The following is a 57,671-nucleotide window of genomic DNA, read 5'->3' as shown; positions in this document are numbered from 1 at the left end:
CTGTTCGATCACACCACGGCTTTGATACGTTGAAAGGAAAGGTGCTGCATCGTCACGCGAAATGCCGAAAGTCGTCTGCGTGAGATCGTTGGTGCCAAAAGAGAAGAACTCCGCCGTTTCCGCAATTTCAGCGGCCCGCAAAGCGGCCCGCGGCAACTCGATCATCGTGCCGACCATATAGTCGATCTGAACGCCGGATTCGCCGATCACTTCTTTTGCCACCGCATCGATGCGCGCTTTGACGAAATCAAGTTCAGCCTTGAGGCCAACCAGCGGAACCATGACTTCCGGCACCACCGGTTCGCCAGTCTTTTTCCCTGCTTCAACTGCGGCCTCAAAGATCGCCCGCGCCTGCATTTCCGCAATCTCTGGATAAGACACAGCCAGTCGGCACCCGCGATGCCCCAGCATCGGGTTAAACTCATGCAGACTCTCAGAACGCTCGCGCAGCTTGTCGGCATCAACACCCATAGCGCTTGCCACTTCCGCGACTTCTTCATCCGTGCGAGGCAGGAATTCGTGGAGCGGCGGATCGAGCAAGCGGATCGTGACAGGCAAGCCCTTCATGATCTCAAACAGTTCGACAAAGTCCGAACGCTGCATCGGCAGAAGCTTGGCCAAAGCCGCGCGGCGACCATCCTCCTTGTCGGCAAGGATCATTTCGCGCATCGCGATAATGCGTTCGCCTTCAAAGAACATATGCTCCGTGCGGCACAATCCGATACCTTCCGCACCGAACGAACGAGCAGTGCGGGCATCCGCTGGTGTTTCCGCATTGGCCCGCACCTTCATGCGGCGTGCTTTATCCGCCCATTGCATTAGCTGACCAAAGTCGCCGGAAAGCTCTGGCTGCAACATCGCAACCGCGCCCTTCAGCACCTGACCGCTGCCGCCATCCACGGTGATGATATCGCCTTTTTTGAACGTCTGCCCTGCGGCCAGCATCGTACCGTTGCGATAATCAACACGCAGTGAGCCTGCACCAGAGACACAAGGCTTGCCCATACCGCGCGCAACGACCGCCGCATGGCTGGTCATGCCCCCACGTGTGGTCAGAATGCCTTCGGCCGCGTGCATGCCGTGGATATCTTCCGGGCTCGTTTCAACGCGCACGAGAATAACATTGCGCCCCTCAGACTTGGCCTGTTCCGCATCCTCTGACGAGAACACAATCTCACCTGTCGCAGCCCCTGGCGATGCTGGCAAGCCTTGGCCTATGACAATACGCTCCGCACGAGGATCGATGGTCGGGTGCAAAAGCTGGTCAAGCGCTGCTGGGTCAATGCGCAGCACGGCTTCTTCTTCAGTAATCAGCCCTTCGGCAGCCATTTCAACAGCCATTTTCAACGCTGCTTTGGCCGTACGTTTGCCCGAGCGGGTTTGCAGCATCCAGAGCTTGCCGCGTTCAATCGTGAATTCGAGATCCTGCATGTCGCGATAATGCTGCTCGAGCCGATCCGCGACTTTCAGAAACTCGCCAAATGCTTCCGGCATTACTTTCTCAAGCGATGGTTTGTCGGACCCGGCGGCGATGCGCGCTTCCTCGGTAATGTTCTGCGGCGTGCGAATGCCAGCAACAACGTCTTCGCCCTGCGCATTGACCAGAAACTCGCCATAGAGCTTCTTTTCGCCAGTGGAAGGATTACGGGTGAAGGCAACGCCGGTTGCAGAGGTTTCGCCCATATTGCCGAAAACCATTGCCTGAACATTGACCGCTGTCCCCCACTGCGCAGGGATATTGTGCAGACGGCGATAGGTGATGGCACGCGCATTCATCCAGCTTGAGAAGACTGCGCTGATCGCACCCCAAAGCTGCTCGCGCGGGTCTTGCGGGAAAGGCTCGCCCAATTCTTCCTCAACCTTGGCTTTATACAGCCCGATGACTTCCTTCCAGTCATCGGCGCTCAATGCTGTATCGACTTCGACACCAAGGTCGGCCTTCTTGTCTTCCAGAATTTCTTCAAAGAAGCCGTGATCGACACCCAAAACCACATCTGAATACATCTGGATGAAGCGGCGGTAGCTGTCATAGGCAAAACGCTCGTCATCCGCCTCGCGTGCGATAGCCTGAACGGTCGCATCATTGAGGCCGAGATTGAGCACCGTATCCATCATGCCTGGCATGGAGGCACGCGCACCGGAACGCACCGAAACCAGCAATGGCTTTTCCGTGCCGCCAAATGCCCGTCCGGTCAGCTCAGCAACATGGTTCAGCGCCTTTTGAACTTGTTCGTCGAGTTCATCTGGATAGGAGCGTTCATGGTCGTAATAGGAGGTGCACACTTCAGTCGTGATCGTAAAACCGGGCGGCACTGGCAGACCAAGGCTGCTCATTTCAGCCAGGTTCGCTCCTTTACCACCGAGAAGGTTGCGATCGCTCGCAGCGCCCTCTGCCTTACCATCACCGAATGCGTACACCCACTTCGTCATGCTGGCCTCCCTTGCGCAGGTAACGGTCCGCAATGTCTGTGCTTTTTCCACAGGCCTGCAGAAACTATCTTCGTGCTTATGCGATCAAGTCGTTGTCTGCCAATCAAAAAAGACAAAGCATCGTAATAGAATCGATTAGACCGCGCAGGTTAGTCATGATGCGCAGATTTAATTGCAGAACCAGACAAATAGGGATTGGTTTCTTGCAATGGCCGGCTGCATATTGAGAGATTAGGCTCACGAATCCTATTTGTCGGAGGCCCCATGATTTCAGCCCCAAACTCGCTCACATATCGCCCACCACGCATAGAGGATGCGGAAGAAATATGTGCAATGATCAATATGCCCAAGTTTCGAGCGGGTACATCCCGTTTGCCGTTCACGCGCGTTGAAAACACTCGCCAATGGCTTTCAAACCTCAAAGATCGACACACCGTCATATTGGCCATTCTTGAAGGAAAAATCGTCGGAAGCTGCGATATTTGTCGCGCGGATGGTCGGCGAATACACTCAGGGACAATTGGTATCGGTGTGCATGATGATTATCAGGGCCAAGGCATCGGTACCGGTCTTATGCACCAGATCATTGATGTAGCAGACAACTGGCTTAACCTCCACCGGCTGGATCTGACGGTGTTTGCTGACAACGATCATGCCATTCGGCTTTATCAAAACTTCGGCTTCGAACACGAAGGCGTTTTACGATCCGACGCCTTCAGAGACGGGGAGTTTGTCGATTGCATAATGATGGGACGGCTGCACTTTTAATAATTAAACCAACCTGTTAACTGCAACCCTATATCACTTGACAAATTGGTGAGTCTTCTTCCAATATAAGAACAAATATAGAACATTTGGAGTTGAACATGCGCATCACCGGCAAGCTCGATTATCTTGAAATGCCTGCAGCCAATGGGTCTCTTGACGCCGCAAAAAGTTTTTACGCACGTGCGTTCGGCTGGTCGTTCGTTGATTACGGCCCGACCTATTCTGCATTTGCCGAAGGTTTGGATGGTGGCTTTGACGCTGATCCGCAAGCCATCGCAAAGCCTTTGCCTGTGCTCTATTCGACAAAGATTGAAGAAACGCTGGCATCTGTGACCGAGGCTGGCGGAACAATTGTGAAACCCATTTTTGCCTTTCCCGGTGGCCGTCGTTTTCATTTCATCGATCCTGCGGGCAATGAACTTGCGGTCTGGAGCGACAAGTAGCAACTTTCATGGTCACTGGTTGACAGCAGCGACCATATGGAAATGATGCGGCGTATCTTATTTAGTTCAACATAAAATTCGGTGACATGCGTTTCATCCTTCCAACCGTCCTGCTCTCCCTCGCCGCCACATCAGCATTTGCTCAAACAACTGCGCCTGCGTCCGACAACGCACCGCTTAGCCGGTGCGAAGAATTTCTCAAGGGCATGAGTATTCTCAAGCCCGGCAAGAATTATACGGTCAGAGATATTCCCGATGGCTGCGTTGTTTCGAACGGCGTTTATCAAGCCATGAGCATTATGGGGTGGACAGTTGAAAGAGCCGTTCTGGAAGTTGATCGCCTGCAGGACTATCTTTCTGAAGCCCCTGATTTGAGCAAAACTGCACCGCAGTGGGGGCGCTTAGCGGTGGATGGCGTGCGCATGACGCTGCAAAGCGGCAGTAAAGTATCGGATTACATCACTTCAATTCAGCAATGGCCGATGGATTTCGCAGCTTCTTATCGCTTCAATCCGGAAAGCGGTTATCTGCACATTCAGAACGCAGAAATCAGCAACATAAAGATGGGTAAGGCCTCAGTTTCTGCGGAAATCAACCTGCCCGTCGATTCGTCCGTTGCGAGCCTTACGGTTAATCCAACCGCAACGCTTTCGCATCTGCGCTTACGCCTTGATAATCAGGGACTGTGGGAGAGTATTGCCCTCCCCGTTCTTGCCAATTACGCCGCACTGCCATCTGAAACCGGTGAAAGCGACCCGGAAGTTGACATTGCGCGTCTGCGCGATATTGCAAGCAAAGGCATTGACGCCCTGCCCGACAGCCAGATCGATGCAGATTCCAGAAAAGCGCTGGCTCGTTTTGTTCAGGACATGCCAAATCCTACCGGCTTTTTCACAATGGATGTACATTTCGACAAGCCGTTGCCAATCGGTCTCAAGGACCTGGAGCCGGGCAAACTTGCAGAACACGCGCTGACAGGCGCAAAGATCAGCGTAACCTATAAGGCTCGCTAATTAGACAAAACGCGAAGCGAGGGCATTTCCAGTTTCGATTTAAGTGTTGGAAATGCTCTATCTATCTGTTTTAAGCGCATCTTGCCAAACAAAGCAGTATCAACCGCCATGTCCACATCTCTATCATCACTTGAAACCGCCGCCAAATATCTGTCGCAATCCGACAAGGATCAATTCTTCAAAATCAAGCGTGAAATGGAAGCATCAGGTGCATCCAAAGCAAGCATTGAAGAACGTCTTCATGCATTCATCTGGCAAGTCATTGAAGCTGATGATGAAGACGAAAGCGAAAATGAAGAGTGATATTGTCACTCAGCAATTAGAGTGCCGATCTGATTGGATCAGATCGGCGCTCTGATCATTTGCTTTAACGCGCATCTTTGTCCGAAAACCGTTTCACACTTTTCGGGCTGCGCTCTAGCTTGCTTCGCGCAACTGCTCTGCGGTTTGAAGATCAACCGAGACAAGCTGGCTCACACCCTGCTCACCCATGGTCACGCCGAACAGGCGGTTCATACGGGCCATGGTGATCGGATTATGCGTGATGACAACGAAACGCGTTTCGGTTGAAGCCGCCATTTCATCCATCAGATTGCAGTAGCGCTCGACATTATGATCGTCGAGCGGTGCATCCACTTCGTCCAGCACACAGATCGGCGCCGGGTTGGTCAGGAACACTGCAAAGATCAGTGCCATTGCAGTTAGAGCCTGCTCACCACCCGATAGAAGAGTCATGGTTTGCGGCTTCTTGCCGGGAGGCCGAGCAAGGATTTCCAACCCAGCATCAAGCGGGTCATCGCTTTCAATCAGCTGCAACTCTGCCGTTCCGCCACCAAAAAGATGCGTAAACAAGCGTTGGAACTGGGCATTCACCACGTCGAATGCAGCCAGCAAACGTTCACGGCCCTCACGGTTGAGGCTCTGGATCGCCTGACGCAGTTTCTTGATCGCTTCAATGACGTCTTCGCGCTCAGAGATGATCGCCTCAAGGCGAGCAGAAAGTTCCTGACTTTCCTCTTCCGCGCGCAGGTTGACTGCACCCAACCGTTCGCGCTCAATCCTGAGCCGCTCAAGCTGGCGTTCGAGCTGATCGGGATCGGGCATGCGATCTTCAGGCTTGAGACCCGTATGACGGATGGCATCATGCGGCGCGCAGTTAAGTGCTTCTGCAATGCGCGCTTCCGTATCTTTGCGGCGCTCCTCGGCAGCAGTCAGACGCTCTTCAGCACGTGCGCGTTGCTCACGGCTGGTTGCAAGTTGCTGGATCGCCAGTGTCGCAGCCTTGTCGAGTTCAGCCTGCACCGCCTCCGCCTCGGCCAAAATATCGGCCGCCTGTTTGCGGCGTTCATCGGCCTCCGACAGTTCATTCAAAAGCGCACGGCGACGGCTCTCGATTTCTTCCGGAGCTTCGGCCAGAATTTCTGCTTCATCCGCAGTTTCCGCGCGACGGTCATTCAAGGCCGCAATCTGCTGTTCTGCATTTTGCGCGCGCGACGCCCAGTTGCGCCGTTCCATACCGATCATCGCCAACCGTCTTGCACGGTTGTCGGCTTCGCGACGCTGACCTTCATAGGCAGCGCGGGCTTCCGCAAGCTGCACGCGATCAGCTTGCACTTCCGTAGTCATGGCCGAATGACGTTCGCCGATGGCATCCATATCGGGCATTTCGTTGAGACGGTCTTCGGCCTCAACAACGCGGATCTGCGCTTCCTCAAGGTTTTCCTCAAGACGCGATTTGGCTTCTTCGAGACCAGCACGTTTGGTCGCCAGCTGACCCGCAGCACGTTCAACAGCAGCCAGGGCCTCGCGCGCATCATCAAGCTTGCGCTGATTGGCACGCCAGACATCGCGGGCAACGCGTTCCTGTTCAACCGCTTCGCGAACAGCCATTTCAAAACGCTGCACGGCCTGTTCGGCACTCTTTACGCGGGCGTCAGCACTGATTGCTTCCTGCTCAAGCTCCGCCAGACGGTTCTTTTGCGCAAGTCGCTGAGCAGCTGGTGTCGGCGCATCGGCGCTTGCAGTATAGCCATCCCAGCGCCACAGAGCACCTGCTTTGCTGACCAGTCGCTGTCCGGGACGCAGGGAAGCCTGCAAACACGGACCATCACTGTCCGAAACGACGCCCACCTGCGCGAGCCTGCGGCGCAATTGCTGTGGGCCTTCTACCAGGCGATCAAGCGGAGTTGCGCCTGCTGGCAATTCCGGGTCTCTTTCTGCGGCCGGATTATATGCCCAATAGACTGGTGCGTGATCGTCACTTGCCGCATCAAGGTCTTCACCAAGTGCCGCGCCAAGGGCAATTTCATATCCTTTTTCGACCCGCAATTCCTCAACAACAGGCGGAAACTGGCCCGTCTCACCAGCATTGAGAATACGCGCCAATGTCTGCGCTTCGGTCTCGATCCGATTAAGCTCAGTGCGCGCTTCGCTGAGCGGCTGGCGGCCTGCCGCCTCCTGCTCACGCGCAGCACCCACAAGTTCTTCAGCGGCAGTCACCGCGTCTTCGGATGTTGCCAGTGCGTCAGTTGCAGCTTCAACTGCAATCCGCTTCTCAGCCGGATCAAACAGTCCACCGATCTGCTCAGTGACCGCCGCGATATCGCGCTCAATTGTTTCCATCTGGTTCGCCAGACGGTCACGACGGCTTTGCGTTTCCTGCAAGGCCCGCTCAATCTGCGTGCGTTCAGCCGCAGCTTCCGCTCGTTCCGCTGTTACACGAGCCAGCGCGTTTTCACTATCCTGCAGGCGGATTTCTGATTCCTCAAAAATCGCACGCAATTCCTCATCGCGTTCACCAGATGCTTCGTTGGAAGCAATCAGCTCCTGCTCTTCCTCTTCAAGACGCGTCAGAATATCGGCGTTCTCACGCACCATCTGCTCTTCGCGCGCAATGTCAGCTGTCAGCTGTTCGAGCCGCTTCATAAGTTCGGCACGGCGCACACGAATGCGGCCATCTTCTTCATCGAGCTGTGTACGAGCGATGGAAAGGCGCTGCAAAGCGGCAGCAGCTTTCGCTTCCGCCTCGCGCATTTCCGGCAATTTATGCGCACCAACGGCTTGGTCGCGTGCTGCATTCATCTGCGCCTGCGCCATGTCGCCGACAACCGACGTTGCCTGTGCGAGTGCGCTTTGCGCTTCGCCTTCCTGCGCTTTCGCCTGCGACCAGCGCAGATGAAGCAACGATGCCTCGGCGCGACGAATATCTGCAGACAAAGCCTTGAAGCGATTGGCCTGGCGCGCCTGACGTTTCAGGCTTTCAATCTGGCTGCCAAGTTCTCCTACCACATCTTCGAGACGTTCAAGATTGCCTTCGGCTGCACGAAGGCGCAATTCCGCCTCGTGGCGGCGGGTATGCAGGCCAGAAATACCGGCGGCTTCTTCGAGCAACGCACGTCGCGCCTGTGGCTTAGCCTGAATAAGTTCACCGATACGGCCCTGACCGACCATGGATGGCGAACGAGCACCGGTCGATTGATCGGCGAAGAGCAGCTGCACATCCTTCGCGCGCGCTTCCTTGCCATTGATGCGATAAACCGAGCCCGCTTCACGTTCAATGCGACGCGAAACCTGCAACTCGTCCTGATCATTATAGGCCGCAGGTGCCGTGCGGTCGGAATTGTCGAGGAAGAGTGTCACTTCCGCCGTGTTGCGCGCGGGTCGCGTGGCGGAACCGGAGAAGATCACATCATCCATGCCGGAAGCGCGCATGTTCTTGTATGAGTTTTCACCCATCACCCAGCGCAACGCTTCAACGAGATTGGACTTACCGCAGCCATTCGGCCCGACAACGCCCGTCAGCCCACCTTCAATGACGAACTCCATCGGTTCGACGAAGGACTTGAAACCGACAAGGCGCAGCTTGGAGAAGCGCATCAGCCGGCTCCTCTCTCAGAAACGCAAAAAGCGGACGCAATGAAGCGTCCGCTTTTCTTGCCGAAAGGCGGCTTAGAGCAGCTTGTCAATGATTGCCGACATCTCGTCAACCGAAAGGGCTCCAGCGTATTTCTGTCCGTTGATGAAGAATGTTGGCGTGGCGTTCACGCCAAATTCCGTCGATCCACGTTCCATGGTTGCTCTCACATCATCGAGAACTTGCTGGTTCGTCAAGCAAGCCTTGAACGACTCCTGTGTAAAACCTGCAAGTTTCGCAATTTGAAGCAGTGCAGCTTCACCATCTGCGGCACCAGCCCATTGCTGCTGCTGTTTGAAGAAGACTTCAACCATTGGGAAATAACGGTCTTCAGGTGCGCAACGAGCCAGCATGAAAGCCGCAGTTGCGCGTGGATCGAATGGGAATTCGCGGAAGATCAGCTTCACTTTGCCGGTATCAATGTACTTTTCCTTGATGGTCGGGAAAGTATTGACCGCAAAATCAGCGCAATGCGAACAGGTCAGCGATGCATACTCGACGATCGTAACAGGCGCATCGGCCTTGCCATAAACCATGTCCTTGAGCTTGCCAGGTTCTGCAACCTTTGCAGCATCGACAGTGGCTTCAGCGCTGCGTGACTGTGCGCTCGCATTGCCGGCAAAAGCAAGTCCTGCGGCAGCTGCGCCAGCAAGAGAAATAACATGTCTGCGGTTAAGCGGTGCAGGCATACGAATCATCCAGTCCTGTTTAAATGTTGACGTTTCAGCACAATTTAGGGTGGCGGATCACTAATCACCAGCCCTGTCGTGATCAAATGCAGTTCAGCAACAATCTTGAATCAAATTTAAGGCAGATTGCTCACTTCTTCGTGGATCGCTTTTCGGCAAGAATATTTTTGCCAAGCCGTGCGAGGGCGGCACGCAATGCGTCGTCTTCGATCCCGTCAGTTGCTTTGTCGATCCGGCGTTCTTCGGAGGGCGCCAGGGCTGCCAAACGTTTGGGACGACGCTTGAAATCAAGTGCTGGGGGTTTCTGCTCAATCTTGATGCGACCGATAGCGGAAAAGCCAAGAAAGCCATTTACACGGCTGATGATTTCACCCGTCTCATGCTGTATCTGCAAGGCTGCGAAACCTTCGCATGCAATAATCAAGGTAGCAGGACTGAATGGATCGTCTTCGTGCAGCCGTCTTGGCCATAATATGCGCAAGGGACGAGACGACGCTCCGATTGCTGAGCCAACAATATCCTCCCAGGATTGCAGCAGCGAAAGATTGATACCGGCGCGCTTCTGCAACATCGGGTCCATCAGACGCGACGTCATGTCAGCCAGCGGGCGAAAGCCCCGTTTTGATTTTGGTTCGCTCATCGCGTCCCATTATAGCCCCGAAACCACTCAACAAACAAAGGGATACCTTCATCGAGCGTGGTTTGAGGACTGAAGCCGAGATCGCGGGTTGCAAGTGCTATGTCGGCATAAGTGCGCGGGACATCCGCTGCGGGCATTGGCTCCAGCTTACGGATTGCCTCTTTTCCGCAGGCTTTTTCAATGGCCGCGATGAAGTCGTTGAGCATCACAGGGCAATTATTACCGAGGTTATAGACCGGCGCAGTTTGTTCAGGCTGCTCTATGATACGCTTTACTGCCCCCAATACACCGCTCACAATATCATTGACGAAGGTGAAGTCGCGCTGCATTTCGCCATTATTGAAAACGCGGATCGGCTCGCCCTTAAGGATCGCCGAAGTGAACAGCCATGGCGCCATATCCGGGCGCCCAAACGGGCCATAGACCGTAAAAAAACGTAAGCCGGTCGAGTGCAGGCCGTGAACATGCTTATAGGACACCGCCAGAAGCTCGCCTGAGCGTTTGGTCGCTGCATAGACCGAGACCGGATGGTCTACAGCATCGCTTTCGGAAAACGGGGTCTTCTCATTCGCGCCATAGACCGACGATGAACTGGCATAAACAACCGACGGACGCTTTTCTAACTTAAGTGCCGCCTCAAAAACAGTCACCTGCCCCATAACGTTCGCCGATATGTAGGCCGCCGGATTTTCGATGGAATAACGGACACCGGCCTGGGCTGCGAGATGCACAATAACATCGACATCGCGATCAGCGGCAATCGCCACATTGAAAGCCTCTGCGTCGGAAATATCGGCTTGTGCAAAGCGGAAACCGTTACGTGCATTCAGCTTGGCAAGGCGCGTCTCCTTGAGGTCAACCTGATAATAATCATTGAGATTATCGATACCGATGACCTGCCAGCCTTCATCCAGAAGGCGCGCTGCAGTGTGAAAGCCGATAAAGCCAGCGGCCCCCGTCACGATTGCTTTCATAGATGTCATTTCCTGCAAATGTAGTTTGTAAGACCCGCACGCCGGAGGGCCATAATGCGGCGTGACGCAGCGGTATTCAGAGCTGCAATAAAGAACATCACCGACGAAATCGTCACTTCGTGCAGCAACGGATTATGCAGCATGCCATAGCTCCCGCAAACGACAGCGAAATAAATCAACGCGCGCCGCATAGCCCAACTATCCGAATTCCGCCAAAGATGCACAAAGATCGAAAGAAAGGCCGCAAACATGAAAAACAATCCAATAATGCCGTCATTCAGCAGTTCATCAAGGATCGTATTGTGAACATGTCGGAAACCATTGAGCATGGATGCCTGTTCGCCAGCCTGCGCACGAACGACATCCATTTTTGAATAGGAACCAACACCCGCTATGGGATTATGTTCAATGACTTTTGCAGCATTCTTCCACATGACCTCGCGGATATCGGCGGAAACCTTGTCTTCCCATTGTGAGCTATCGCCGCTGTCATAATACTCGACCATACCCGCAAAACGTTTGGAGATGATATCTCCTACCGGCCCTGCGATCACGAGGGCAGCAAGCGCAGCCACAACTGCAGCATATGCTGCTCCCTGCTGTCGTATGCTGAAGCGTTTCAGGAAAATTATTACTTCGATGGTTGCAAAAACCGGTAGCACAACGATTACAGCTCGCGTTTGCGATGCCAGAACGGCTACGAGCCCTAATATCAGCCATTGAGGGCCATTGGAGAGATAACGAGGTGCCCTAGCAACCGGGATGGCAGCTGAAATAGCTGCAACGCCAGCGACGAACGCGAAGACAGCTTCATTTCCGCCAACGCCTATACGCCCCCCTTGTGTCAGTATAACGTAAATAACAGCGAGTACCGCCATTAAAACGCCGACACGCGAACCCAAGACATAGGCACGTAACGGATTGCGGACCAACAGCATACCCGGGCCGGCAAATGCAAATGCCGCAATTAGAAGCGTGTAACTGATCTGACGATTACCGTTGAAAGGTTCCCCCCTATACAGAATAAGCCCCAAGGACCAAGCTGCATAAAGCAGAATGAATATATAGAATTTCTTCGCAAAAAGACGGACCGCCGTATGACGGGCGAAGCTCAGATAAATACCTACACATGAAAACAGGAAAAGAATAAGCGGGCCTAATCCTAAACGGATCGGCATAGCGGCAGAGGCGACAGCAAGAGCCCAGTGGTCTATGCGCCGACGCACAAGAAATGATCTTTTGAGAAAAGCCACTTACACCTCTTTTAGGCTATTTCGCCTAAGAGCGTATGCGATTCGTCGTATATAGTCAGTCGTCCTGAATAATAGGGTGCCAATTCGCTTATAAATCGGCAGACGCTTTACAGCATAGGCTTCACGGCCTTGAGCGATAGTCGATGCAGTTGCCTTCGATAAAACAACAATAGATTGGTTTAGAGTGAAAATCTCATAATTTCTTGCCCAGCCCCGCTCAAGTTCTACGTCGAACGGCAATGACATAATCCGAATTGCAGACAACAGTTTTTGCGCCCCTTCAAGTGTAACTATGTAAGCAGCAGCGCTCCCAAGCGGCCCATGTAAACAGCGCCCTATCGAAAACTTATCTCCTACTTTCATGAACGGCCTAAAAGCTGCGACGCGATGATTGACCAATTTGATCGCATCCCATCCGTGAAACTCAGTAACTTTAGAGACAAGAGGAAGAAAATTCGGCGTGAACTCGATATCGTCTTCGACGATGACAGCAAAGGGTTCATTTTCCGCAATAATCGTTTCTAATGCGCGGATATGACTGAAATAGCAGCCAATTTCAGCAGGCAGTGCGATTTTTCCATGTTTGCGACGAAAGCCAGCCTCGTCAAAATCCGCCAACTCGTCATCGGCCAGCAATTTACCTTCGACGGCCTCAACACGGCGCACATCAACTGAAAACTCATTGGCACTTGCTCGCAAAGCATCCCATCTGTTCTGAGAGCGTGCGAGATTGATGACATATACCGGGACAGAACTAGCCACGGTTTCTCCTTATTTCACATCCGCTTCCCGCCTCACTGTCGCGAGATTTATCGCATGCGCATAAAAGCACAAGAAGGCGATGCTATGCATTAATTTCTATCAATTCCAAACAAAGGCCTTTAATCAGATTAGAGATAGTTTCCCAACGTTTAAATCATACTGATCAAATGCTCCACACCCCCGATAGTACTAGAACTGGACAAATTCTTGGCTGGTATGATCGTCACCACCGCATTCTACCCTGGCGTGTAACGCCAGCTGAACAATTGCGCGGTATGAGATCAGACCCTTACCGGGTGTGGCTCTCAGAGATAATGCTGCAACAAACCACCGTTGAAGCGGTCAAATCCTATTTCAGCAAATTTGTCGAGCGCTGGCCGAATGTAGCGTCTATGGCGGCGGCAAGCGAAGATGATATTCTACGTGCGTGGGCCGGACTCGGTTACTATTCACGTGCGCGCAATCTCAAAAAATGCGCCGACCTTATTGTCGCAAATTACGATGGAAAATTTCCATCAACTGCGACCGGTTTGAAAGAGCTGCCAGGCATTGGTGATTACACTTCAGCGGCCATCGCAGCTATTGCTTTCGGTGAACCTGCAGCGGTCGTCGATGGCAATGTTGAACGTGTAATCTCACGATTATTCGCGATCGACACACCTTTACCTGCTGCCAAGACGGAGATTCGCGTCCGCATGGGCGAAATGACGCCAGCGGACAGGCCCGGCGACTTTGCACAAGCTATGATGGATCTGGGCGCAACCATCTGCACACCGAGGCGTCCTGCCTGCGCAATTTGCCCAGTGAATGACAATTGTGAAGCGCTCGCTACCCGCGATCCGGAAGAGTTTCCCGTTAAGGCGCCGAAAGCCGAGAAGCCAGTGCGGATAGGAGCAGCCTTTATTGCTATTGCAAATGATGGGTCGGTTTTGCTGCGTAAACGGCAACGCGAAGGCCTGCTCGCTGGAATGACGGAAGTACCCGGAAGCAACTGGACTGCACGTATAGATGGCGATGCCAGTATAGATTCTGCGCCCTTTAGTGCAGAGTGGGTGTCATCAGGCAGCATCACCCATGTGTTCACACATTTCGAACTGCGTCTTTCTGTCTATTCAGCCAGCAATATTGCCAAACACACGACCAATGATGGCTGGTGGTCTTCTCCTTCAGAATTAGAGGGGGAAGCACTGCCAACTGTCATGAAAAAGGCCATCACGGCCGCCATTCCAGATGCTTTCAAACGGGGGAGGAAAAGCCGTTGACCAGCCCAGTCCAACACGTCGTTTTCGATATCGGTAAAGTGCTGCTGCATTATGATCCGGAGCTGGCTTACCTTGATGTGATCCCCGATGCCGCTGAACGCCGCTGGTTCTTGGAGAATGTCTGCACCGCCGCCTGGAATATCGAGCAGGATCGCGGTCGCAGCTGGGAAGACGCGGAAGCTCTGCTGATCGAAGCCCATCCCGACCGCAGCGATCATATCCGCGCGTTCCGCCAAAACTGGAACCTGATGGTACCGCATTCCTACGACGACAGCGTTGCGATATTGCGCGGGCTGATTGCTCAGGGCAATGATGTGACCATGCTGACAAACTTTGCGTCTGACACGTTGCGCGAAGCGCAAAGTCGCTTTCCGTTTCTCACTGAAAGCCGCGGCGTGACCGTTTCCGGTGACATTCGCATGTTGAAACCGGACCGCGAAATTTACGATCATCATGTCGTAAGCTTTGATCTCGACCCAGCGGCAACGCTTTTCATCGACGACAGCCCTGCCAATGTCGAAGGTGCGAAAGCCGCTGGTTGGCAAGCCGTGCATTTCACTGGCGCACCCAAACTTGCAAGCGATCTCAGAGGCCTTGGCCTCTCATTCTGATCAGAACATCTCCGACAACGAAAAAGCCCCCCGAAACAGATTGTTTCGGGGGGCTTTTCATCAGACTTTGTTGGAGGTCGTCCGATAGTGAGCTCGTTGTATTTTGGGCTTACGCCCCTGCAGCTGCCATCTGATCACGGATAATCGTGCGCAGCTCATCAATTGGCTTCAAAACACCATTTTCTTCAAAGTGCCAGAACGTCCAGCCATTGCAAGCGTCAAAGCCCTGCACCTTGGCACCAATACGGTGGATGGAACCGGCTTCGCCGTTGGCAGCCAAAGTACCATCAGCCCGAACAATCGCAGCATGGCGGCGGCGTGCATCGGAAAGAACTGTGCCTGGACGCAACAGACCCGCCTCCATGATCGAGGTGAAAGCCACGCGTGGTTCCGCGCGCTTGCCTGTCATCACTGTAAGTTCGGCCTTGCCCAGTGGTTCAACCGCATCAATGCGAGCGGTTGCCGCATCGATATAGGTCTGCTCGCGTTCAATGCCGACAAAGTGACGGCCAAGACGCTTTGCAACGGCACCGGTCGTACCGGAGCCAAAGAACGGATCAAGAATCACATCGCCCGGCTTGCTCGAAGCCATCATGATGCGAGCGAGCAATGCTTCCGGCTTTTGTGTTGGATGCACCTTGTCGCCGTTTTCATCTTTCAGACGTTCAGAACCCGTGCAGATAGGGAACAGCCAGTCAGAGCGCATCTGAACATCGTCATTGGCAGCTTTCATGGCATCGTAATTGAACGTGTAGCCTTTGCCCTTTGCATCACGCGAGGCCCAGATCAGCGTTTCATGCGCATTCTGGAAGCGACGTCCACGGAAGTTCGGCATTGGGTTGGTTTTGCGCCATACGATGTCGTTCAAAAGCCAGAAACCAATGTCCTGTAGCTGTGTGCCGACGCGGAAAATATTGTGGTAGGAACCAATGACCCAGATGGTGCCATTCGGCTTCAGCACGCGGCGGCAGGCCAAAAGCCATGCACGGGTAAATGCATCATAGGCCTGGAAACTTTCAAACTGATCCCAATGATCGTCAACGGCGCTAACCATTGTCTGATCGGGGCGATGAAGATCGCCGCCAAGCTGGAGATTGTAAGGTGGATCGGCAAAAATGACGTCCACCGAGTGATCCGGAAGGCGTTCCAGTGCAGAAACGCAATCACCCTTGATGATAGAGTCGAGCCAAGCGGTACGCGGGGCCTCAATAGGCAACTCATGTGCAAGACGTACTAGGGACATGGGATACTCGATTACCTGTGAACGCTAAAAACTTGTCCTTATGGTTACTGAGTAGGGTAAATATGCGGTTAACGCCAAGTGATTGAAATTGTAAACCTTTTCTTAATTCTCCCCTAAAAGCCCGTATTTCCGGCACTTTGCGCAACCAACTGGCTTTGACAGTTTTGTTCCAGCCATATTAAAGCCGTCAACAAATTGCAGTTCGAGGCTCTCAAATGGCGCAATCCATAAGGCTTGATTATTCGTTTACCTCTATGATTGCGCTAACACCTTCAACTGATTTGCGTCCCCTTCTATGTGTCTGACATGAATATCAACGAACTGCGTCACAACCGGTATTTGCGGGTTCTTTTCGTGCCCTTCCGCATGCGCGCGCTGGTGCGTGGCAGTGAAATCGGCCTCGCCATAGCCGGCGCAGTCATCGGCATCATTTCGGCTCTTGCAGTTGCCGCCATTGGCGGTATTTCGCAATGGATGCATCAGGCTCTTTTCGGGCTTGCAGAAGGGGAGAGGCTTAGTTCTGCGTCGCAACTCAATCCAAGCGCCTATATCGCCCCCTTGGCTGGCGGCATTCTTATGGGCGTTGTCATATGGGTACTGGCACGCTGGCGCAAAAAACCCATCGTCGACCCCATTGAAGCCAATGCGCTTCACGGCGGACACCTGTCGCTGACAGACAGTTTCATTCTTGTGGGACAGAACCTCATTTCCAATGGTTTTGGTGCCTCGGTCGGACTCGAGGCGGCATATACGCAGCTGGCCAGTGGTTTTGCATCGCGCATCGGTCGCGCTCTGAAACTGCGGCGCGCCGATTTGCGCACTTTGGTTGGTTGCGGTGCTGCTGCAGCTATCGCCAGCGCGTTCAATGCACCGCTTACCGGCGCGTTCTATGCATTCGAACTCATCATCGGCGTTTACTCCATCGCAACGCTGGCACCGGTTGTGGTTGCAGCCATTGTCGGAATGCTGGTTACACAGGCGATCGGTGGTGCTCCATTCGTTATCCAGATCGGACCATTGGATGGTATTGCTGCGCGCGATTATGTGCCTGCGCTGGTACTTGGCTTTCTGGCCGCAGGCATAGCCATTCTCATCATGCGCGGTGTTACCACGGTTGAACGCATTGCACGAAAAAGTATCATACCGACCGTGATGGCTCCGGCTATCGGCGGTGCAATTGTCGGCATGATTGCTTTCGTTTCACCGCAGGTTCTGGCTTCCGGTCATGGTGCGTTGCATCTCGATCTGAATGCCAATCTAACCATTCCTGTGCTGCTGCTGCTGATTTTCAGCAAATCACTTGCCTCAGCGATCTCGATTGGTTCAGGCTTTCGTGGCGGCCTGTTCTTTGCCTCGCTGTTTCTGGGTGCGCTGACGGGCAAGCTTTTCGCAGCCGTGACGGGCATGGTCTTGCCACTTTCGCTGGAACCAGAAGTCTATGCCGTGATCGGCATGAGTTCGATGGCGGTGGCCATTGTTGGTGGCCCACTCACCATGGCCTTTCTCGCGCTTGAACTGACCGGCGATTTCCCGATTGCAATGCTGGTTCTGGGGGCCGTCGTTTCATCATCACTTATGGTCAGAAAGACTTTCGGCTACTCGTTTGCAACCTGGCGCTTCCATCTGCGTGGCGAAGCTATTCGCTCTGCACATGATATTGGCTGGGTTCGCAATCTCACGGTCAACCGCATGATGCGCCACGACGTACGGACCGTCCTCATCGGCACAGACATTGAGACATTCCGTCACGACTTCCCTCTCGGCTCAACCCAGCGGGTTATCGCGGTGGATAATGAGGGGCATTATGTTGGCATGATCCCTGTCCCTGAAGCCTATTCGGAAAGTTTCGATACGACCGATGGAACTCGCGGCATCAGCGACCTGCTGCGCTATCAGGACCAATTCCTGCTGCCGCAGATGAATGCCAAGGAAGCTGTTGTGCGTTTTGACCGGGCAGAGGCCGAAGCGCTTGCCGTCATTAACAACGCGCAGGAACGTAAAGTTCTTGGGCTTTTAAGTGAAGCACACACGTTACGCCGCTATAGTGAAGAACTGGATCGCCGCCGCCGTGAGGTTTCAGGGGAAGTGTAGGGTCGCAAGTTCTCCTTCACTGGAGGAATGAAACAGTCAGGGCACCATATCGTTGCAACGAATACGGTAAATTGAACGGTCAGAATTTGACGGACAAATCATAAAAGTGTAGCTCATCGGCGGTATTTCGGTGGGTGTTATCCCCTACCCTCCCATTGGTGCGTGGTTTGATCCGAGTGGACAAAATCAGCATTCTAACATTCTGATGTAACGCGCATCTTAGCCGAAAATCGTTTCACACTTCGGTATGCGCTCTAAAAGGCTAGTAAAATGGCGGCTCCTTCCCTGATTATTTTTGACTGCGATGGCGTATTGGTGGATTCGGAAGTGATCGCGGCGCAAGTCGATGCTGTTCTTCTGACAGAAGCCGGATATCCAATTGAAGCGGAAGAAGTGGGCGAGCGCTTCGCCGGTCTTACCTGGCAGGACATTCTACTGACCGTGGAACGCGAAGCCGGCATTCCAATTTCCGCGTCTCTTCTCGACAAATCGGAAAAGCTGCTTGATGAACGCCTGAAAAATGAAGTGCAGGCGATTGAAGATATCGTCGATGTTGTTTCTGCACTTGCACTACCAAAGTGCATCTGCTCGAACTCGACCAACGCACGCCTTGAACTCATGCTGAAACGCGTCGGTCTTTATGATCTTTTCGCGCCAAATATCTTCTCGTCGCGCGAAGTTGGCTCTAAAAAGCCAAAGCCCGCACCAGACGTTTTCCTCTATGCAGCAAAGCAATTTGGTGTCGATCCGGCCGATGTCATCGTGATTGAAGATTCAGCGCATGGCATTCATGGCGCGCGTGCAGCCGGAATGCGCGTTATCGGTTTTACCGGTGGTGCGCACACCTATCCGGGCCATGCCGACAAGCTGACGGATGCAGGTGCTGAAACCGTGATCCATCGCCATAAGGATCTGCCAGGCGTAATCGAGGCCCTATCAATCTGGACTGACGCCTGAGGCTTGTGATTTCTCCCGAAACACATATGCTTTCGGGAGAACTATCAATTCAAAGCGCTGGTCCAGCGCTTTTTACTTCGTGCTGTCAGAGCATCGAACAATCAGTGTTCGACTTGCTGGACCCGCTATGCAGCGCTACGCTTATTCTTGCTCTTCGCGGCTGCATTGAGTTTGGCGAGCAGTTCTTCCGATTCGCTTTCGCTCAGACCAATCATCAGCCTGTCGCCGATCGATGCAGGCTCGTCCGTCGTGACGTCGAAAATCGCCCAGGTGTCTGTCGGCTCAAGAACGCGTTCGTATTTTGGTTTCATGGGCATAGACCAGAGCGGTTTTTATATGCCGCCCCATCCTCTTGGTTCGTTGTAGTTTCAATCGGAGACGACCAACCCTTCATCAGAAGCAATCATCCCTGCTGAAATTGTTGTAACGCAAACCTCTTGCTTTTCACTTCACAGAAGCAGTCCAATTTAATTAGAATCTTATAGATTTATTCTATAGTTAAATATCTATTTCGCCGCTGACGCTCTGCTACGCCCGCGTTTTTTGGATGAGGTGGTGTTTCCGACAAGCGCTGGGACCAATGTTGCGTCAACAGGCTTGCCGAAATACCAGCCCTGCCCGGATAGCTTATTGCTAATGCCGCGGAAATAGTTGACCTGAGCTTCTGTCTCAATACCCTCAACGACAATATCCAGACCGTGTTCATGTGCCATCGAAATAATCTGGGGCACGATTGAAACAGTTCCACGTTCATCACCGACTGTGCGCGTGAAAGCTTTGTCAATCTTGATGGCATCCACCTGTAACTCGCCCAAATAGGCGAGACTGGAATAGCCTGTCCCGAAGTCATCGATATAAATCCTATGCCCGCACTCACGCAGTTGCTTGATGCCTTCGGTGGCCTTGGCAAAATCGACAGCTGTACGTTCCGTCAGTTCCAGTCCGATTTGCTGAGGCCTAATATCAAACACCCCAAGGCGTTGTTTGAGTGCAGTCATAAATGCCGGGTTCTGCACGTCACTTGCCGTCATGTTGATATTGATGCGCAAAGACCGTTGCTGCCGTAAAAGCTCGCCCATCTCCGAAATCACCTGATCAATAACATATAAGGTGATGCGGCTAGCGATGCCCGCCGCTTCCGCACGAGCAACAAACAAATCAGGCGGCACGAAATCGCCCTTGGTTATCTCCCAACGGATCAATGCTTCAAAGCCGGTAATCTTGCCATTTCCGATATTGACGACCGGCTGATAAACCAGTGTGAGACTCTTTGCCGCCAATGCTTTTTTCAAAAGCGAAATCAAAGACCGGTCGCGATTGCGGTAAAAGATCCAGGCGGCACCAATACCACCACCAACAAACATTCCAAAAGCAGTAAATACAAAAAGCAGAAGCCGGTCCGCTTCGGCATACCAAATCTGCGATGTCACGACCGAAATACAGATTCCCGTAACAGGGTCACAAGCCTTTTCACGCAGAATACCGTCTGAAATACCAAACAACCGACTACTGTCCGGCGGAACAAAACTGTTTTGGGTGTTGCCGGGAAACGCCTCAGGGAAATTGTATAGACGGGCAAACTGGGTTTTGTCCGCATTTGTCAGGAAAACAACGAAATTATACTGAGAAACGTGCAAAGCATCAAAAGCGACCGAACTTAACACGACATTAGCCTCACCACGTCCAATGACAGGACCGCGGCTACCGGGCGTAATCAGCTCATGATCGCCATAGATATAAGTGCCGTCCTTTAACTGCACCTCCTCAGTGGATCGCACCTTTTCGGTGTTAACGTCGTTCAGAAGGGTGGAACACTGAAGTCGATCATTCACAAGACGACCGATATCCTTGATGTGATAGCCACCAAACAACAACTCACGTAAATAACGTTTATCCTCATCAGAGCAGATTGCATAAGGAGAACGGTTGGCCTGTTCCAATGTTTTCTGTACGGACGTAACGATCCGATTGGCCTGTGACATCAACACAGACATATAGGCGTCCATATCCCGCTCTTCGTCGTGCAGCTGAAACCAATTGCCAGCCCATTTTCCAGCAATCGCACCAAGCAGCAGCATAACGGCGATCAGGACATAAACAGGCGATAAAAAAGACCTGCGCTGCAGCACCATTAGAAAACCTGCCGTTACAATATCGACAATAGGGAAACCAGTTTAGAATATCCTTTTCGCGCCAATATGACGCATAAATTCAAATGAAGGACACAACAAATATTTCCAATATTCTTTATAAGAAAGCCAAATTTAAATTCTCAGAAGAGATATCTAAATAATATATAATATAAACCCGCGAGAATTATCAGTACTATAAATAACAAGCGCGATCAAACTGCAAGATAAAAAAAGGGGTGCACGCGATAGCAGCGTGCACCCCTTATGATCTCAGCTACATTTTAGCAACGGTGCCGAAACACGCGCCCAAGCTCAGCATCTATTTCGTGTTGTACGGACCTTCATCGAAGCCCACAAAAATCTGGACACTGCGAGCGCTATCTGACGGAATCGAGATTCCCTTGTCGTTGAATACGAATTGCGTCGCACCACTGCTGGTCACATTCACGGTCTGCTTGTGCAGCTTGGAATAAATCACCTTGTCGCCCTGAGTGACTGCAACGCGGACTGGCATGGTGATGTTACCGCTCTTGTATTTCGGACCGGGCACGACCTTGCCTGCTGCAGCAACGTCAAGACTGATTGTTCCATCAGTGTACTGGCAAGAACGGGTCGTATCGGTCAACGCCGCCTGATAAATGACGCGGCTTGCATCCTTATCGCCACCCTTTTCATAGGTATTGAAATAGGCTGTGCCGTCACGCAACGAAACTGTCGGGCAGAAAGCGCGCAACTCCGATTCCTTGATGCGTGCCTGGCCAGCGTCTGTCAGTGCGCCATCCGCAGTTTTCTGCGTGCCACTTGTTGTGCAGCCTGCGAGTGCTGCGAGCAAAACCGTTGCAAAGACTGGAAACAACGATGAACGATTCTGTAATGCTTTCTGCATAAACCGGGCTTCCCTGCACTGATCGACCTGTTCTATACCACCATGCGATGCATAGCGTGAGGGTGTTTTCCTGTTTTTTGTCGCCAAGAGCAACCCCCATCCCTACAAGGATGCTTTAATTCTTGCGGCTTTTTTAGGGACGCTCTATTGCATTATGCGGCTAAAATCCGCCTCGACCCGAAATGAAGGCCTTTGAGATGAAATATATCAGCACGCGCGGCGAAGCACCTGTTCTGGGGTTCAGCGACGCTTTGCTCGCCGGACTTGCCCGCGATGGCGGCCTCTATCTTCCTCAGGAATACCCGCAATTCACCCCGGAACAAATTCGCGATTTGCGCGGAAAATCCTATGTGGATATCGCGCTGGCTGTGCTGACGCCTTTCATCGACGGCGAGATTCCGCAGGCTGATTTCGAGCGTATGGTGCGTGAAGCCTATGGTTCGTTCCGTCACGATGCGGTCTGTCCACTCATTCAGACGGGTTCGAATGAGTTCATTCTTGAACTGTTCCACGGCCCGACGCTTGCCTTCAAAGATGTCGCCATGCAGCTTCTCGCTCGCATGATGGATTATGTGCTGGCCCAGCGCGGTGAGCGCGCCACGATTGTCGGCGCCACTTCCGGCGACACAGGCGGCGCGGCTATCGAGGCTTTTGGCAGCCGCGACAATACCGATATTTTCATCCTGTTCCCGAATGGTCGTGTATCGCCGGTGCAGCAGCGCCAGATGACCAGTTCCGGCTTTTCCAACGTTCATGCCCTGTCCATCGAAGGTAATTTCGATGACTGCCAAAACCTGGTCAAAGGCATGTTCAACGATCTCGAATTCCGTGATGCGATTTCACTTTCTGGTGTGAACTCGATCAACTGGGCGCGTATCATGCCACAGGTGGTCTACTATTTCACAGCAGCATTGAGCCTTGGCGCACCTGATCGTGCTGTGTCCTTCACAGTGCCAACCGGCAATTTCGGTGATATTTTTGCAGGCTTCGTCGCCAAGAAGATGGGCCTGCCGATCGATCAACTCATCATCGCGACCAACGACAACGACATCCTCGCGCGCACGCTGGACAGTGGTGCTTACGAAATGCGTGGCGTTGAACAAACAACATCGCCTTCGATGGACATCCAGATTTCGTCCAATTTCGAGCGTTTATTGTTTGAAGCACATGGCCGCGATGCGGCTGCAGTGCGTGGTCTGATGCAGAGCCTGAAGCAATCGGGCGGTTTCACTATCTCTGAGAAGCCACTTTCCGCCATACGCAACGAGTTTTCAGCGGGCCGTTCTACGGTCGAGGAAACTGCACAAACCATTAAATCCGTGCTGGAAGCAGATGGTTATCTGCTTGATCCGCACTCGGCGATTGCAGTTAAGGTCGCTCGCGAAAAAGTGTCCGGGAGTGCGCCGATGGTGGTGCTGGCGACAGCTCACCCGGCAAAATTTCCCGATGCCGTAAAGGCTGCGAGCGGCATTAACCCGGAACTTCCCGCATGGCTTTCGGACTTGATGCAACGAAAAGAAAGTTTCACAGTTCTTCACAACGACCTGAAAATCGTGGAAGAATATGTTCGCCGTCATTCTCGGGCATAAAATGCGCGTGCTCTTCTACCGCATCGGCCCAAAAATCGGAATCGAGTTTTGGAAAGCACGATGCGTAGTTTAAATGAGTTAGAGCGTCCTTTTGCGTCCAGAAGGACGCCCGGCGCTCTAAGGGAATTAAGAACGGTAACCCGAATGGGACTATGGGAGCATTGTGCTTATGGGTGTTGAAGTAACGCGTCTTTCCAATGGCTTGACCATTGCTACAGATAACATGCCGCATGTGGAAAGCGTCGCGTTGGGTATCTGGGTCAAGGCAGGCGCACGAAACGAAGCTCCGGATCGGCACGGCATCGCCCATCTGCTTGAGCATATGGCTTTCAAGGGCACAGACAAGCGGACCGCTTGGCAGATTGCCTCGGACATCGAAAATGTCGGCGGCGAAATCAATGCTGCGACAAGCGTCGAGACCACGTCTTACTATGCGCGTGTCCTGCGCAACGACATGCCTCTGGCGATCGACATCCTCTCAGATATTCTGACCGCTTCGAAGTTCGATGAAGCTGAGCTTGAACGCGAAAAGCAGGTCATCATGCAGGAAATCGGTGCTGCGCACGACACACCTGATGATATTGTTTTCGACCGCTTTACCGAAACTGCCTATCGCCATCAGCCAATCGGACGCGCCATTCTTGGTGAACCTGATACGGTCATGTCTTTCACTTCGGACGACTTGCGCCAGTATATCGATGAACAATACAGCGCCGATCGCATGGTGGTGACAGCAGCAGGCGGCATCGATCACGATCAATTCGTTAAGGAAGTGGAAAAACGTCTCGGCGGTTTCCGCGCACACAATACCGCGCCAACGCTCGATCTCGCGACCTATGTTGGTGGTGATTTCCGCGAAAATCGCGAGTTGATGGATGCACAGGTACTGATCGGCTTTGAAGGCCGTGCCTATCATGTGCGTGACTTCTATGCCTCGCAACTTCTTTCCATGATCCTCGGCGGCGGCATGTCTTCGCGGCTATTTCAGGAAGTGCGTGAAAAGCGCGGCCTTTGTTATTCGGTCTACGCTTTCCATTGGGGCTTTTCCGATACGGGTCTGTTCGGCATCCATGCTGCGACTGGTCGCGATGAACTCGTAGAGCTACTACCGGTCATTATCGACGAGCTGCACAAAGCAGCGGATTCCATCGGCATTGAGGAAGTCAATCGCGCCCGTGCGCAGTACAGCGCAAGCCTGCTTATGTCGCAGGAAAGCGCTGCAAGCCGTGCGGGACAGATTGCACGTCAGTTCTTGCTCTATGGCCGTCCGGTCGCAAACAGCGAATTGATGGAGCGCCTTTCGCTCATTACACCAGAACGACTGAGCGATCTTGCCGGACGTTTATTCCTCGACAGCAAGCCGACGATTGCAGGTGTTGGACCCGTTGGGCGTCTAATGGGCTTCGAGGGACTCACCGATGCTCTCTCGACCAGCGCGCATGCGAGGAAGATTGCCGTTTAATGCAGTAAGGCATAAAGGATAGGAACGTTGGCAACACGGGATAGTACAACGGGTTTCAGGAGATAAGCATATTGCCCTGATGCCTTACTGTCCTATTTCCTTCACCGCCCTCCTCAAAACAGGAACCCGCATGATCGGCCTGCCATTCCGGCGCAGCAATCCGACAATCCTTCGTGGGAAGCGCATTTACTTGCGCGAACCCTTGATGACCGACTTTGCAAGTTGGGCCAATGTGCGCGAGCAGAGCCGCGCCTTTCTTACCCCATGGGAACCGACCTGGGCCGACGACGACCTGACCAAAAGCGCTTTCCGCCATCGGCTGCGGCGCGTACAGGAAGAAATGTCCGATGGCACCGGCTATCCGTTTTTTATTTTCCGTAACGGCGACAATCGGCTTTTAGGGGGAATTACCCTTGGCAACATCAGACGCGGTGTCGGCCAGAGCGGTATGATCGGCTATTGGAGCGGTGTATCCGTCGCTGGCCAGGGCTATATGACCGAAGCCTTATCAATGGTTATCCCCTTTGCTTTCGGGGAACTGAGGTTGCACCGGATTGAAGCTGCCTGTATTCCCCATAATGTACGTTCGATACGGCTTCTCGAAAAAGCCGGATTTCAGAGAGAAGGACTGTTGCGCTCCTATCTCAAGATAAACGGCTTCTGGCAGGATCACCTGCTATTCGCCCTTTTAGAAAGCGACATACGCATGACCAATGGCAAGGTTGAACGCTCGTGAACGGTCTTACAGACAGGTTTTTTTCAGCCTTCACGCGGATTGTCTCCGCGTTCATTGCCATTGTGATATTTTCAACGATTCATGCTTTTGCTGTTGAGCCTATAAAAATATCGAAAGAAGACACCGCCCTTGATCTTACGCGCGCTGTTGAGCTGCTGCGCAATCAGGGTGAAAGCGTACAGGTTTCCACCGCCCCCGGTGCAGATGGCATTGTGCGCCGTATCGAGGTGCAAGCCGATCCTAATTCCAACGCGTCCGGTGACTGGGCCGCTTTTTCCATTGCCAATCCCACAGACGAGCAGATTGACCGCCTGATCGTGGCTCCGCACTTCCGCCTTGTCGGCTCAGGTGTGATCTGGCCTGATCTGGGGTCACAACGTATTTCATCCATTACGCCGAGTGAGGGCTTTGCGCTCGACCGCCAGCCGAGTGCAGATGCCGATGTTTTTCGCATTACGCTCAATCCGGGCACGGTCGTCACGTTCGTTGCGGAACTCTCTTCGCATAATCTTCCCCAGCTCTATCTGTGGGAGCCTGAAGCGTACAAAGATGCGGTCAACTCCTACACGCTTTATCGCGGCATTCTGTTGGGTATTTCCGGCCTTCTCGCGCTGTTCTTAACGATCCTCTTCGTCGTCAAGGGAACCTCGCTGTTCCCGGCGACTGCAGCGCTCGCATGGGCTGTGTTGGCTTATATTTGTGTCGACTTCGGCTTCTGGAACAAGCTGATGGAGATCACCCCCGGAAACGAGCAGGTATGGCGAGCGGGCACCGAAGTAGCACTGGCCGCCTCTCTGGTGATTTTTCTGTTCACCTATCTCAATCTCAACCGATGGCATGATCATTTCAGCTATGGCGCGGTGACATGGGTGTTGGGGCTTTTAGCGCTCGCGGGCGTCGCGGTATTCGATCCGCCGGTTGCCTCGGGTATTGCACGCATGTCGCTGGCACTCACAGTGGCTTCCGGTATCTTCATTATCGGCTATCTGGCAGTCAAAGGCTACGACCGAGCGGTAATGCTTATTCCCGCCTGGCTGCTTACGCTCATATGGCTGCTCGGTGCCTGGATGGCAGTCTCTGGCCAGCTCGACAACGATATTGTCCAACCCGCCCTCGGCGGCGGACTCGTCCTCATTGTGCTTCTGATCGGCTTCACAGTCATGCAGCACGCTTTTTCCGGCGGCGCGCTTCAACAGGGCCTGCTTTCAGACATGGAAAGGCAGGCGCTGGCTGTCATTGGCGCTGGAGACATTGTCTGGGATTGGGACGTACCGCGTGACCGCGTTGTTACGACGCCAGACATCGCGAATTATCTCGGAAACACTGCAAGTTCACTGCAGGGTCCCGTGCGAAACTGGCTACCCGCCATGCACGCAGATGATCGCGACCGTTTCCGTTCCACACTTGACGCCATTCTTGAGAACCGTCGCGGGCGCATCGGCCAAATTTTCCGCCTGCGCGCCAATGACGGCCATTATCACTGGTATGCACTGCGTGCCCGTCCTGTCATCGGCTCAGATGGCGAAATCGTTCGCTGTGTCGGCACGCTGGTCAATGTGACAGAGCAGAAAAAAGCTGAAGAACGCCTGTTGCATGACGCCGTGCACGACAATCTTACCGGCCTGCCCAATCGTGAGCTGTTCCTTGATCGTCTCAGCAATGTGATGAACATGGCGCGCGGCGAAAGCAAGTTACACCCGACCGTTTTCATCATCGATATAGACCGTTTCAAGCAGGTCAATGACAGCCTTGGCATGTCAGCTGGTGACACGATCCTACTTACTATCTCACGTCGTCTGTCGCGCCTTATGAAGCCACAGGATACACTGTCGCGCTTGTCATCCGATCAATTTGGACTTCTGCTCGCGTCTGAAAGCGATCCGGGGCGCATCGCATCCTTTGCTGAAGCTTTGCGCCAGGCAGTCCGCTCGCCGATTGCCTATGCCAAGCGTGAAATCGTGCTAACGGCATCGGTCGGCCTGATCACATGGACGAAAACCGCTGCCTCAGCGGAGGATTTTGTCAAAGACGCCGAACTGGCCATGCATCAGGCCAAACGCTTCGGCGGCGACCGCATTGAGCCGTTCCGTCCGGCATTCCGAGCAATCGGCAGTGACAAGCTGCAACTGGAGTCTGATTTGCGGCGCGCCCTTGAACGCGATGAAATCAGCCTGGTCTATCAGCCAATTGTTCGGCTTGATGAAGGCACTATCGCAGGCTTTGAAGCGCTAATGCGCTGGGAGCATCCGCGCCGTGGCGGCATTTCTCCTTCCGAATTTATTCCGATTGCCGAAAGCTCTGGCCTGATCGTGCAGCTTGGACTGTTCGCCATTCAGCGTGCGGCGGAAGATCTGTATGCATGGCAGGAACAGTTCCCCAAGCTCGATCTGTTTGTGTCCGTTAATCTGTCGAGCACGCAGTTGATCCGGCAGGATCTGATCAATGATGTGCGCTCGGTTCTCTCACGCATTCATCTCACGCCCGGCAGTCTCAAGCTGGAGCTGACCGAATCTGTGCTGATGGAAAATCCGGAACAGTCGGCCCATGTTCTTGCACGGCTCAAGACCATGGGTGTGGGCCTGTCACTTGACGATTTCGGCACCGGCTATTCTTCACTTGCCTATCTGACGCGCTTTCCGTTCGATATCATCAAGATCGACCGCTCGTTCGTTAAAGGTGATCAGCCACAAAAGGCGACACTCCTGCGCTCCATCGTCAGTATGGCGCATGATCTCGGCCTTGCCGTCGTGACTGAAGGTGTCGACAGCGAAAGTGACGCGCTTCAGTTGCGTCAAATGGGCTGTGAGTATGTGCAGAGCTTTATGTTCGGCGAGCCATCAAGTCGGGAAGACGCAACGCGTATGATCCGAGAACAGCTGGACGCGGCTGCGGCTTAAAGCATTTCCAGCATAAAGTGCGAAGCGCTTTTGCGTAGGATAATGCGTACAAACAAATAGCTAGAGCGGCTCCAACGATTCAGTCTTAACTGGAGCCGCTCTAAGTCTTATTCTTACACGATAATTATTCAGGCATGACCGGCTTCAGAAACGAGCCGGGTCATGTCGATCCCCATCCGGGCCATCAGTCTGTCGTATTTTCCGACAATATCGCTATCAAACAGCATATCCATCGGCGCCGGGCATGTCAGCCAGCCGTTCTCTGCAAATTCCAGATCGAGCTGTCCGGGTGCCCAGCCAGAGTAACCCAGGGTCATCAATGCTTGCGTTGGCCCATTGCCTCCATAGATCGCACGCAGAATATCGACCGTTGCTGTGAGACAAACGTCTTCTGTAACCGGCATGGTGGAATCGACCATATAGTCGTCGGTATGCAACACGAAACCGCGGGTTCGATCGACAGGTCCACCATCGCGGATAACCATATGCTGCGCGCGCGCCGGTAGCATGATCAGATCCTCATCGCCAATGACACCAATCTGACGAAGGAGATCGGGAAACCCAACCGGCTGGACCTGATTAATGATGAAACCCATCGCGCCCTCTTCAGAATGGGCACAAATATAGACCACTGCGCGGGCGAAACGCTCGTCGCTCATTCCGGGCATTGCGAGCAGGAATTGCCCGTTCAAGAAACCCTGCTCCTGGTTTGGCTTCCTGAGAATTGTCATAGATATGAAGGTAGCAAGACTGCGGCAAATGACAATGAAATTCGTGCAAAGTTTCCTATTGCTTCGAACGGGCTTGATTTCGGATTGCATATTGAAGCAACCTCCTCCGCGCAAGAGTACAATCAAGGATTGAGAAGAATCATCGGTATGTTGATGTATATAGTTGTAATTTCGGCGGCAGTTTTCTTGGTTTACTCTATATACGCGCAGGTCAAACTTTCTTCGCTTATCGATTTCATCAGACAAAGCCCGTCAATGACAAAGGCGGTCGGAGATGTGTCTGATCTTTATTACATTTTCACCATGCCACGCGGTAATTATCGCTTTGCGTTATATCTCTGGAGCAACCCCACACCACCCGATGAGATCGCTTCAAATTTTGCTGATTATGGCGCGCTGCGCATCATATCCAATGTTGCTTTTCTGTCTCATCTTGGTCTGGGTTTTCTCATCGTTTCGGGCGTGACACTACAACTATTGCTGAAACTCTGAACGACAATTTGCAGGCTTAAACTCAGCCTTGATAGAAACATGTTTTTCCATCAATCTCATCGCATGAGATCAATTCAATTTCTTGTCCTCCCTCTATTCTTGAGCGCGGCAGCTTCCGCGCAGGCTGCCACGTCTGACTGGTCGGAAACGCCGGGCGGCAAAGTCCGTGTTATTCTTGAAGACGCAAAGCCGCACGGCGAACTGCGCGGAGCATTGCAAATCGATCTCAACCCCGGATGGAAAACCTATTGGCGCAATCCGGGTGATGCTGGTGTGCCGCCGCAACTCAATCTTGAGGGCAACAGCTCCGCGCGCATCGATTTCCCCGCACCTGTTAACTTTGGCGCAGGTGATGAAGGCGGTATCGGCTATACGCACCCTGTCTTGCTGCCGTTGACATTTACCGTCAAGCCCAACGCAGAGCGGCTTAAGGGGCATGTATTCCTTGGCATCTGCCAAAAAATATGCATTCCGGTACAAGCCGAGTTCGATTTTCCGCTAACCGCAGAAAATGCAACTCAATCGCCACAAGCCATCGCAACGCGCACAATAGTCGAAACGGCCTTTGATCGTCTTCCCGCGCCTGCATCGCCCGATTTTGGTGTAACCTCAGCTCGGCGGGAGGACATCAAAGCGGTTTTTGAGATTGCGCTTCCCGATGCGCACGCACCTGCCGAACTTTTTGTCGGAAACGACCAGCTAAGCCTTTCCGAGGCAAAGTTCGAGAAAGCTACCAGTCAATCGCGCTTCACAGCCACGCTGCATGGTAAAGCCGCAGATGGCATGCTTATCGACTATACGCTGGTTCAGAATGGCAAAGCAGTTTCCGGACAGGTCAAGCTGGATTAACTTATAGGATCCGTAATTTGAAATTGTCGAACGGATCATTATCGGCTTAAGTGTCGTCGCCATGTTTCATGCACTGGCAGTCGAAATTCAGCGATTCATACAGGTGGGCAATGACGGCACATGCTCACCTTCAGGAGAAAAACGATGACGATCAAAGTTGGTGACAAGCTGCCCGCAGCAACCTTCAAGGTAAAGACGGCAGACGGCGTCAAAGAAGTGACGACTGACGAAGTTTTTGCTGGCAAAAAGGTCGTTCTGTTCGCGGTTCCCGGTGCTTTCACACCGACCTGCAGCCTCAACCACCTGCCGGGCTATCTTGAAAATCGCGATACCATCCTCGCGAAGGGCGTCGATCAGATCGCAGTCGTTGCAGTGAATGACGCTTTCGTTATGAGCGCATGGGCGCAGAGCACCGGCGGCGAAGGCAAGATCCTGTATCTCGCTGATGGTTCCGCCCTTTTTACCAAAGCTCTTGGTCTTGAACTGGATGCAACCGCAGGCGGTCTTGGCATCCGCTCGAAGCGTTATTCGGCTATCATTGAAGACGGTGTCCTCAAAACCCTCAACATCGAGGAACAGGCTGGTCAGGCCGCTACTTCAAGTGCTGCGACACTAATCGAACAGCTTTAGTTTATTTAAAGTTCGCCCCGCAATCTGTACAGCGCCACCGATCTCAACAAATCGCAGCAAGGCAAATAACTTGCCTGAAAATCAAAAAGCCGCGCTGTTCCCCAGCGCGGCTTTTCTTTATTCACAAACTCGATATTCGCTATTTCACCTGAAGCGACTTGTATCCGTTATATTTGAACGGCTCCATGCCTTCGCGGGCAAGCTCGTCAGCGCGTTCATTCTCCGGATGACCTGCATGCCCTTTGACCCAGTGCCACGTCACCTTATGCGGCTTGCGCGCCTCATCCAGCGCTTGCCAGAGTTCGGCGTTCTTCACCGGCTTCTTGGCCGCAGTTTTCCAGCCATTGCGCTTCCAGCCCTCAATCCAACCAGAAATGCCATCACGCACATAGACACTGTCGGTGTAAAGATCGACTTCACATGGCTCTTTCAATGCGGATAGTGCCGAAATTGCTGCCATCAGCTCCATGCGATTGTTGGTGGTGTCGGCCTCGCCGCCCTTCAACTCTTTCACATGACCATTCCAGCGCACGATAGCGCCCCACCCACCGGGACCGGGGTTGCCCGAGCACGCACCGTCGGTGAAAGCTTCTATATGCTTCACGCGGCAGCTCCCGCCAATTCAAGCCCATATTCGGTTGCAGAGGTGACCTGTCGGTGAAAGCGCATACGACGCACATATTCCATCGGGTCTTTTTTCATCACGAAACTGCCATCGGGAACAGTCAGCCAATCATAGAGGCGGGTCAGCATGAAACGCACCGCGGCACCCCGGGCCAGAACCGGCAAAGCGTCGATTTCAGCAGGCGAGAGCGGGCGCACGGAATTATAGCCGCGCAAAAATGCAGCACCCTTTGTGAGATTGAAGGAGAAATCCTTCTCAAAGCACCAGGCGTTCAGGCAGACAGCCACGTCATAGGCGAGAATGTCCGTGCAGGCGAAATAGAAATCAATGAAACCCGACAGTCGATCACCAAGGAAAAACACATTGTCCGGGAAGAGATCGGCATGAATGACGCCCTCCGGCAATCCCACCGGCCAGTTCTTTTCCAGATAATCGAGATCTCCCTCAGCCTCGGCAACCAGTCCCCGCTCGACACTATCGGCGCGTTCTTTCGAAAGATCCCACAGCGGGCGCCAGTCGGGCAATGTCAGACCATTGCGGCGGCGCATAGCGAAGTCTTCACCAGCCAAATGCATTTCAGCCAGCCCACGACCAACTTCTTCGCAATGGGCAACAGTAGGTTTGCGCATCCACATGCCTTCAAGAAAAGTCACGATAGCTGCCGGACGGCCTGCAAGCTCACCGATCATCGCACCATCGCGGCGCACTACCGGCTGTGGGCATTCCAGACCGCGTTTAGAGAGATGCTGCATCAAATTCAGGAAAAACGGCAGTTCGTCGCGATTAACGCGTTTCTCATAAAGGGTAAGGATGAAAGAGCCTATCGTCGTGTGCAGAAGGTAATTGGTGTTCTCCACCCCTTCTGCAATGCCCTTGTACGAGGTCAGAGCACCGATGTCATACTGTTCAAGAAAAGAACCAAGCTCGATTTCATTGATATCTGTATAGACGGCCATGCCGCTTATTTCCCCATATTCACACCGCGCATCTTATCCGAAAACCGTTAAACACTTTTCGGGATGCGCTCTAATTTCGGTATGCCGACGACCCGGTTTTCGCCGTTGACGAATGCCATATCCCGCACCGTCAGTTCCACATCGCGTATTTCACGATTCACAAGGAAGTTTTCGGTTTCAATTGTCGTTTCTGCCAGTTCTATTTTGACAGCGAAACGCGCCTTGAAAGCATCCATAATCTCATCGACGATGATTTCAGGTGCGGACGCGCCAGCCGAAAGACCAACCACCGAAATATCGCCGACCTTGTCCCACTCGATGTCGCTTGCGCGCTGAACGAGCATCGACATGCCCGCGCCAGCCTTTTCGGCCACTTCGACAAGCCGCTTGGAATTGGATGAGTTCGGAGCACCCACAATGAGGAAGAGATCGCAACCGGGAGCGGCTGCGCGCACCGCATCCTGACGGTTTGTTGTGGCATAACAGATGGATTCTGCAGCCGGTGCGGTCAGGTTTGGGAAACGCTGCTGCAACTCCTGGATAATACCCGCAGTATCATCAACCGAAAGCGTCGTCTGTGTAACGAAACCAAGATTATCCGGATCGGTAAACTCGATCTTGCGCGCGTCTTCAACTGTCTCGATGAGCGTCACGGTGCCATCCGGCAATTGCCCCATCGTGCCAATCACTTCGGGATGGCCGGAATGGCCAATCAGGATCACATGACGGCCAAGGCGCTGATGGCGCATCGCTTGCTTGTGGACCTTGGAAACCAGAGGACAGGTCGCATCAAGATAAAAAAGGTTCTTGGCTTCCGCGTCCGCTGGCACCGATTTTGGCACCCCGTGGGCCGAAAAGACCACCGGTTGATCGCGATGTTCTGCCGGAATTTCATCGAGCTCTTCAACAAAAATTGCGCCGCGTGACTGCAGACCTTCAACGACATAGCGATTGTGCACGATCTCATGGCGCACATAGACCGGAGCGCCATATTTCTTCAATGCCAGCACGACGATCTGGATCGCCCGATCAACGCCTGCACAAAAGCCGCGCGGGCCGCAAAGACGGATTTCCAGAGGGGGGCGTGTATCAGTCATGAATCGTGCTCGCTGGGTTCGGCGTAAGGCGCGAATAGTTATATAGGGCCGGAGTTGGGCTGCAACGAGACCTTTGTCAACCCTTGTCCATCTTTCGATAACGCCAGAACCAGGTTCCGACAACCCCTAACAGTGCCAAAGCAAGGCCATACCACGTAACCGCATATTGCAGATGATTGTTGGGAAAATCGATGATCGTGACCCCACCAATCGGTAAGCCACCAAAATTCGGTTTGTTGTCTGCATCGATAAAGAACGGGACCGCATCGTCAAGCGACGGAATATCCGCGCTTTCAGCCATAGCCGACCAATCCTTCCAATAGAAGATATTCTTGGCAATATCGTTGTCTGGAACGAAATAGCCGGGCTTGGCGCTTAATGGATCTCGGGCCAGTCCGGTAACCGTCACCGGGCCATCCAATTGCCCATCGAGGCGAGTTTCGGCATCCTTTTTCTCATAAGGCACAAACCCACGATTAACGAGGACAAATCGGCCATCTTCAAGCATTAGCGGCGTATAGACATTAAAGCCCGGCTTGCCGTCATAGGTCGAAAGAAAATGCCGCTCGCCCTGATGCATGAAAGTGCCCGAAACCGTCACAGGCCGGTATTCAACCGTCCCCTCTTCGCGATATATTTTCTCCATTTCGGCCAAAGGGAGCGGGGCTTCATGGATCCGCTCTTGCGTGGAAGCGAGCAAGGCTTCTTTCCATTGCAACCGCTCAACCTGCCATGTCCCCAGCGCGAGCAGGATCGCAAACGCGATAAGGGATGCAATCAGTATCCCCCATGGAAACCGCTGCGGTTTTTGTGTTTGGGTCATTTACCATCATCCAGACGTCCCTGAGACGCCTTGTTGCGATATTGCATATTGATCAGAATGCCCTTGATGCTGCGCATGGCAACAAGGCTTAAGATGATGGCCAGAGGCACCCACAGGATGAAATGGACCCAGAGCGGCGGTCCGTAATTAACCTCCATCCACAAGGCTGCGCCAACCACAATGAAACCGATGATGAGAATAACGAAAGCAGCCGGACCATCGCCGGAGTCTGCAAAGGAATAATCCAACCCACAGGCTCGGCATTTGGGGGCAACTGTCAGAAAACCATTAAACAGCTTCCCCTCGCCGCAGCGAGGACAATGTCCCGTGATCCCGCTTTTGAGCGGATCGACCGGCGGATAAAGATTATGATCAGACATTGCGCGCTCCCATTCCCTAAGCCATCTTCTTTTCGTAATCGCAAAGGCGGCTTCGTTCTGTTTATCAGACAAGCAAAAGGCGGCCATGTTTCCAAGGCCGCCCTGCAATAGTTAGAGCGGCTCCAGTTAAAACTGAATCGTTGGAACCGTATCTCACTATTTTTTCTTACGCATTATCCAGCGCAAAACCGCTTCGCACTTTTGCTGGAAATGCTTTATCAACCGATAAATCAGCCGCCGTGCATTGGTGCGCCCCAACCGCCCCACACGTAAATCGTGAAGAACAGGAACAGCCAGACAACGTCCACGAAGTGCCAGTACCATGCAGCCGCTTCGAACCCGAAATGGCGTTCAGGTGTGAAATCACCACCCATTGCGCGGAAGAGGATAACCAAAAGGAAGATCGTTCCGATGATGACGTGGAAGCCGTGGAAGCCGGTTGCCATGAAGAAGGTCGCGCCATAGATCGAATCTTTGAACTCGAATGGTGCGTGGATATATTCGTAAGCCTGCACGAATGAGAACAGCACACCGAGAACAACTGTAATCGCCAGACCCGTGATCATGCCCTTGCGATCTTTGTGGAGCAACGCATGGTGCGCCCAGGTCAGCGTCGTGCCCGAGAGCAGCAGGATAACGGTGTTGTAGAGCGGCAGATGCAGTGGATCGAGCACCTCGATGCCCTTCGGAGGCCAGACGCCGCCCGTAAACGTTGCGCGCGCCACCTGATGCACTTCGTTTGGAAAGAGGCTCGCATCAAAGAACGCCCAGAACCATGCCGCGAAGAACATGACTTCCGAGGCAATGAACATGATCATGCCATAACGCAGATGCAGCGACACGACGCGCGTGTGATGGCCTTCATGGCCTTCCTTGATGGTGTCTGACCACCAAGCGTACATGCAATAAAGAACGATCGCGAGGCCGATGAAGAAAATCCATGGCGTAACAATGTTCAGACCGAAGAACTTGAGTTCACCGGAATTGATATAGCGCATCCAGGCGATACCGCCGACGGCGAGCACGAAAGCGCCGACCGAACTCAGAAACGGCCATGGGCTTGGCGCTATGATGTGATAATCGTGATTTTTCTCGTGAACGTCAGCCATGTCTCTCCCCAAGGCTCCTCTCTGTGCCTTCCTGTCTGAGTTCCCCTAAGAATCTCAGACAAATCCCTTAGTATCGTAACATAGAGCCGCTTGGCTCTTTTGTCTTTGCGGCATTGTGTGCCGCTTCATTCCCTACATTCAGCTTCCGTTATTACCAGTCGGCGCCACCTTTGCGTTTGCGACAGGCTTTGGCTTATCGATCGGGAAGAACGTGTAGGACAGTGTGATCGTCTTCACATCCTTTAGATCCGGGTCGTTGACGATCTCAGGGTCAACGAAGAAAACAACCGGCATTTCCATGTCTTCGCCCGGCTGCAAAGTCGTATCAGTGAAACAGAAACATTCGACCTTGTTGAAATAGGCCCCCGCACGACCTGGAGCCACATTGAAGCTCGCACGACCATAGGTAGGCTCATCAAAGAGGTTGCGGGCCTCGTATTTTATCATAGTGGTTTCGCCGATGCGCACGGTCACTTCCCGCTCAACCGGCTTGAAATCCCAAGGCAGTCCATTGGCCGTATTGGCGTCAAAACGCACCTTCATCGTCTTGTCGAGAATGGTATCGGAATATTGCTCGACACGTTGTGTCGTACCACCATAACCTGTTACCTGGCAGAAAATGCGATAGAGCGGCACCGAGGCATAAGCGGCACCAATCATGCAGACAAAGAAGGACAGACACGCAACTGCCACCGTCCGGTTGGAACGATTGAGCCGCCTCTGCTTCTCATCAATTTTCTGCTGATCTGCCATTCTTTCCTCCCAGATAGAATTCCCAATAGTCCAAGCTAGAAACTAGAGTGGACGAACCAGAACATTCGCTCCCAGTTTGGCCATTGTACCCACGTAAACGAGAATGACGAACAGAGCCAAAGCAATAGCAAGACCCCAGGAACGATTGCGCTGAGCCTTTCGCTGCTGCGCAGTTGGTGTAACCAGTTCCAGTTCCTCACGATGCGGCTTCTGTACGGAATTATCCATCAAATCACTCCAAAGGCTGTCAGCAGCCTGATTGCCAACGCTTCCACGAGCAGAACCGCGAATACCGCTGACAAATAAATCAACGAGAAGCGGAACAGTTTGCGTGCAGCAAGCAACATCTGCGTAGGGCTTTCCGCAACCCACATACGCCATGCATAATAGACGAATGCCAAACCGAGCAGTGTGGAAATCACGCCATAAGTGATGCCAGCAAAACCCATTACGTAAGGCAGAACACCAACCGGCGCCATGATCACGGCATAGAACATCGCCTGTCGGCGGGTCGAAACTTCACCCTTCACGTTTGGCATCATCGGAATGCGGGCGGCTTCATAATCATTGCTCGAAAACAATGACAGCGCCCAGAAGTGCGGCGGTGTCCACAGGAAGATGATCATGAACAGAACGACGCTGTCCCATGTGATCTCGCCCGTTGCTGCAGCCCAACCGATCATCGGTGGGAAAGCACCAGCCGCGCCACCAATAACGATGTTCTGCGGTGTCGAGCGCTTGAGCCACATCGTATAGATGACGGCGTAGAAGAAAATGGTGAAGGCAAGAAGAGCCGCAGAGAGCCAGTTGACCATCAAACCAAGTGTGATGACCGAAAAGACCGACAAAGTCAGACCAAAAGCCAGAACCTGATTGGGCGCGATCACACCAGCAGGAATCGGGCGATTGCGTGTGCGCTTCATCACCGCATCAATATCGGCATCGTACCACATATTGAGTGCACCAGATGCGCCAGCACCAACCGCGATGCAGAGAATGCTAATCGCGGCCAAAACCGGGTTCATATGGCCGGGCGCGAGCACCAGGCCCACAAGCCCGGTGAACACCACCAGCGACATGACACGCGGCTTCAGCAGGACAAGATAATCCCGTGCAGTCGCCTCTGAAAGAGCGAATGCATCGTCGGAAACCGTGTTTTTTTCCACCAGAGACATTAACTTCAACAACCTCGAATTCACCGGACCGGTGCTGTGCTCGGCCCAGAGCACACACCAGCAATTCACTACGACTTTTACCTCCCGGAGATGCATTCACTCCGATCGGAAGCGTCGCTCCTGAACGTCAACCGGCTACGGACGGATCTGAATGCCGCCCGCACATATCACAGTTTTGCGCGAGGGCGAACCCCTTTCCGGCGCTCGCCCCTTGCACAATTACTTTATACGCGGCAGTTGTTCCCACTGGTGGAACGGCGGAGGTGAAGAAAGCTGCCACTCCAGCGTCGTCGCGCCTTCACCCCATGGGTTTGCACCCGCTTCACGCTTCTTCGCGAATGCCTCGAAGACATTGTAGAGGAAGATCAGCACGGCAAAGCCCGAAATGTAGGAGCCGTAAGACGACACCATGTTCCAGCCTGCATAGGCATCCGGGTAATCGATATAGCGACGTGGCATACCGGCAAGACCCAGGAAGTGCTGCGGGAAAAAGACGAGATTGACGCCGATGAAGGTGACCCAGAAGTGCAGCTTCGCGGTGAATTCGTCATACATATAGCCGCTCATCTTCGGGAACCAGTAATACCAGCCCGCAAAGATCGCGAACACCGCACCCAGCGACAGAACGTAATGGAAGTGCGCCACCACGTAATAAGTGTCATGCAGCGCGCGGTCGAGACCGGCATTGGCAAGCTGGACGCCCGTAACACCACCAACGGTGAACAGGAAGATGAAGCCAATCGCCCATAGCATCGGTGCGCGGAAGGTCAGCGAACCTCCCCACATGGTCGCGATCCAGGAGAAGATCTTGATACCCGTCGGAACCGCGATAACCATCGTCGCGAAGACGAAGTAGCGCTGCGTGTCGAGCGACAGACCGACCGTGTACATGTGGTGCGCCCAGACGACGAAGCCGACAACGCCAATCGCAACCATCGCATATGCCATGCCGAGATAACCGAATACCGGCTTACGCGAGAAGGTCGAAATGATGTGGCTGACAATACCGAAGCCCGGCAGGATCAGAATATACACTTCAGGGTGACCGAAGAACCAGAACAGGTGCTGGTAGAGGATAGGATCACCGCCACCATCTGGCGAGAAGAAGGTCGTGCCGAAGTTGCGATCGGTAAGCAACATGGTGATGCCACCAGCCAGAACCGGAAGCGACAATAGCAGCAGGAACGCCGTTACAAGCACAGCCCAAGCGAAGAGCGGCATCTTGTGCAGCGTCATGCCCGGAGCGCGCATGTTGAGGATTGTCGTGATGAAATTGATCGCACCGAGAATCGACGACGCACCAGAAATGTGCAGCGCCAGAATGGCGAAATCCACTGCAGGTCCGGGCTGACCGGATGTCGAAAGCGGCGGATAGAGCGTCCAGCCGCCACCCGGTCCCCAGCCACCAGCCGGACCCGGCATGAACAGCGAGATCAGGAGAAGCGTGAGTGCAGGCGGCAGAAGCCAGAACGAAATATTGTTCATACGCGGGAACGCCATGTCAGGCGCACCGATCATCAGTGGAATCATCCAGTTGGCGAAACCACCGATCAGCGCTGGCATGACCATGAAGAAGATCATGACCAGAGCATGCGCCGAAGTGAACACGTTGAACATATGCTTGCCAGCATCGAGAGCTGCATCGCCCTCAACGCCATAAACCATTTGTGCCAGACCATGGAAAATCTGGATGCCCGGCTCCTGAAGCTCAGCGCGCATCGCGATAGACAACGCGCCGCCAATGATGCCGGAAATGATTGCGAAGATCAGGTACAGAGTACCGATATCTTTATGATTGGTCGAGTAAACCCAGCGCACCCAGCCTTTAGGCTTGTGGTCGTCATGGGCTCCATGCTCGTGAGCTGCTGTGCCAGCCATGGAATTCGCTCCCGTTTTTCAACAGTCTTGCGTATCGAAGTCTTTAAAGACCCGCCGCAGCCACTTTATCGTTTGCATCGCCTTCAAGCTCAGCCTGAAGCGCCTTGTTCGCACCCGGAACATCCGAGGCGGCTGCCGTCAGCCATGTGTTGTACTGCTCTTTCGAGACGACACGAACGGCGATTGGCATAAAGGCATGGTCCTTGCCGCAAAGCTCGGAACACTGGCCATAATAGAGGCCTTCCTTGTCAGCTTTGAACCAAGCTTCGTTGATACGGCCCGGTACGGCGTCCATTTTCACACCAAAGGCCGGAATGGTCCATGAATGGATCACATCGGCAGCTGTTACCAGAAGACGCACTGTCTCGCCAATCGGCACGACGACTTCATTGTCGACAGTTAAAAGACGCGGATAACGAGCGCGGTCTTCCTTGCCGGCAGCTGCACGGTCCGCGTCCTTGAGAATGAGCGAATCAAAGCTGACTGGTGTTTCGGTCTGATACTCGTAACCCCAGTACCACTGATAACCGGTAGCCTTGACCGTCAGCGTCGGATCCTGCGGTGAATATTGTGCTGTCAAAAGCTGAAATGACGGCACTGCCAGGAACAGCAGAATGATCACTGGACCCACGGTCCAGACCACTTCAACCGCCGTATTGTGGCTGGTCTTGGATGGGTTCGGATTTGCGCTCGCGCGGAACTTGATCACGCACCAAACAAGCAAAGCCAGAACCAGCAATGTGATCGGAATGATAAACCAGAGCGTATAGCGCTCAAACCAATGAATCTGCTCGGCAATACCCGTCGCAGCTTCTTGAAATCTTATCTCCCATGGACGCGGCTGATCCGCAAAAGCGGCACCGCTCGTCCACAGCAATGCGAAAGCACCAACGACGGCACCCCTCGTTGTGGCAACAATTTTATCCACCAGAACTCTCTCCCTTTTCGCCCTTTCAGGCTGGACGCCGGACGTTTAGACGGCCGTATCCCCCGTCAGCGTTCAAACCACACCTTAACGCACACCGCAAGGAAGGCGAATATGTTCCTGTGCGGCATTTTTGCGCGCAACCCTGCGTCAGAGCCACGCATCCCGCCCATTCAAGAAAGCTTTACAGGCGCTAGTGTGGTGGATTTGAAGTTCCTATCATTTGGATGGCATCTGCGTTCAGGAACTTCAAATCCGCAAACCACACTAGATTCGATAGGCGACCAGTGTGGCTTTGAATCCGAAATTCGTTCGTAATCTCGCTTCAGAGTGATACGAATTTCGGATTCGCCACACTAGCTAAGCTTGGGAAAACTTGGGAAAAACCACAGAAACACATAATGAAGCCATGATTTAGCAAGAGGTTTCCTCTAACGTGCCGCGTGATAATGGATGCAACTGCCGGGGATGCATCTGGGATGCAATGCCGGTATCACACTCTAATGATGGCTCGGAAGCGACAATAGCTTTTCACCGCCTGTTTCGGAGGGTAACGTCCCGGTGATTCGATCTGGAGATTTCATGATTTTCCGTACATCCGCCCGCCGCTCGTTTTTCCAGCGCTTAGCCCTCCTCACAACGGGTGCAGCTGTGGTATTCGCCGCTGCAACAATGCCGTCCGCCGCGCAGGAAACACCGACGCAGCTTCCGGCACCAACACAGGCACCGTCGCAGTCGCAATCATCTGCGACACCGCAGCAAAGTGGCACGCTCAAGTCGCAGCATGGCGCATGGGCGATCCTGTGCGACACGCCGGCTGGTGCCAAGACCGAGCAATGCGCGCTCATTCAGAATGTGGTTGCCGCCAAGCGTCCTGAACTCGGCCTTTCGGTCGTTGTCCTCAAGACGGCTGACAACAAGGCGCGCATTTTGCGTGTTCTGGCGCCGCTTGGCGTGCTGTTGCCAAACGGTCTCGGCCTCAATGTTGACGGCAAGGATATCGGCCGCGCCTATTTCGTGCGTTGCTTTGAAGATGGCTGCTACGCAGAAGTTATCCTTGAAGACGAGCTGCTCAACACCTTCCGCAATGGCAAATCTGCGACCTTCATCGTCTTCCAGACACCGGAAGAAGGCGTCGGTATTCCCGTAGATCTGAAAGGGTTTGGTGAAGGCTTCGACGCTTTGCCATAATCTCAAGGTTGTTCTCAACCGATTTAGCGCTTACATCCTGTGGCAAACACATGCCGCAGGATTATTTTTATGAAGAGCCTGATTGATAGCTTTGACGCCAACCGTGACGATATCGAACGCCTTGTTTCGCAGAGCCTGAAAGGCAGCGATGATGGCGAACTCTTCATGGAGTATCGCGAGGCGGAAGCGCTTGTCTTCGACAATGGACGCCTCAAGACCGGCTCGTTCAATCAGGATCAAGGTTTCGGCCTGCGCGCAGTTGCAGGTGAAGCCATAGGCTATGCTCATGCAGGCGATCTGTCGCTTGCTGCTCTCAAGCGCGCTTCCGATGCTGTTTCAGCCACACTAAGCGGTCACAGCGGTAGCTATGCGGCAGCGCCCGCTGGCACCAATCGTCATCTTTATACAGATGAGAACCCAATCGGCTCGCCGACATTTGATGCAAAAGTTCAGCTTCTGCAGAAGATCGATGCTTATCTGCGCGCTAAAGACCCGAAGGTGCGGCAGGTTTCTGTCTCAATCGCTGGCTCATGGCAACAGGTTGAGATTCTACGTGCCGATGGTCATTTCGTCCGCGATATCCGCCCAATGGTGCGGCTCAGCGTGTCCGTCGTTGCAGGCAACGGCGACCGCCAGGAATCCGGCTCGCATACGCTTGGCGGGCGCAAGGGCTTTGGCGATTTCATCACCACTGAAAGCTGGCAGAGCGTAGCAGACGAAGCCCTGCGTCAGGCGCTCGTCAATCTCGAAGCAATCCCCGCTCCTGCTGGCACTTACGACATCGTTCTCGGCAACGGTTGGCCGGGTGTGATGCTACACGAAGCTGTGGGCCATGGCCTTGAAGGTGATTTCAATCGCAAGAAGACTTCGGCCTTTGCAGGGCTGCTCGGACAACAGGTAGCATCGAAAGGCGTGACCGTTGTTGATGATGGCACGATTTCCGAGCGTCGTGGTTCGCTGACCATCGATGATGAAGGCACACCGACCAACCGGACGGTGCTCATTGAGGATGGCAAGCTCGTCAATTACATGCAGGACCGGCAAAATGCACGTCTGATGGGCATGGAAGCAACCGGCAATGGACGCCGTGAATCCTATGCGCATGCACCCATGCCGCGCATGACCAACACCTATATGCTTTCGGGCGACAAGTCACCGGAAGAGATCATCGCATCCATGAAGAAGGGTATTTATGCCGTTTCCTTTGGCGGCGGTCAGGTGGATATCACCTCTGGCAAGTTCGTCTTTGGCTGCACAGAAGCCTATATGATCGAGGACGGCAAAATCGGTGCACCGATCAAGGGCGCGATGCTGATCGGCAATGGTCCGGATGCCATGCAACGCATTTCGATGATTGGTAACGATATGAAGCTCGATACAGGCAGCGGCAATTGCGGCAAGGGCGGACAGTGGGTGCCAGTAGGTGTGGGCCAGCCGCATCTGCGCATGGATCAGGTGACTGTGGGCGGCACGGCGGTTTGATCCACCCCCATTCCTATACTCGATAACGCTATAACTGAGTGAAAACTTGCACTCGGCAAGGCAGTCGGTGAAATTACTCCGATCTGGAGAAGCCAATGCCTGAATCGCCTTATGATTGGACTGGAAAGCAGGTAGAAAAGCGTGACCGGAAAAAGCGTATGCTGATCGTTACCGCCATTACCATGGGTGCACTTATCCTCGTACTTGGCATGGTGGATGGCCTGCTGATCCTGCTGGATTAGGCGTGTCGCCTAGAAAATGTGATGCGCCTGTCCAGGGGAATTAGTCCACTTGACTGTTTCCTGATCACGCGTCGATTACTGCATGGTGTCGATACGCGTCGCAATCTTTGGTGGCCTTGTCAGCGCTTGCAATCTATCGGCCTGTTGAAGACTTACGGTATTATTCCAATTCAGCAATTTTGAGACGCAACGCTTGCTCATCCAATTCATAATCAAAGTGATCATAGGGATACATTGCCAATTGCGGCAACCAGGATTGCCAATTATCATTTTCTACATGATCAAGTAGCCATCGTACTGTGGACTCAACAGATTCAGCGTAAGTCTTCCTCGCGGTCGCAGCAGCAGCACATACCATCGGCCGAGCCACTGACCATGGTGTCCGACCAAATTTCGGCGGATATGATCGTGTATCAGGCAAACCGACCAGTTCTGCGCGCACACCCATTACACCCATGATTGCATGACCGATTTCCTCAACGGTCGGGCAATTAGCATCTGACACATTCGTTATCGGCGGTAATTTCCCCGCAAATCCCTCCAGCACTGCGTCAGCTATTGCTGCTACTGAGGTGGTTTGAAAGCGGCTTCGACCGCGATAAGCCAAGGGAATAGCAGTCCGTCCATCCAGTAATCTTTTCACGAACCACCATTCCCGAGCATGTTTGCTGAAAGGCCCGTAGATTGCGCACGGACGTAGGATCGTTATCGGGCATTGGGTAAGTTCTTGAAGAGTCTGTTCCATAGCAACTTTGCGCGTCGAATAAGTCGCAGATCCGGGGGCAACTGTTGAACTGAGTTCGGTTAAAGGTACAGGAAAGACCGGAAAGCCGCCAACTGATGCTTCATCAAGCGTTCGCCCCCAATCGTCACAATAAACACTGACGCTGGAGATAACTGCAATATGTCCGGCGGCACGTCCTGCTTGCGCGAGGCATTCTGCATCTACTGTGTCAAATGCAACGCAAGATAATAGCAAATCGGTATCTGCACCTATTATCTTGGTTAGCGCACTGGTATCACGTGCATCTGCATAAGCTTGAAATAAACCACTCGGTAGCGGCACAGCATGACGGCTTACAACTGTCACATCCCAAGCATTTTCGAGCAATCGCTTGCTGACTGCGATACCAATCTGACCTGATCCACCAACTATTACTGCTTTTGGCATCGTAGCTCTCCAACAGTCATGTTGTGAAAAATAGCGATAACATAATCAGGAATAATACTACTTTTATTCACAGTCACCCGTACTCTAGGGTCAGGACCTATTAGAGCGCTGATCGGATCCAATCAGATCGAAACGCGCTCTAATTTGATGGAAGTGGTACAATCATCTTACGGTTTGCCACGTTTTTCACGCCAGAGAATTGCAAAAAGTCTTTCAAAATCCGTTGGGTCGAAAGACATGCCACCGAGCCAGCATTGACTGCGGGAAGTCCCTCCTTGTTTGTTTGCAAGTACCTCCTAATTTTAAAGGACTTGCCATCAAAACAGCGGAGGACGATATGGCCAACCACAAATCCGACGACAAGCGCCCGACACCTGATCGCGCCGAAGATAATGCATTTTTCCCCTCTCCCCATTCACTCGGTGAATTCACGTCGCCCAAATCTGACTTAAGCGGTGCAGATTATCCGACCCCCTATAAGGGCGGTCGCTGGAAAGTGCTCATGATCGGCGCCGATGAGCGCTATTTGCTGACTGACAACGGAACAATGTTCTCCACGGGCAACCATCCCGTCGAAACGCTATTGCCGATGTATCATCTCGATAAAGCGGGCTTTTCCTTCGAAGTCGCCACGTTGTCTGGAAATCCGGTCAAGTTCGAGCTTTGGGCCATGCCGTCTGAAGATGAAGAAGTAAAAGGATTGTTCGCGAAATACCGTGACCAGTTCAAAAAGCCGCTCAAGTTGTCCGAAGTGATGGAGAATGGACTGGATGATTACATTGCCGTTTTCATTCCCGGTGGCCACGGCGCATTGATCGGCCTACCGGAGAGCAAGGACGTGAAGACGGTTCTGGAATGGGCCAACGCGCAGGACCGATACGTGATCTCCCTCTGCCACGGCCCGGCAGCCTTCCTGGCAGCAGGTATCGGCGAGACAAAAGACAGCTTCATCTATAGTGGTTACAAGATTTGCGCTTTTCCTGACTCCATCGACGCGAAAACCCCTGATATGGGCTATATGCCCGGCCATCTGACATGGGCCTTCGGTGAAAAGCTGAAAGCGCTCGGCATAGAGATCGTGAACACCGACATTTCCGGCATGACCCATCAGGATCGCAAGCTTCTTACCGGAGACAGTCCATTTGCGGGCAACGCGCTTGGCAAACTCGCGGCACGCGCCCTGCTCGATGAAGCTTCGACAAGCTAACCCGTGCATGGCGATCACATGAGCGCGATACGACGCGAGCTCTCCGTGCCGCCGTCCAAAACCGGGATACAGAAGGTTGAAACACACCCATCGCAGGAGGAACAGCATGAGCAAGACAGTTCTTATTACGGGTGCGGCTTCCGGCTTCGGGCGCGGCGTTGTCTGGGAGCTCGCCGCACGCGGACACAAGGTGATTGCGGGTTGCCAGATCTGGCCACAAGTCTGGGAACTACGACGGGCCGCTAAAGCCGAAGGTCTGGCACTGGAGGTTGTGAAGCTCGACGTGCTTAACGAGATCGACCGCAACAAAGCGCTCACTTATGAAATTGACGTGCTGTTTAACAATGCCGGCATCATGGAATCGGGACCGATTATCGAGATTCCCTTATCCGTATTCCGCTCCGTTTTCGAAACCAACGTATTTGCAGCACTGGAACTGGCACAGGGCTTTGCCCGCGCAATGGTCAGGCGAGGTTCCGGCAGGATCGTCTGGACATCATCTGTGGCAGGCTTGGTAAAGGTGCCTTTTGACGGCGCTTATGCCGCTTCAAAACATGCAGTCGAGGGCATTTGTTCAGCTATGCATGAAGAATTGAAGCCCTATGGCGTAGAGGTGGTGACCGTGAATCCGGGCGCTTTTCGCACTGGCTTCAACGATACCGGCATGGAAAGCATGGACCAATGGTGGGATCAGGATACACGCACCATAGCGCACTGGCCTGTCCGGGAGCTTACCCATCAGCATGATCCGGCAGAAATGATCGAGGCTATTGCACAAGTCATTGAGGCGGGGACACCGTCTTACCGTACAGTGCGGCCCGCCAGCGCTGAAGAAATGGTCAAAGAGGAACAACGGGCCGTTTGGGATAGAACGGTATGAGTAACCGTTTTAGCACATTCCTCAAACGCCGGGATTCTCCTCCAGCAATCCGGTCACAAAATCAAACAGGCCCGGACGGCGGTCACGGCGCAGGCGTTCTGCAATGATGATCCCTTTAATGCCCGCATAGGAACGCTCAAGGTCTTCATTGATAACGATATAGTCGTATTTCACCCATTTCTGGATTTCAAAACGAGCATTCTGCAATCGCGTCTCGATCACGTCCGCCGTATCTTCCGCGCGGCGGTTGAGGCGGTTCTGCAATTCGCGCATGGTGGGCGGCAAAATGAAGATCGACACCACATCGGCCGGCATTTTGGCCTGTAACTGCTCAGCGCCCTGCCAGTCGATGTCGAACAGCATGTCCTGACCGTCAGCCAATGCTTCTTCAGCCGTCTGGCGCAGGGTGCCATAGAAATTGCCGTGCACTTCCGCCCATTCAATCAGCTGGTCGTTGTCGCGCAGCCGTTCAAATTCGCGCTTGGTGATGAAGTGATAATGCACGCCATTGATTTCACTCGGACGGCGTTCGCGCGTCGTAACGGAAATCGACAGCGAAAGCTTCATATCCGGATCGTTGAGCAACTGCCGCGCAATTGTGGATTTTCCTGCACCTGAGGGCGAGGAAATCACCACCATAAGGCCTCTGCGTGCAATGCCATGTTCAACCGAAGAGATGGCCATTTTCCGTTACTCCAGATTCTGTACCTGTTCGCGAAACTGATCGACGACTGCTTTCAGCTCAAGGCCGATTGCCGTAATTGATGCTGCATTCGATTTCGAACACAATGTATTCGCTTCGCGATTAAATTCCTGTGAAAGAAAATCAAGCTTGCGTCCGATGGGACCGCCATCTGCAAGCAATTTGCGTGCGGATGTGACATGCGTTTCAAGCCGATCCAGCTCTTCCTGAATGTCCGCCTTGGTCGCCAGAAATGCCGCTTCCTGATAAAGTCGCGTCTCGTCGAGGTCACGTCCCGTATCCATCAACAGCGATACCTGTCCTGCCAGACGAGTGCGGATAGCTTCTACGCTGCGCGACGGATCGTTACGCGCGGCCGATGTCAGACGCTCGATAGTATCAACATGCCCGGATAGAATGGCGAAAAGTGACTGACCTTCATGGGTGCGGGCCTCAGAAATTGCCTTGAGCGCCCCTTCAAAAGCTGCAATCACCGCAGCCTCAAGGCCAGCGCGCGCATTGTCATCTTCCGACACCTGTGCCTGATCGATAACACCGCGCAATGAGAGAATGCCGTCAACACTCGCCGGAGCGAGCCCGTGTCTGGCCTGCAATTCTGCGCCAAGCTTCAGCACTTCATCAAGCATCGCCTGATTGATGACAAAGCCAGCCTGGGCTTCTGCGCGCTCCACATTAAGGCTCGCCTGAAAATTGCCGCGCGAAAAGTAGCGTGCCAAAAGCGAACGAACGGCATGCTCAGCACCTTCCAGCCCTTGCGGCAGACGCAGGCGCAAATCCAGCCCCTTGCCATTAACAGAGCGTACTTCCCACACGATGCGCGCTTCATTGTTGGCTGCGCCATACTGCATCGCGTGGCGCGCAAACCCTGTCATGCTCTGGAGCGCCATGCTTACATTCCTTTTTTCGGCATTCACAAAGTGAGAAACCGCCCAATTACTGGGCGGTGTTTTGTTGCTGTAGCTGGCTCTTTTCCTGCTCAACCGCACGCCACTTGCGCACATTGGCATTATGTTCAGCCAAAGTCTTGGCGAAGACGTGACCGCCCGTGCCGTCTGCTACAAAGTAAAGATCTTCGGTGTCGAGCGGGTTTGCCACGGCCTCAAGTGCTGCGCGACCCGGATTGGCAATCGGTGTCGGTGGCAAACCGTTGATGACATAGGTGTTGTATGGCGTTGGCTTTTCGATGTCCGACTTGAAGATTGGACGGTCGGAAGGCTTGCCGGCACCGCCGAACAGACCATAAATGATGGTCGGGTCGGACTGGATACGCATGCCCTTGTTGAGACGGTTCACGAAGACGGACGCCACATGCGGACGTTCCGACGCAATGCCCGTTTCCTTCTCAACGATGGAGGCCAGCGTCACAAACTCGTTCTTATCCTTGACCGGCAGATCAGCGCGGCGCTTTGCCCATGTCTCATCAATCAGCTTCTGCTGCGATGCAATCATGCGATTGATGATTTCCTCGCGCGTTGTGCCACGTGTGAAATTGAGCGTATCCGTAAACAGCCCACCTTCGGACGGCATGTCCTTTGGCATGTCGCCGACCAGAACAGGATCCGTCGAAATGCGGTCGAATACCTGCTTGACGGTGAGACCTTCAGGAATGGTCAACGGATACATAATCGACTTGCCGCTAATGAGAATTTCCATCACATCGCGCATCGTCGCGCCGGCCGGAATCGCATACTCGCCGGTTTTTAGATCATTCTCATGGCCGTAGGCGCGCATGCCGTAGCGAAAAATACGCGCATCACTGATAATTTCGCGGCCTTCAAGGCTGTTGGAGACCTCCGAAACACCAGCACCGCGTTTGACGAGAAAAGTTGTCTCGGCGGTCAACGGGCCCTTGGAATCAAACTGGAGCTTACCGAAGTAAAACAGAGCAGAAGCGCCCAGCAATACCAGAACGATCAGCGACAACATGAAGTTCATGAAGACAACGATCTGGCTGCGCGCATGGCGCGAGCGCTTGCGCGGCGGCGGTGTACCCGGTTCCGGACGCAGAGCTTCAGAGGCAGATTTCGGTACGAAGGGCTTGCTCGCAGTGGCTTGCTCAGGCGTGACTGCAGCTGGTGCCTGCTGCTCGGCAGGATTGGTTCCGGGTTTTTCTTCTGAACTCACACCATCACCTCGTCCTGAGCCCCCAGCAAAAAGCATACAAATCAAACAAATTCTGTCAGATCACACTAAACGCAATTATCAAGTTTAAACATTGCATCGGGTTATATTTTGGCAAAAACGCGGAGAAATCCCCGCGTTTTTGAATAGATTGGTTTTTAAGCTCATTCGCTTAAGAATAACGACGCAGAACCAGCGAAGCGTTGGTGCCACCGAAGCCGAAAGAATTCGACAGGGCAACGTCGATCTTACGTTCACGCGCTTTGTGCGGCACAAGATCAATCTTGGTTTCAACTGCTGGATTATCGAGGTTCAACGTTGGCGGTGCGATATTGTCGCGGATCGCGAGCGTCGAGAAGATAGCTTCCGCCGCACCGGCTGCACCCAGCAAATGGCCAATCGACGACTTGGTCGAGGACATCGAAACCTTGGAGGCTGCATCACCGATAACACGCTCAACCGCACCCAGTTCGATCGTATCCGCCATGGTCGAAGTACCATGCGCATTGATGTAATCGATCTGGTCAGGCGTGATGTCTGCACGCTTGAGTGCCGCAACCATGCAACGCTCCGCGCCCTCACCGCTCTCGGTCGGAGCCGTGATGTGATAAGCATCGCCCGACAGGCCATAACCCACGACTTCAGCATAAATCTTTGCACCACGTGCAAGAGCATGTTCCAGCTCTTCCAAAACCACAACGCCAGCACCTTCGCCCATAACGAAACCGTCGCGGTCACTGTCATATGGACGCGATGCAGCGGTTGGATCGTCATTGCGCTTGGTGGACAGAGCCTTACAGGCGGCAAAGCCTGCCAGTGAAATGCGGCTGACCGGCGATTCCGTGCCACCGGCAACCATAACGTCTGCATCGCCGAAAGCGATCAGACGGGCAGCGTCGCCAATAGCATGCGTACCGGTTGCGCAGGCAGTTACAACCGAATGGTTTGGACCACGAAGTCCGTGTTTGATCGAAACATGGCCGGAAGCCAGATTGATCAGACGTCCAGGAATGAAGAATGGCGAAATGCGGCGCGGGCCCTTGTCGCGCAGGGTGTAGCCTGCCTCGACGATCCCTTCGATACCACCGATACCCGAACCGATCAAAACGCCGGTACGAACCTGATCTTCATCGCTTGTCGGATGCCAGTTGGCATCATCCAGTGCCTGATCGGCTGCACCAACGGCATAAACGATAAATGGATCAACCTTGCGCTGTTCCTTCGGCTCCATATGGAGGTCAGGGTTGAAGGTGCCATTAGAGCCATCACCAAGGGGGATGCGGCAGGCGATCTGGCAAGCCAGATCATCGACTTCAAATTCCGTGACGCGGCGAGCACCGCTTTCACCGGCAATAAGACGCTTCCAGGTCTCTTCGACACCGCTAGCAAGCGGCGACACCAGACCAAGACCGGTGATGACGACACGCCTCATATCCACCCCTTAAATTTGATAAACTTCGTTGGAGACATCCCGCAGGCGAAGAGTGCCTCATACGGACGATGCTCAATCTTGATTGCCGGCACATTACCGGACTGCAATTTGCAGCAGCCACAACCGGCTATTGGCAATTCATGTCTTCCAGACGGGCTGCGTACAATCGCCGGCCAAAAGACAAGCAGGGCCGGGATTCGAAAGAATCCCAGCCCCGAAAGCTCAGATTAGGCAGAAGCCTTATCGATGAACTTCACAGCGTCGCCGACCGTGAGGATCGTTTCTGCAGCGTCGTCAGGAATTTCAACGCCAAATTCTTCTTCGAAAGCCATGACGAGCTCGACGGTGTCGAGGCTGTCTGCACCAAGATCATCAATGAAGCTCGCGCCTTCGGTGACCTTGTCTGCATCTACACCCAGATGCTCAACAACGATTTTCTTGACGCGCTCTGCGGTATCGCTCATGTCGGAACCTCGACCTGTTGTTAACTTGCTCTGCCTTGGTTAGCGGCATGCATGATTGTAATCAAGTTATAAGATGTCTGCCAAGTTTTGAGTTTACTCACCCTGACAATCACCCTGTGGATATTCCTTGCGGAACAGGAAAACGGCATCTCGCAATCGAAATGCCGAAACTCTCGTCGGGCGCATTACCATGCTTCTTGAGCAAGGCAAAGCGCATTTTGCTTTTCAGAGCCCGACTTTAAGACTTTATATACCGTAAAATGCTGATTCAAGAGCCCTTAAAAGGCTTTTAAATCATAGCCATACCGCCATTGATGTGCAGGGTCTGACCTGTGACGTATGCGGCTTCATCGCTTGCAAGATAAACCACTGCAGCAGCAATATCACCACCCACACCCATGCGCTTCATCGGGATGCTGCCCATGATGGCTTCTTTCTGTTTTTCGTTCAGCTTGTCCGTCATCGCCGATTCGATAAAGCCGGGCGCTACACAGTTGACCGTGACATTACGGCTTGCGATTTCCTGTGCAAGAGACTTCGAGAAACCGATGAGACCTGCTTTGGAAGCGCAATAATTGGCCTGACCCGGATTGCCGGTCACACCAACAATGGATGTGATATTGATGATACGGCCCTTGCGGCGGCGCATCATTGGGTGGGTCAGTTCACGCGTCAGATTGAACACGGATGTCAGATTGACATTGAGAACCGCATCCCAATCTTCGTCGCTCATGCGCACGAAAAGACCGTCGCGGGTGATGCCGGCATTGTTGACGAGAATATCAACGCCGCCCATTTCTTCCTCTGCCTTCTGGCCGAGAGCCTTGACGGCTTCGCGGTCGGACAGGTTGGCCGGGAAGATAAAAGTGCGATCGCCGAGCTCTGCGGCCAGTTCTTTCAGCTTTTCTTCGCGCGTGCCGTGCAGGCCAACGATTGCGCCCTGAGCATGAAGAGCACGCGCAATTGCTTCGCCTAAGCCCCCGGTCGCACCAGTAATAAGAGCCTTGCGGCCCGTCAAATCAAACATCTCGGATCCTCTTAAGCATTAAGGGCAGCGAGCGCTGCAGCTATTTCTTCGGCCGAACCGACAGTTACGCCGGTAACATCCTTGGAGATGCGGCGTGCAAGACCAGTCAGAACTTTGCCTGAACCTACTTCATAAAGAGTCGCGACGCCATTGGCGGCAAACCATTCGATAGTTTCGCGCCAGCGCACCTGCCCTGTCACCTGCTCAACCAGCAGATCGGCAATTTCATTGGCATCCGTCACAGGTGCTGCACGCACGTTGGCAATCAGCGGCACAACCGGATTGTGCTTTTCAACAGATGCAAGCGCTTCACGCATCGCGTCAGCAGCGGGACCCATCAGCGTTGAATGGAAAGGTGCGGAGACAGGCAGCATGATTGCGCGCTTGGCGCCTTTTTCGGACGCAAGTTTCGCCGCCAGCTCGACTGCAGCCTTGGAACCGGAGATCACCAGCTGGCCACCGCCATTATCATTGGCGATCTGAACCGGGCCGGAAGCCTTTGCTTCTGCGCAGATGGCTTCAACATCGCTATGTTCAAGACCGATGATAGCAGCCATTGCGCCTTCACCGACTGGAACCGCCTTCTGCATTGCATTGCCGCGAATACGCAGGAGACGCGCGGTATCTGCCAGAGAGAAAGTTCCTGCCGCGCAAAGTGCCGAATATTCGCCGAGCGAATGACCAGCTACATAGGCAACCTTATCTTTGAGTGAAAAGCCCTGAGCTTCCATGACACGCAACGTTGCAATGGAGACCGCCATAAGTGCTGGCTGCGCATTTGCGGTCAACGTGAGAACGTCTTCTGGACCTTCGAACATCGTGGCAGAGAGTTTCTCGCCCAGTGCCGCGTCCACTTCCTCGAAAACAGCACGCGCCTCGGCGAACTGTTCGGCCAGAGCCTTGCCCATGCCTACTGCCTGGCTACCCTGTCCGGGAAAGGTGAATGCTACTGCCATGAATGCCTCACTTGATCTGACAATTTTGCGCGATGTGCCCCAGCATGGGTTGAAAAGTCAAGTATTTGTCGGTTTTTCGAGGTTATGCGACTTGCAAACCCGGGGAAAAACACGTATTAGCCGCCCGTTCGTTGCTGGCATTAGCTGGGGGCTGAACGGAGGAGCATGTCTTCTTCACTGTTAAAAGTGAGATTGCATGTGGAAGTCTTAAGTGCTTCTGCCTCCCGTGTCTCCGCTCTCGATTGTCTTGACCCAGCGTCCTTTCTTCTCCGGTTTTCCGGTAAAAGAGAAGTCGCAGAGGCTTAGCCGTTAGTGCCAGCATGATGTAACAGAAGAAAGGCAAAGCCAATGGCTCTTTATGAACATGTGCTTCTTGCCCGCCAGGACATTTCCCAGCAGCAGGTCGACGCTCTCGTCGAACAGTACAAGGGTGTCCTCGAAGCTAATGGCGGCAAGGTCGGTAAGGTAGAAAACTGGGGTCTTCGTCCCCTCACCTACCGTATCAAGAAGAATCGCAAGGCGTATTACACGCTCGTAAACATTGACGCTCCGGCAGCTGCCGTTGCTGAAATGGAACGCCAGATGCGCATCAACGAAGACGTTCTGCGCTTCCTCACCGTTCGCGTTGAAGAACACGAAGAAGGCCAGTCGACTATGCTTTCGCGCCGCGACGATCGTCGTGAACGCGATGGTGACGACCGCGGCCCACGCCGCCCACGTGAAGGCGGTTTCGACCGTGGTGATCGCGGCGACCGCGGTGATCGTGGCCCACGTCGTCCACGCGACAACGAAGCTGGCGAAGGAGCATAATTATGGTTGATATCAATCAGATCCCAACCCGTCGTCCTTTCCATCGTCGTCGTAAGACGTGCCCGTTCTCCGGCGCAAACGCACCGAAGATCGACTACAAGGACATCAAGCTCCTGCAGCGTTACATTTCCGAACGCGGCAAGATCGTTCCTTCCCGTATTACGGCTGTCAGCCAGAAGAAGCAGCGTGAACTCGCCAAGGCGATCAAGCGCGCTCGTTTCCTCGGCCTGCTTCCATACGTTGTGAAGTAATATCTGAGTTAAGACTTTTCGTAAGGCGACAGCTTATGCCGCCTTACGATATCCCCGGATGCGATGGGCGCGACCGGAGCACTCAAAATCCCAAGTTGGGGTGAACGCGACTTTGTCCGCACCTCTAACTGCAAAACCGGAATAGCCGGAGCAGGACAGCGCGTTTATGAAATTCAATGGAACCATCATTGGTGTCGGCATATTGGCGGGGCTTGCCTCGGCATTGATGTCGTCCGGCGTCATTGCCCAGTCGGGAATGGCCGTGGTTCTTTATTTCCTGACACCGCTACCTATTTTTGTTGCCGCTCTTGGCTGGGGTTCGAGCGCAGGGCTTGTTGCCGCCGCCGCCGCCACCATTGCGGTCGGCATTTTTGCAGCTCCTATGGCCGCATTGCTCATGGCGCTCACCAGTTACGTGCCTGCTGCAATCGGTGCTTATCTGTCAGGTCTTGCCCGCCCGGCCTCCGAACTCGGTGGCCCCGAGGGCATCATGGTCTGGTATCCGCTTTCGGATATCGTCTTCCGTCTGGCATTGATGGTTGCTGCAAGTTTTATCATCATCGGTTTCATTCTGGGCTTCGGGCCAGATATGGCGCGAGAACTCGCAAACACGCTGATTAACCGCCTTGCCGAAGCCGACCCGCAATTCACCGCAAGCGATGAAATGCGTCAGAGTGTCAGTGCGCTTCTGATGGTAGCACTGCCAGCAATCCAGCCCGCGACTTGCCTCGCCATTCTGGTCGGCAATCTCTATCTGGCTCTACGCCTGACAGCCCTTTCAGGCCGTCTGCGCCGTCCGCGTGATGACTGGCCAGCGACAATGCGTATGCCGCGCCCGGCGCTTCTGGTTTTTGCGGTCGCACTCGCGGTTGCATTTTTGCCGGGCGCCGCAGGTCTCATTGCTACCGTCGTGGTGGGCGCGCTGAGTTTCGGCTTCATGATCGCCGGCCTTGCGACTTTTCATCAGCGTACCCGTGGCAAGCCATGGCGTCCCGTCGCCCTTTGGCTGACTTACGTTGCGATCATCCTCTTCGCATTCCTGCTTTTCGTCTTCATGGTTTTTGGTCTTTTCGATACGTCGCGTGGCGCGCCAATCTCGAAAATTCCAGAAGCCGACAACCAGTAAATCCATATTTAAATCTCGAAAGGAAACTCAAATGGACGTTATTCTTCTGGAACGCATCGCCCGCCTCGGTCAGATGGGCGACACTGTAAAGGTCAAGGACGGCTTTGCCCGTAACTTCCTTCTGCCGCAGGGCAAGGCTCTTCGTGCCAACGAAGCCAACCGCAAGAAATTCGAAGGCCAGCGCGCACAGCTCGAAGCTCAGAACCTCGAGCGCAAGAACGAAGCTGAAGCAGTTGCAACCAAGCTCAATGGCGAATCGTTCATCGTTGTTCGTTCCGCTGGTGAAACCGGTCAGCTGTACGGTTCGGTTTCGACCCGCGACATCGCTGAAATCATCACTGCAAATGGCTTCAACCTGCACCGCAACCAGGTTGAACTGAAGCAGCCGATCAAGACAATTGGCGTACATGACATCGTCATCACGCTGCATCCTGAAGTGACTGTTACGGTTTCCGTAAACATCGCGCGTTCGACTGAAGAAGCCGAACGTCAGGCAAAGGGTGAAGACCTGACCTCGATCGAAGCCATCTACGGCATCGAAGAAGCACCGCTTGCTGAAGAAATCTTCGACGAAGACGAAGAAGGCGAAGACCAGGCTTAATCTGCCCGCTCTTTCCTCCAGGGAAGCAATGCTCTTCAGCGATGTTTCCAATGGTGGTAAACTTTATATGATCATGCCCAGCGGTCCCCGTCGGGCATTTTCTCTTTTCAGATCAGAAATTTTGCCTATTCTCTTCATTGGTATTGGATTGGAGAGGGTGCAGACGGAAACGTCCGCGTTTGCTCAGGCGAATAGCCAGAGGCCAGCCAAAGACAGACTGACCAAGGGAAATTGCCTGGAAATCTGATGACAGAGCGGCGACAGAGCGCTGTTCGATGTAGTTGAACAAACGGCGCTCTAATTTTTGTTTTAACGTGCATCTGATCCGAAAACGCTTCGCACTTTCGGGATGTACTTTGATCCAGACAACGAGCCGCCTGCCATGCAACCGCATGGATGTTCGCACTTGCTCTAATCTCAACAAGGAGATGGGGCCAATGTATGGAATGCTGCGTACTGTTCTTTCGCATATGATCAAAGTCGGCGACCTGACGGTTACCGACTCTGATGGGGCTGCTAATCAGTATGGAGACAAGACCGGTGAACCGGTTCATATGCGTTTTAACACACGCCATGCCGAGCGTGCCGTTGCATTCGACCCGGAATTGAAGCTTGCGGAATGCTTCATGGATGGCGAAATCGATTTTCTCAATGGCGATATTTATACGCTGCTCAAGATTGTCTTTGAAAACACCGGGCCGACAGCGGCCACTGAACCTTGGATGAAAGCTGCGGGAAAATTCCGTGTGCTGTTCCGCCGCTTCCAGCAGATGAATAACCTGGCTCGGTCGTCGAGCAACGTCAAAAGCCATTACGATCTTTCGGGCGCGCTA

At 53.5% G+C, this 57,671-nt stretch carries 56 protein-coding genes (2 of these 56 running past the window's edge); 25 read left to right on the top strand and 31 right to left on the bottom strand.

Annotation, left to right across the window (positions count from 1 at the left end; translation table 11 throughout):
- Nucleotides 1–2,430 carry the 5' portion of a pyruvate, phosphate dikinase gene (gene ppdK, locus CEV33_RS17390; RefSeq protein WP_094541638.1) on the bottom strand. Its footprint begins 249 nt before the window's first position, so 2,430 of the gene's 2,679 nt are visible here — the first part of the coding sequence; its start codon is at nt 2,428–2,430; its stop codon lies beyond the left edge, outside the window.
- A 264-nt stretch (nt 2,431–2,694) separates the two neighbouring features.
- On the opposite strand from ppdK, the gene CEV33_RS17385 reads away from it, so the two are divergent.
- The 4 genes from CEV33_RS17385 to CEV33_RS17370 all read left to right on the top strand — a co-directional run bounded on the left by CEV33_RS17385 (nt 2,695) and on the right by CEV33_RS17370 (nt 4,957).
- On the top strand, nt 2,695–3,198 hold the full coding sequence (locus CEV33_RS17385; protein WP_094541637.1) for a GNAT family N-acetyltransferase: 504 nt from the start codon (nt 2,695–2,697) through the stop codon (nt 3,196–3,198).
- 98 nt (nt 3,199–3,296) lie between these two features.
- Entirely contained in the window at nt 3,297–3,641 is a 345-nt protein-coding gene (locus CEV33_RS17380) for a VOC family protein (RefSeq protein ID WP_094541636.1), read from the top strand.
- A gap of 86 nt (nt 3,642–3,727) precedes the next feature.
- A complete protein-coding gene (locus CEV33_RS17375) occupies nt 3,728–4,654 on the top strand; it encodes a hypothetical protein (RefSeq protein ID WP_094541635.1) in 927 nt (308 codons plus the stop codon).
- 108 nt (nt 4,655–4,762) lie between these two features.
- Nucleotides 4,763–4,957 (top strand): hypothetical protein, encoded by a 195-nt coding sequence (locus CEV33_RS17370; protein WP_094541634.1) that lies wholly within the window; start codon nt 4,763–4,765, stop codon nt 4,955–4,957.
- A 114-nt stretch (nt 4,958–5,071) separates the two neighbouring features.
- On the opposite strand, the gene smc is transcribed toward CEV33_RS17370, so the two are convergent.
- From smc to CEV33_RS17340, 6 genes are all read right to left on the bottom strand, one after another.
- Nucleotides 5,072–8,530, bottom strand: coding sequence for a chromosome segregation protein SMC (gene smc / locus CEV33_RS17365; RefSeq protein ID WP_094541633.1), 3,459 nt, complete (start codon nt 8,528–8,530; stop codon nt 5,072–5,074).
- A gap of 72 nt (nt 8,531–8,602) precedes the next feature.
- Entirely contained in the window at nt 8,603–9,256 is a 654-nt protein-coding gene (locus tag CEV33_RS17360; protein ID WP_094541767.1) for a DsbA family protein, read from the bottom strand.
- A gap of 130 nt (nt 9,257–9,386) precedes the next feature.
- Nucleotides 9,387–9,896, bottom strand: coding sequence for a DUF721 domain-containing protein (locus tag CEV33_RS17355; RefSeq protein WP_094541632.1), 510 nt, complete (start codon nt 9,894–9,896; stop codon nt 9,387–9,389).
- On the bottom strand, nt 9,893–10,870 hold the full coding sequence (locus tag CEV33_RS17350) for an SDR family NAD(P)-dependent oxidoreductase (RefSeq protein WP_094541631.1): 978 nt from the start codon (nt 10,868–10,870) through the stop codon (nt 9,893–9,895). Before CEV33_RS17350 ends, CEV33_RS17355 begins: the two co-directional genes overlap by 4 nt.
- A 5-nt stretch (nt 10,871–10,875) precedes the next feature.
- Entirely contained in the window at nt 10,876–12,123 is a 1,248-nt protein-coding gene (locus CEV33_RS17345) for an O-antigen ligase family protein (RefSeq protein ID WP_094541630.1), read from the bottom strand.
- On the bottom strand, nt 12,124–12,885 hold the full coding sequence (locus tag CEV33_RS17340) for a glycosyltransferase family 25 protein (protein WP_094541629.1): 762 nt from the start codon (nt 12,883–12,885) through the stop codon (nt 12,124–12,126).
- Nucleotides 12,886–13,052: 167 nt separating this feature from the next.
- On the opposite strand from CEV33_RS17340, the gene mutY reads away from it, so the two are divergent.
- Both mutY and CEV33_RS17330 read left to right on the top strand, forming a co-directional pair.
- The gene (gene mutY / locus CEV33_RS17335) at nt 13,053–14,147 is read left to right on the top strand and encodes an A/G-specific adenine glycosylase (protein WP_094541628.1); all 1,095 of its coding nucleotides are present in this window, start codon (nt 13,053–13,055) and stop codon (nt 14,145–14,147) included.
- Complete coding sequence (locus CEV33_RS17330; RefSeq protein WP_094541627.1) at nt 14,144–14,758, top strand: HAD family hydrolase; 615 nt, start codon at nt 14,144–14,146, stop codon at nt 14,756–14,758. Before mutY ends, CEV33_RS17330 begins: the two co-directional genes overlap by 4 nt.
- A 109-nt stretch (nt 14,759–14,867) precedes the next feature.
- Here CEV33_RS17330 and CEV33_RS17325 read toward each other — a convergent pair whose 3' ends face one another.
- Nucleotides 14,868–16,001, bottom strand: coding sequence for a site-specific DNA-methyltransferase (locus CEV33_RS17325; protein ID WP_094541626.1), 1,134 nt, complete (start codon nt 15,999–16,001; stop codon nt 14,868–14,870).
- A 306-nt stretch (nt 16,002–16,307) separates the two neighbouring features.
- On the opposite strand from CEV33_RS17325, the gene CEV33_RS17320 reads away from it, so the two are divergent.
- A complete protein-coding gene (locus CEV33_RS17320; RefSeq protein WP_094541625.1) occupies nt 16,308–18,092 on the top strand; it encodes a chloride channel protein in 1,785 nt (594 codons plus the stop codon).
- Between the two features lie 270 nt (nt 18,093–18,362).
- A complete protein-coding gene (locus CEV33_RS17315) occupies nt 18,363–19,049 on the top strand; it encodes an HAD family hydrolase (RefSeq protein ID WP_094541624.1) in 687 nt (228 codons plus the stop codon).
- Nucleotides 19,050–19,174: 125 nt separating this feature from the next.
- On the opposite strand, the gene CEV33_RS17310 is transcribed toward CEV33_RS17315, so the two are convergent.
- The 3 genes from CEV33_RS17310 to CEV33_RS17300 all read right to left on the bottom strand — a co-directional run bounded on the left by CEV33_RS17310 (nt 19,175) and on the right by CEV33_RS17300 (nt 22,067).
- Complete coding sequence (locus CEV33_RS17310) at nt 19,175–19,360, bottom strand: hypothetical protein (RefSeq protein WP_024897212.1); 186 nt, start codon at nt 19,358–19,360, stop codon at nt 19,175–19,177.
- A 195-nt stretch (nt 19,361–19,555) separates the two neighbouring features.
- Nucleotides 19,556–21,181: an EAL domain-containing protein gene (locus CEV33_RS17305; RefSeq protein ID WP_094541623.1), complete on the bottom strand. Its 1,626-nt coding sequence runs from the start codon at nt 21,179–21,181 to the stop codon at nt 19,556–19,558.
- A gap of 319 nt (nt 21,182–21,500) precedes the next feature.
- Nucleotides 21,501–22,067 (bottom strand): hypothetical protein, encoded by a 567-nt coding sequence (locus CEV33_RS17300; RefSeq protein ID WP_094541622.1) that lies wholly within the window; start codon nt 22,065–22,067, stop codon nt 21,501–21,503.
- 197 nt (nt 22,068–22,264) lie between these two features.
- On the opposite strand from CEV33_RS17300, the gene thrC reads away from it, so the two are divergent.
- From thrC to CEV33_RS17280, 4 genes are all read left to right on the top strand, one after another.
- Entirely contained in the window at nt 22,265–23,656 is a 1,392-nt protein-coding gene (thrC, locus tag CEV33_RS17295; protein WP_094541621.1) for a threonine synthase, read from the top strand.
- 169 nt (nt 23,657–23,825) lie between these two features.
- Nucleotides 23,826–25,118, top strand: a complete 1,293-nt coding sequence (locus CEV33_RS17290) for a M16 family metallopeptidase (RefSeq protein ID WP_094541620.1) — start codon at nt 23,826–23,828, stop codon at nt 25,116–25,118.
- Between the two features lie 130 nt (nt 25,119–25,248).
- A complete protein-coding gene (locus tag CEV33_RS17285) occupies nt 25,249–25,854 on the top strand; it encodes a GNAT family N-acetyltransferase (protein WP_024897207.1) in 606 nt (201 codons plus the stop codon).
- Between the two features lie 38 nt (nt 25,855–25,892).
- Complete coding sequence (locus CEV33_RS17280; protein ID WP_374816609.1) at nt 25,893–28,751, top strand: EAL domain-containing protein; 2,859 nt, start codon at nt 25,893–25,895, stop codon at nt 28,749–28,751.
- A 128-nt stretch (nt 28,752–28,879) separates the two neighbouring features.
- On the opposite strand, the gene CEV33_RS17275 is transcribed toward CEV33_RS17280, so the two are convergent.
- The gene (locus CEV33_RS17275; protein ID WP_094541766.1) at nt 28,880–29,482 is read right to left on the bottom strand and encodes a YqgE/AlgH family protein; all 603 of its coding nucleotides are present in this window, start codon (nt 29,480–29,482) and stop codon (nt 28,880–28,882) included.
- Between CEV33_RS17275 and CEV33_RS17270 the strand changes: the two genes are divergently transcribed.
- The 3 genes from CEV33_RS17270 to CEV33_RS17260 all read left to right on the top strand — a co-directional run bounded on the left by CEV33_RS17270 (nt 29,432) and on the right by CEV33_RS17260 (nt 31,453).
- Nucleotides 29,432–29,974, top strand: coding sequence for a hypothetical protein (locus CEV33_RS17270; protein WP_167388167.1), 543 nt, complete (start codon nt 29,432–29,434; stop codon nt 29,972–29,974). The two genes, CEV33_RS17275 and CEV33_RS17270, sit on opposite strands and share 51 nt — an antisense overlap.
- A gap of 63 nt (nt 29,975–30,037) precedes the next feature.
- The gene (locus CEV33_RS17265) at nt 30,038–30,823 is read left to right on the top strand and encodes a protein-disulfide reductase DsbD domain-containing protein (RefSeq protein WP_094541765.1); all 786 of its coding nucleotides are present in this window, start codon (nt 30,038–30,040) and stop codon (nt 30,821–30,823) included.
- Nucleotides 30,824–30,967: 144 nt separating this feature from the next.
- A complete protein-coding gene (locus CEV33_RS17260) occupies nt 30,968–31,453 on the top strand; it encodes a peroxiredoxin (protein ID WP_094541617.1) in 486 nt (161 codons plus the stop codon).
- Nucleotides 31,454–31,592: 139 nt separating this feature from the next.
- Here CEV33_RS17260 and rnhA read toward each other — a convergent pair whose 3' ends face one another.
- The 11 genes from rnhA to coxB all read right to left on the bottom strand — a co-directional run bounded on the left by rnhA (nt 31,593) and on the right by coxB (nt 41,177).
- The gene (gene rnhA / locus CEV33_RS17255) at nt 31,593–32,057 is read right to left on the bottom strand and encodes a ribonuclease HI (protein ID WP_024896205.1); all 465 of its coding nucleotides are present in this window, start codon (nt 32,055–32,057) and stop codon (nt 31,593–31,595) included.
- On the bottom strand, nt 32,054–33,034 hold the full coding sequence (locus CEV33_RS17250; protein WP_094541616.1) for a homoserine kinase: 981 nt from the start codon (nt 33,032–33,034) through the stop codon (nt 32,054–32,056). Before CEV33_RS17250 ends, rnhA begins: the two co-directional genes overlap by 4 nt.
- A 47-nt stretch (nt 33,035–33,081) precedes the next feature.
- Complete coding sequence (gene ispH, locus CEV33_RS17245) at nt 33,082–34,131, bottom strand: 4-hydroxy-3-methylbut-2-enyl diphosphate reductase (RefSeq protein WP_094541615.1); 1,050 nt, start codon at nt 34,129–34,131, stop codon at nt 33,082–33,084.
- 76 nt (nt 34,132–34,207) lie between these two features.
- Entirely contained in the window at nt 34,208–34,954 is a 747-nt protein-coding gene (locus tag CEV33_RS17240; RefSeq protein ID WP_094541614.1) for an SURF1 family protein, read from the bottom strand.
- On the bottom strand, nt 34,951–35,334 hold the full coding sequence (locus CEV33_RS17235) for a DUF983 domain-containing protein (protein ID WP_094541613.1): 384 nt from the start codon (nt 35,332–35,334) through the stop codon (nt 34,951–34,953). Before CEV33_RS17235 ends, CEV33_RS17240 begins: the two co-directional genes overlap by 4 nt.
- A 230-nt stretch (nt 35,335–35,564) precedes the next feature.
- A complete protein-coding gene (locus tag CEV33_RS17230) occupies nt 35,565–36,443 on the bottom strand; it encodes a cytochrome c oxidase subunit 3 (protein WP_094541612.1) in 879 nt (292 codons plus the stop codon).
- A 138-nt stretch (nt 36,444–36,581) separates the two neighbouring features.
- Nucleotides 36,582–37,196 (bottom strand): cytochrome c oxidase assembly protein, encoded by a 615-nt coding sequence (locus tag CEV33_RS17225; RefSeq protein WP_094541611.1) that lies wholly within the window; start codon nt 37,194–37,196, stop codon nt 36,582–36,584.
- Nucleotides 37,197–37,238: 42 nt separating this feature from the next.
- The gene (locus tag CEV33_RS17220) at nt 37,239–37,424 is read right to left on the bottom strand and encodes a hypothetical protein (RefSeq protein WP_094541610.1); all 186 of its coding nucleotides are present in this window, start codon (nt 37,422–37,424) and stop codon (nt 37,239–37,241) included.
- A complete protein-coding gene (gene cyoE / locus CEV33_RS17215) occupies nt 37,424–38,371 on the bottom strand; it encodes a heme o synthase (protein ID WP_094541609.1) in 948 nt (315 codons plus the stop codon). Before cyoE ends, CEV33_RS17220 begins: the two co-directional genes overlap by 1 nt.
- A 219-nt stretch (nt 38,372–38,590) precedes the next feature.
- Nucleotides 38,591–40,249, bottom strand: coding sequence for a cytochrome c oxidase subunit I (ctaD, locus tag CEV33_RS17210; protein WP_094541608.1), 1,659 nt, complete (start codon nt 40,247–40,249; stop codon nt 38,591–38,593).
- A gap of 43 nt (nt 40,250–40,292) precedes the next feature.
- The gene (coxB, locus tag CEV33_RS17205; RefSeq protein ID WP_094541607.1) at nt 40,293–41,177 is read right to left on the bottom strand and encodes a cytochrome c oxidase subunit II; all 885 of its coding nucleotides are present in this window, start codon (nt 41,175–41,177) and stop codon (nt 40,293–40,295) included.
- Nucleotides 41,178–41,756: 579 nt separating this feature from the next.
- On the opposite strand from coxB, the gene CEV33_RS17200 reads away from it, so the two are divergent.
- From CEV33_RS17200 to CEV33_RS24020, 3 genes are all read left to right on the top strand, one after another.
- Nucleotides 41,757–42,365, top strand: coding sequence for an invasion associated locus B family protein (locus tag CEV33_RS17200; RefSeq protein ID WP_094541606.1), 609 nt, complete (start codon nt 41,757–41,759; stop codon nt 42,363–42,365).
- A gap of 69 nt (nt 42,366–42,434) precedes the next feature.
- On the top strand, nt 42,435–43,847 hold the full coding sequence (gene tldD, locus CEV33_RS17195; RefSeq protein ID WP_094541605.1) for a metalloprotease TldD: 1,413 nt from the start codon (nt 42,435–42,437) through the stop codon (nt 43,845–43,847).
- 95 nt (nt 43,848–43,942) lie between these two features.
- Nucleotides 43,943–44,089, top strand: coding sequence for a hypothetical protein (locus tag CEV33_RS24020; protein WP_167388174.1), 147 nt, complete (start codon nt 43,943–43,945; stop codon nt 44,087–44,089).
- Nucleotides 44,090–44,249: 160 nt separating this feature from the next.
- On the opposite strand, the gene CEV33_RS17190 is transcribed toward CEV33_RS24020, so the two are convergent.
- Nucleotides 44,250–45,260 carry an NAD-dependent epimerase/dehydratase family protein gene (locus tag CEV33_RS17190; RefSeq protein WP_094541604.1) on the bottom strand — a complete coding sequence of 337 codons (1,011 nt, stop codon included), beginning with the start codon at nt 45,258–45,260 and terminating at the stop codon, nt 44,250–44,252.
- A 337-nt stretch (nt 45,261–45,597) separates the two neighbouring features.
- Between CEV33_RS17190 and hchA the strand changes: the two genes are divergently transcribed.
- Entirely contained in the window at nt 45,598–46,467 is an 870-nt protein-coding gene (hchA, locus tag CEV33_RS17185; RefSeq protein WP_094541603.1) for a glyoxalase III HchA, read from the top strand.
- Nucleotides 46,468–46,573: 106 nt separating this feature from the next.
- Nucleotides 46,574–47,347: an SDR family oxidoreductase gene (locus CEV33_RS17180; protein WP_094541602.1), complete on the top strand. Its 774-nt coding sequence runs from the start codon at nt 46,574–46,576 to the stop codon at nt 47,345–47,347.
- A 21-nt stretch (nt 47,348–47,368) separates the two neighbouring features.
- On the opposite strand, the gene gmk is transcribed toward CEV33_RS17180, so the two are convergent.
- From gmk to fabD, 7 genes are all read right to left on the bottom strand, one after another.
- Nucleotides 47,369–48,031 (bottom strand): guanylate kinase, encoded by a 663-nt coding sequence (gene gmk, locus CEV33_RS17175; RefSeq protein ID WP_094541601.1) that lies wholly within the window; start codon nt 48,029–48,031, stop codon nt 47,369–47,371.
- A gap of 6 nt (nt 48,032–48,037) precedes the next feature.
- Nucleotides 48,038–48,937 (bottom strand): YicC/YloC family endoribonuclease, encoded by a 900-nt coding sequence (locus tag CEV33_RS17170; protein ID WP_094541600.1) that lies wholly within the window; start codon nt 48,935–48,937, stop codon nt 48,038–48,040.
- Between the two features lie 46 nt (nt 48,938–48,983).
- The gene (mltG, locus tag CEV33_RS17165; RefSeq protein WP_094541764.1) at nt 48,984–50,174 is read right to left on the bottom strand and encodes an endolytic transglycosylase MltG; all 1,191 of its coding nucleotides are present in this window, start codon (nt 50,172–50,174) and stop codon (nt 48,984–48,986) included.
- 169 nt (nt 50,175–50,343) lie between these two features.
- Nucleotides 50,344–51,603: a beta-ketoacyl-ACP synthase II gene (fabF, locus tag CEV33_RS17160; RefSeq protein ID WP_094541599.1), complete on the bottom strand. Its 1,260-nt coding sequence runs from the start codon at nt 51,601–51,603 to the stop codon at nt 50,344–50,346.
- A 227-nt stretch (nt 51,604–51,830) separates the two neighbouring features.
- Nucleotides 51,831–52,067 (bottom strand): acyl carrier protein, encoded by a 237-nt coding sequence (locus CEV33_RS17155; RefSeq protein WP_002963616.1) that lies wholly within the window; start codon nt 52,065–52,067, stop codon nt 51,831–51,833.
- Between the two features lie 289 nt (nt 52,068–52,356).
- The gene (gene fabG, locus CEV33_RS17145; protein ID WP_024896183.1) at nt 52,357–53,094 is read right to left on the bottom strand and encodes a 3-oxoacyl-[acyl-carrier-protein] reductase; all 738 of its coding nucleotides are present in this window, start codon (nt 53,092–53,094) and stop codon (nt 52,357–52,359) included.
- 11 nt (nt 53,095–53,105) lie between these two features.
- A complete protein-coding gene (fabD, locus tag CEV33_RS17140; RefSeq protein WP_094541597.1) occupies nt 53,106–54,050 on the bottom strand; it encodes an ACP S-malonyltransferase in 945 nt (314 codons plus the stop codon).
- Between the two features lie 348 nt (nt 54,051–54,398).
- Here fabD and rpsF point away from each other — a divergent pair, with 348 nt between their 5' ends.
- The 5 genes from rpsF to CEV33_RS17105 form a co-directional block, all read left to right on the top strand.
- Nucleotides 54,399–54,860 (top strand): 30S ribosomal protein S6, encoded by a 462-nt coding sequence (gene rpsF / locus CEV33_RS17130; protein WP_094541596.1) that lies wholly within the window; start codon nt 54,399–54,401, stop codon nt 54,858–54,860.
- A gap of 2 nt (nt 54,861–54,862) precedes the next feature.
- On the top strand, nt 54,863–55,111 hold the full coding sequence (rpsR, locus tag CEV33_RS17125; RefSeq protein WP_006466219.1) for a 30S ribosomal protein S18: 249 nt from the start codon (nt 54,863–54,865) through the stop codon (nt 55,109–55,111).
- A 166-nt stretch (nt 55,112–55,277) separates the two neighbouring features.
- Nucleotides 55,278–56,237: a DUF2232 domain-containing protein gene (locus CEV33_RS17120; RefSeq protein WP_094541595.1), complete on the top strand. Its 960-nt coding sequence runs from the start codon at nt 55,278–55,280 to the stop codon at nt 56,235–56,237.
- A gap of 31 nt (nt 56,238–56,268) precedes the next feature.
- The gene (rplI, locus tag CEV33_RS17115; RefSeq protein ID WP_094541594.1) at nt 56,269–56,838 is read left to right on the top strand and encodes a 50S ribosomal protein L9; all 570 of its coding nucleotides are present in this window, start codon (nt 56,269–56,271) and stop codon (nt 56,836–56,838) included.
- Between the two features lie 437 nt (nt 56,839–57,275).
- A protein-coding gene (locus CEV33_RS17105; protein ID WP_094541592.1) for an SAM-dependent methyltransferase crosses the window boundary here: on the top strand, nt 57,276–57,671 show its 5' end (the start). It continues 885 nt past the right edge of the window; 396 of the gene's 1,281 nt are visible here — the first part of the coding sequence; it begins with the start codon at nt 57,276–57,278; its stop codon lies off the right edge, out of view.

The organism is Brucella grignonensis (genome assembly GCF_002252505.1).
Classification (GTDB): domain Bacteria; phylum Pseudomonadota; class Alphaproteobacteria; order Rhizobiales; family Rhizobiaceae; genus Brucella; species Brucella grignonensis.
This window is presented reverse-complemented; position numbering and strand designations above follow the sequence as displayed.

Excerpts from the sequence above, each read along its gene's own strand:
- tldD (WP_094541605.1), top strand. The coding sequence starts at position 42,435 with ATGAAGAGCCTGATTGATAGCTTTGACGCCAACCGTGACGATATCGAA.
- CEV33_RS17230 (WP_094541612.1), bottom strand. The coding sequence starts at position 36,443 with ATGGCTGACGTTCACGAGAAAAATCACGATTATCACATCATAGCGCCA.
- fabD (WP_094541597.1), bottom strand. The coding sequence starts at position 54,050 with ATGGCAGTAGCATTCACCTTTCCCGGACAGGGTAGCCAGGCAGTAGGC.
- CEV33_RS17385 (WP_094541637.1), top strand. The coding sequence starts at position 2,695 with ATGATTTCAGCCCCAAACTCGCTCACATATCGCCCACCACGCATAGAG.
- CEV33_RS17300 (WP_094541622.1), bottom strand. The coding sequence starts at position 22,067 with ATGCAGAAAGCATTACAGAATCGTTCATCGTTGTTTCCAGTCTTTGCA.
- CEV33_RS17235 (WP_094541613.1), bottom strand. The coding sequence starts at position 35,334 with ATGTCTGATCATAATCTTTATCCGCCGGTCGATCCGCTCAAAAGCGGG.
- CEV33_RS17200 (WP_094541606.1), top strand. The coding sequence starts at position 41,757 with ATGATTTTCCGTACATCCGCCCGCCGCTCGTTTTTCCAGCGCTTAGCC.
- CEV33_RS17350 (WP_094541631.1), bottom strand. The coding sequence starts at position 10,870 with ATGAAAGCAATCGTGACGGGGGCCGCTGGCTTTATCGGCTTTCACACT.
- CEV33_RS17180 (WP_094541602.1), top strand. The coding sequence starts at position 46,574 with ATGAGCAAGACAGTTCTTATTACGGGTGCGGCTTCCGGCTTCGGGCGC.
- CEV33_RS17240 (WP_094541614.1), bottom strand. The coding sequence starts at position 34,954 with ATGACCCAAACACAAAAACCGCAGCGGTTTCCATGGGGGATACTGATT.
- fabG (WP_024896183.1), bottom strand. The coding sequence starts at position 53,094 with ATGTTTGATTTGACGGGCCGCAAGGCTCTTATTACTGGTGCGACCGGG.
- CEV33_RS17155 (WP_002963616.1), bottom strand. The coding sequence starts at position 52,067 with ATGAGCGATACCGCAGAGCGCGTCAAGAAAATCGTTGTTGAGCATCTG.
- CEV33_RS17275 (WP_094541766.1), bottom strand. The coding sequence starts at position 29,482 with ATGACAATTCTCAGGAAGCCAAACCAGGAGCAGGGTTTCTTGAACGGG.
- CEV33_RS17320 (WP_094541625.1), top strand. The coding sequence starts at position 16,308 with ATGAATATCAACGAACTGCGTCACAACCGGTATTTGCGGGTTCTTTTC.
- CEV33_RS17225 (WP_094541611.1), bottom strand. The coding sequence starts at position 37,196 with ATGGCAGATCAGCAGAAAATTGATGAGAAGCAGAGGCGGCTCAATCGT.
- CEV33_RS17325 (WP_094541626.1), bottom strand. The coding sequence starts at position 16,001 with ATGTCCCTAGTACGTCTTGCACATGAGTTGCCTATTGAGGCCCCGCGT.
- smc (WP_094541633.1), bottom strand. The coding sequence starts at position 8,530 with ATGCGCTTCTCCAAGCTGCGCCTTGTCGGTTTCAAGTCCTTCGTCGAA.
- ctaD (WP_094541608.1), bottom strand. The coding sequence starts at position 40,249 with ATGGCTGGCACAGCAGCTCACGAGCATGGAGCCCATGACGACCACAAG.
- rpsF (WP_094541596.1), top strand. The coding sequence starts at position 54,399 with ATGGCTCTTTATGAACATGTGCTTCTTGCCCGCCAGGACATTTCCCAG.
- rplI (WP_094541594.1), top strand. The coding sequence starts at position 56,269 with ATGGACGTTATTCTTCTGGAACGCATCGCCCGCCTCGGTCAGATGGGC.
- CEV33_RS17190 (WP_094541604.1), bottom strand. The coding sequence starts at position 45,260 with ATGCCAAAAGCAGTAATAGTTGGTGGATCAGGTCAGATTGGTATCGCA.
- CEV33_RS17120 (WP_094541595.1), top strand. The coding sequence starts at position 55,278 with ATGAAATTCAATGGAACCATCATTGGTGTCGGCATATTGGCGGGGCTT.
- CEV33_RS17250 (WP_094541616.1), bottom strand. The coding sequence starts at position 33,034 with ATGGCCGTCTATACAGATATCAATGAAATCGAGCTTGGTTCTTTTCTT.
- cyoE (WP_094541609.1), bottom strand. The coding sequence starts at position 38,371 with ATGTCTCTGGTGGAAAAAAACACGGTTTCCGACGATGCATTCGCTCTT.
- CEV33_RS17375 (WP_094541635.1), top strand. The coding sequence starts at position 3,728 with ATGCGTTTCATCCTTCCAACCGTCCTGCTCTCCCTCGCCGCCACATCA.
- CEV33_RS17370 (WP_094541634.1), top strand. The coding sequence starts at position 4,763 with ATGTCCACATCTCTATCATCACTTGAAACCGCCGCCAAATATCTGTCG.
- CEV33_RS17355 (WP_094541632.1), bottom strand. The coding sequence starts at position 9,896 with ATGAGCGAACCAAAATCAAAACGGGGCTTTCGCCCGCTGGCTGACATG.
- ispH (WP_094541615.1), bottom strand. The coding sequence starts at position 34,131 with ATGACTGATACACGCCCCCCTCTGGAAATCCGTCTTTGCGGCCCGCGC.
- CEV33_RS17285 (WP_024897207.1), top strand. The coding sequence starts at position 25,249 with ATGATCGGCCTGCCATTCCGGCGCAGCAATCCGACAATCCTTCGTGGG.
- CEV33_RS17360 (WP_094541767.1), bottom strand. The coding sequence starts at position 9,256 with ATGCCTGCACCGCTTAACCGCAGACATGTTATTTCTCTTGCTGGCGCA.
- rpsR (WP_006466219.1), top strand. The coding sequence starts at position 54,863 with ATGGTTGATATCAATCAGATCCCAACCCGTCGTCCTTTCCATCGTCGT.
- mutY (WP_094541628.1), top strand. The coding sequence starts at position 13,053 with ATGCTCCACACCCCCGATAGTACTAGAACTGGACAAATTCTTGGCTGG.
- CEV33_RS17260 (WP_094541617.1), top strand. The coding sequence starts at position 30,968 with ATGACGATCAAAGTTGGTGACAAGCTGCCCGCAGCAACCTTCAAGGTA.
- CEV33_RS17290 (WP_094541620.1), top strand. The coding sequence starts at position 23,826 with ATGGGTGTTGAAGTAACGCGTCTTTCCAATGGCTTGACCATTGCTACA.
- hchA (WP_094541603.1), top strand. The coding sequence starts at position 45,598 with ATGGCCAACCACAAATCCGACGACAAGCGCCCGACACCTGATCGCGCC.
- gmk (WP_094541601.1), bottom strand. The coding sequence starts at position 48,031 with ATGGCCATCTCTTCGGTTGAACATGGCATTGCACGCAGAGGCCTTATG.
- CEV33_RS17220 (WP_094541610.1), bottom strand. The coding sequence starts at position 37,424 with ATGGATAATTCCGTACAGAAGCCGCATCGTGAGGAACTGGAACTGGTT.
- CEV33_RS17265 (WP_094541765.1), top strand. The coding sequence starts at position 30,038 with ATGAGATCAATTCAATTTCTTGTCCTCCCTCTATTCTTGAGCGCGGCA.
- CEV33_RS17380 (WP_094541636.1), top strand. The coding sequence starts at position 3,297 with ATGCGCATCACCGGCAAGCTCGATTATCTTGAAATGCCTGCAGCCAAT.
- CEV33_RS17305 (WP_094541623.1), bottom strand. The coding sequence starts at position 21,181 with ATGGTGCTGCAGCGCAGGTCTTTTTTATCGCCTGTTTATGTCCTGATC.
- thrC (WP_094541621.1), top strand. The coding sequence starts at position 22,265 with ATGAAATATATCAGCACGCGCGGCGAAGCACCTGTTCTGGGGTTCAGC.
- CEV33_RS24020 (WP_167388174.1), top strand. The coding sequence starts at position 43,943 with ATGCCTGAATCGCCTTATGATTGGACTGGAAAGCAGGTAGAAAAGCGT.
- fabF (WP_094541599.1), bottom strand. The coding sequence starts at position 51,603 with ATGAGGCGTGTCGTCATCACCGGTCTTGGTCTGGTGTCGCCGCTTGCT.
- CEV33_RS17310 (WP_024897212.1), bottom strand. The coding sequence starts at position 19,360 with ATGAAACCAAAATACGAACGCGTTCTTGAGCCGACAGACACCTGGGCG.
- CEV33_RS17315 (WP_094541624.1), top strand. The coding sequence starts at position 18,363 with ATGGCGGCTCCTTCCCTGATTATTTTTGACTGCGATGGCGTATTGGTG.
- CEV33_RS17170 (WP_094541600.1), bottom strand. The coding sequence starts at position 48,937 with ATGGCGCTCCAGAGCATGACAGGGTTTGCGCGCCACGCGATGCAGTAT.